This is a genomic window from Nonomuraea sp. K271 (assembly GCF_009908215.1).
Classification (GTDB): Bacteria; Actinomycetota; Actinomycetes; order Streptosporangiales; family Streptosporangiaceae; genus Nonomuraea; species Nonomuraea longispora.
The window spans coordinates 1-57671 of the sequence record NZ_JAAAHR010000002.1 but is presented as its reverse complement, the minus strand read 5'-3'; the positions used below and the strand labels follow the sequence as shown (position 1 = coordinate 57671).

Genomic DNA, 57671 nt, shown 5'->3' with positions numbered 1-57671 from the left:
CGTGGCCACCCACCGAGGCAAGCGACTGGCCAAGCTGGACCGGCACCGCGCCGCCGTCCAGGCCTTCGAGGACCTGTGCGACGAGCTCGGCGAAAGCCCCGCCGACGTCGCGATGGCCTGGCTGCTGGGCCGTCCCGGCGTGACCGCGCCGATCATCGGGCCGCGCACCCTGACCCAGCTCGACGCCTCCACCCACGCCCTCGAGGTGACCCTGGACGACAAGACGCTCGACCGCCTCGACGCCATCTTCCCCGGCCCGGGCCCCGCGCCGGAGGCCTACTCCTGGTAGGCCCCCGGCCCGGGACCCGCGCCGGCCCCGCTCAGCGGAACGTCTGCTGGAGACCCAGCAGCCGCCGGGCGCCCACCTTGTCCAGATATTCCTGGTGGTCCTCGACCCCGAACACGTACTCGTCCAGGTACTCCTTGGTCCGGTCCTGGGCGGCGAGATCCCGGTACTCCACCAGCCGCTGCCGGTCGTAGGCGTAGTGTCCCGGGGAGGACAGCGGATGCGAACCGTAGGGCGCGTGGGCGACGATGTCCACGATCGCGCCGGGGATGGACACCAGGCGCGGGTCGGGGGCCGGAGCGTACTCGTCCAGGATCTCGTCCGAGCTGATGATGACGTGGTCGCTCGCCTTCGCCATCACGTCCTCGAACCGCCGCTGGCCGAAGATCTGCGCGTTGCCCTTCCGGTCGGTGACCTGCGCGTGGAACAGTCCGTAGTCCGCCCGCAGCGCGGGAATCGTGGTCACGGTACGCCCGGTGTACGGATCGGTCGTCGTCCGGACGTTCTTGTTGACCTTGGGCAGGTCGGTGCCCTCGTACAGCGGGGGAAGCGGCAGGAACGGCAGCATGCTGGCGCCGGCGCGGAAGCCGTAGACGATGTACGCCTCATCCCCCTCGACGATCTCGATCGACTGGCTCTCCGCGGCCCGGCGGTAGTTCGGCGCCATGCCGAGGAACTCCAGCCCGACATAGGACACGTGCAGCCGTTTGACACACCCGGCGGCGATGAGCATGTCCACGGGCGCACCCGCGCTCGGCGTCGGGATCAGCTCCAGGTCCCTGACCCCGCGCCGGATCAGCGCGTTCACCAGCGCCATCGGGCCGTTGTGGGAGTGCACGCCGCCCAGCGCGATCGTGGCTCCGTCGGGGATGCCGGCGACCGCCTCCTCGGGGGTCGTCACCTTGTTCGCGCTCATCGCCTGAACTCCTTCGCCGCGGCGTCGCCGCCGGTGGTCACCTCGCCGAGCAGCCGCGTCCCCGTGACGCGCTTCAGCTCGGCCCTCCTGATCTTGCCGCCCTCGTCGACCGGCAGGTCGGTCACGAACTCCACCTCGCGTGGCCGCTTGTATCCGGCCAGCCGTTCGGCGCAGTAGTCGAGGACCTGCTGCTCCGTCAGCGCCGCATCCGGCGCCCGCCGCACCAGCGCCTTGACCGACTCGCCGAACCGCTCGTGCGGCACGCCGATCACCGCGGCGCGGGCCACGCCGGGGCAGGCCTGCAGCACCGCCTCGACCTCACCGGCATACACGTTCTGCGCCCCCGACCGGATGACGCCCTGCGCCCGGTCGGCGAGGTAGAGGTAGCCGCGCTCGTCCCGCCAGGCCATGTCACCGAGCCGGAGCCAGCCGTCCTTGAGAACCGCTCGGGTCACCTCCGGCTGGCTCCAGTAGCCGGAGAACACGCTGGCCGCCCGGATCCGCATCTCCCCGGTCTCCCGTACGGCCACCTCGCGATCCTCGGCGTCGAAGATCTTGACCTCGGCGAACGCGGCCGGCCGGCCCACCGGGACGATGGAGGTGGCATCGGTGCGCAGGAAGTTACGGTGGTCGTCCGGGGTGAGCAACGCCACGAAACCCCCCGCCTCCGTCGCTCCGAACGCGTGGTAGAACTCCAGGTCCAGCGCCTCGGCCAGGGACCGGATCAGGCTCCACGACACCGACGCGCCGCCGTACCCGACCAGTTCGAGCGCGCTCGCGCGCGTGAGGTCGAGCTCGGGCAGCGCCCGCACCAGGTCGACCAGCATGGTCGGCACCAGGAAGGCGTGCTCGACCCCGAACCTGTCGATGTCGTCGACGAACGCGGCCGGGTCGAAGCGCCTGCGCAGCAGCAGCGGGACGCCGAGGTAGGCGGTGGTCGTCACGAAGGACGCGCCGACCCCCAGCGTCAGCGGCACCGAGATCCAGGTCGGGCCGCCGCGCGGCACGTTGACCTCGCACAGGTAGTTGGCCGTGCTGGCGAGCTGCTGGTCGTGCGTGGCCATGCAGCCCTTGGACGCGCCGGTGGTGCCGCTGGTGTAGCGCAGCGAGCGCAGCTCGTCGCCCGTGCCCTTCTCCGGCACCTCGCCCGGGTCGCCGGAGGCGACCAGGTGCGTGAACGATCCTTGCTCGTCGTCGCCCAGGCCGACGGTGTAGATGCCGCGGATGCCCGGCGCCTGCCTGGCCGCCTCGACCGCGGCGGGGGTGTCACAGATGATGGCGGACGCGCCCGAGTGGGTGAGGATACGGGCGATCTCGGGTGCGGTCAGCCGGGTGTTGATCCCCACGGTGACCAGGTTGGCCTTCCACGCGCCGTGGAAGGCCGTCACGATGTGATGGCAGTTGGACATCACCAGCGCGATCCTCTCCTGCGCGCGGTATCCGAGCCCGATCAGCGCGTTGGCCAGCCGGTTGGTCTCCATGTCCAGCTCGGCCCAGGACTGCTGGGCCTGGTCGCAGATGACTGCGGGCAGCGGGCCTCGTCGTACCGCGTTCTGCCGCAGCAGGTTCTCGATTCGCATGCGTGTCCGTTCGTCGGTCGTCAGCGGCCGAGTGCCCGCTCGACCAGGTCGGCGATGAGGTCGGGGCGCTCGATGTGGACGTTGTGCCCCACGCCGGGCAGCACTGTCACCGGGTGCCCGAGCACCTCGGCCATGTCCGCCGGGTCGATGCCGGGATCGCGGGCACCGCAGGCCAGCTCGACCGGGCAGGTCACCCGGCCCATGCGGGCGGCCAGCTCAGGACCGGTGGCCGGGCCGGCCTTGGCGATGCCCGGATCGCCGGAGAGCCCGTAGCCGCCGTCGCGGGCCGCGACCCCGGTGGCGCGATCCTCGTCGGTGAACGCGGGCCCGGTCATCCCGGACACCCGCCCGAACAGCTCGCGCGCCTGCTCCTCGCCGGGGAAGACCCGGACCGGCCGCTCGGCCATCGCGGCCCGCCGGGCCAGCTCCTCCTCCGTCCAGGCGACCTTCATCGCGACCACCGCCAGGGAGCCGACCGTGATGCCGCGAGTCCGGTCCGCAAGGGTCATCCCGATCATCCCGCCGAGCGAGTGGCCCACGACGGTCACCGGGCCCTGGACGCCGGTCAGTGCGGCGGCCACCGCGTCGGCCACCGCGTCGGCGTAGCCCTCGGGCGAGTAGTCCTGACGATGGCCGGAGCGGCCGTGCCCCGGCAGGTCGGTGACCAGCCACCGGCATCGGGTGCCGCGCTCGCGGAGCCGGTCCAGCGCCGGTCTCCAGACGGCTCCGGACGCGCCGGAGCCGTGCAGGAAGAGCACCGCGGGGCCGTCCTCGCCGCCGGACTCCAGGTATACGTCGGCCATCACGCCTCCGCCTTCTCCTTCGTTCGCGCGAGGAACCCGAGCGCCACCTCGACGAACTCGGCCGAGCGCTCGATCTGCGGATAGTGACCGCTGCCGTCGATCGTCTCGGTCCGCACGTCAGGAATCTGTGCCGCCAGTTCCTGCCAGGTCAGCGGCGGCACCAGCCGGTCGTACCGGCCGCGGACGAGGAGGGTGGGCACGGCGACGCGCCCGTAGTCGCGGGCGGGCGGGCGCACGTGCGGCCGTCGTTCGCCGCTGTCACGTCCCGGCGCGCGCAGGCTGCCCGCCGCGGCGGTCTCCCACGCGCCCGGGACCATGCAGTACTCATGGCGGCGGCGCAGGTAGTCCTCGCTGTGCTTCCAGCGCGGGTCGTGGAAGAGCACGTCCATCGACGGGCGCAGGCCGTCGAGTGTGCCGTCGAAGTCCTCCAGTACGGCGCGGGCCTCCGCCACCGGCGCGGCCAGTCCGGTGCCCACCACGACCATCGAGCGGATCGGCCACTGGGGCGACGGCCGGTTGGCGACGTCGAGCAGCATCCGCCCGCTGAGTGAGGTGCCGATGAAGTCGGCCGAGTCGATGCGCAGGGTGCGCAGCACGCCGGCGACCTGCCGCAGCATGAGCCGGCGCTGGCCGCCGAAGTCGCGGAGCTTGTCGCTGTGCCCGAAGCCGACGAAGTCGAGCGCCAGCACGCGATGGTGCTCGGCCAGCGCCGGGACGCAGTTCTCCCAGGCGAGCCGGGCGGAGGCGCCGTACTCGCCGCCGTGCAGGAGGATCAGCGGAGGACCGTCCCCGGCTTCCAGATAGTGGGTGGTGCAGCCGTCGGCGACGACGTACCGATCGTGAAAGCTCATGAGCGCTCAAACCACGGCGGGGTAGCGGCGCAGCACACCATCTCGATCGACCTGGGTCCGGAGCAGGGTGAGCTCCTCGTCGCCGGGGGCGTCGACGGTCTGAACGTCGTCGGCGAGCAGCAGCTCGAATCCGGTCGCCGCCTGGATCTTCTCGATGCTGCTCCACGGGTGGACCTTGATCAGGCGCATCCGCTTGCTCTCCGGCTCGAAGTCGAACACGCCCAAGGGGGTGAACACCCGCCGGGGGCCGTCGGACTCGGGGCGGAAGACCTTGGAGCGGGCGTCGCCGCCGTCGAGCCAGCCGGCGCCACTGACGAAGTCGACCTTGTCGACGAAGATCTTCGGTGTGTGGTGCTGGGTGTAGATGTAGCTGGTCTTGAAGCCGCCGAGGAAGATCAGGCCGATGGTGCCAGGGCCGCGCACCTTCGGCTTGTGCCAGTCGCCGATCATGGCCATGTTCAGGTTGCCGTGCTTGTCGATCTGCATGCCGCCGAGGAACGCGAAGTCGAAGCGCATCGCGGTCTCAAAGTCCACGACGTCGTCGAGGCTGAAGTGATATTCGCTGGTCACGAGGTTGCGGTAGTCGGCCGAGGACTCGGTCAACCGCTGGATCTTCGGGTTCATCGCGCCGCTGCCCCCACAGAAGAAGGACAGGTTGGGCGCGTGCGTGAGCTGCGCCAGGCGCAGCCCGGCGGCGGGAATGTGCGACGCGGCGCCCACGGAGCCGAAGGCACCGTCGGCCATCTCGTGCGAGATGGAGATCGCCATCATCTCCGCCCAGGTGTAGGTCGCCTCCGGCACGTGGCCCCCAATCGGGTTCGAGCGACAGCGCAGCTCGTCGCGCTGGACATCTCGCCGCGACAAGTACTTGTCAGAGCAGCGAGTCGCATTTATCGTACAGTAAGTCCGTAATTTGTAACAATGCTATCGTGGCGGTGTTTCTGTCAAGGGTCATCGCGCCCTGGCCGGTGGCTACCGCGCAGGAGGAACAACGATGACCCGACCCGCTGTCGAGCGAGTCCTGCACGGCCTCGTCGACCTGCACTGCCACTCCGGGCCCAACCCGCTGCCACGCGCGTTCGACCACGTCCAGGCCGCCAAGGACGGCGAGCGGCTGGGCATGCGCGCCTTCCTGGCGAAGTCGCATCACCACAACACGGTGATGGACCTCCTCGCGATGGGCGACCGCCTGGCCGGCGTGAGCACCGCCGTCTACGGCGGCATCGCGCTGAACAACCAGGTCGGCGGCATCAACCCGCACGCGGTGGAGATGTGCCTGCGGATGGGCGGACGATGCGTCTGGTTCCCCACCATCTCTTCCAGCGCGCACGTCGCACACCACAAGTCCGGCGGTGGCTTCCCCAAGCCGACGATCCCGCTGACCACGACACAGGTCGACGTCCGCGGCCCGGACGGCGCGCTCATCCCCGAGGTCGGCCAGGTCATCGAGGTCATCGCCGAGTCGGGGGCACTGCTCTCCGCCGGGCACATGGCCCCCGACGACATCCGGGAGGTCTTCACCGCCGCGCGCGACACGGGGGTCCGGAGACTGGTGGTCAGCCATCCGAACTTCGTGATCGGCTCCGACCCCGCACAGTGCAAGGACTTCATCGAACTCGGCGCCTACATCGAGCACGAGACCAGCATGTACGACTCCGAGGTCGCCCAGGCGCGCGGCGGCCCGGAAATGCTGATGGACTGGATCGAACGGATCGGGCCTGAGCACACCGTGCTCGCCTCCGACCTGGGCCAGGTCGGCCGCCCGATGCCCGTCGACTCCTTCATCCGGGTCGGGTCCGCCCTGCTGGATCTCGGGCTACCCGAGAAGGACCTGCGGCAGATGGTCCGCGTCAACCCGTCGTACCTGCTCGGCCTGGACGACTGACCGTAAGGACGAATCACATGTACAGCCCCAACGATCCTCGTGCGGCCCTCAACACGAACGCGACCACGACCATGACCACGACGGATCCGAACGCCCCCATCGCGGCGCTCGCCGCCTACGAGTTCCTGACGCTGCCGCCGGACGAGGTCACGGACCTCGGCAGCAGGACCTGGTACGTGCGCGCCCAGAACTTCGTGCTCGCCTTCACCCGCCTGGTCGCCGGTGACACGCTGCGCCGCGACGCGCGCGCGCAGCGGGAGGAGTACGTCATCGTCCTGCCCCACGACGACACCACGATCGACGTGACGGCCGGCAACGAGAGCCAGGAGGTGACCGGGCGCGGCGTGGTCATCGTGCCGCCCGGCGACAGCCACCTCAGCGCCCACGGCGACGCCGACCTGGTCCGCCTGTTCGACGTCAGGACCACCGACCTCCTCGCGCGCTGCGGCAACGCCTCGGCGTACGCCGAGCCCCATCCGCGCGTCGCCCTGCTGGAGCCGTGGCCCGACCCGCCCGCCGGACACCGCCTGCGCGTCTACCGGAACGCCGACTTCCCGCTGGAGCGCGGCCGGTTCGGCCGTATCTTCCGGTCCAGCGCGTTCATGGTCAACTTCGGCGACCCCAGGAACGGCCCGCGCAATCCCGACCGGCTCTCCCCCCATCACCACGACGACTTCGAGCAGTGCTCGCTGACCGTCGCCGGCGACTACATCCATCACGTCCGGACGCCCTGGACGTCGAAGCGCTCGCAGTGGCGCGCCGACGAGCACGCGGCCGTCGGCAGCCCCGCCGTCGCGATCATCCCACCGCCCACCGTGCACACCAGTCAGGCGGTCGGCGAGGGCGACCACCTGCTCATCGACATCTTCAGCCCACCGCGCGCGGACTTCTCCGCCAAGGCCGGATGGGTGCTCAACGCCGATGAGTACCCCGCCCCCGAGCACATCACGACGGCATGACCTTCTTCGCGAACGCCTCCGCGCGGGCGCCACGGCTGGGCACCTGGATCAAGCTGGCGACCACCGAGAGCGTCGACATCATGGCCGGCGCCGGATTCGACTTCGTGGTCATCGATCTCGAACACTCCCCGCTCGATCTCACCCTCGCGGCCCGGATGATCAGTCTCGCCACGGCCTACGGCGTCGACCCCCTGGTCCGCGTGCCCGATCACCAGGGCTCGGCCATCCAGCGGGTCCTCGACGCCGGGGCGCGGGGCATCCTGGTCCCCCACGTCGACTCGGTGGCCGACGCCGAACGGGTGGTCGCGGCCACCCGCTTCCCGCCCCTCGGCCGGCGGGGCGCGGGCGGAACCAGCCGCGCGGGCCGATGGGGGCTGACGCCCCGGGACGAGTACATCCGGGTCGGCAACGAGGACGTCGTCTGCATCCCCCAGTTGGAGAGCCCGGACGCCATAGACGCCGCCGGCGGCATCCTCGCGGTGCCGGGGATCGACGCGGTGTTCCTGGGCGCCGGCGACCTGTCCGTCTCCCTCGGGGTCCGCGTGAACGATCCCGTGGTCAAGGAGTCGCTCGACCGGGCGCGGGCCGCCGCCGCGGCTGCGGGCAAGCCCTGCGGCGCGGCCTGCGTGGACGCGCCTTCGGCCGTCCGGACCGCGGCCCTCGGCCACCAGTTCCTCATCATGGGCAACGACGCCACCATGCTCGCCCGCACGGCCCATTCGATGGCGCAGGCGTTCCGGGACCAGATCGGCGGCAATTCATGATCGTCGGTAGCTGGCGGCTGGTCGACTACGTGATGGAGGGGGAGCCCGACGACGGCGCGCGCCCCCTCGGGGACAAGCCGCTCGGCCTGCTCATCTACGGGCCCGACGGCCACATGTCGGTGCAGTACATGGCCGGCGACCGTCCGCCCCTGAGGTCGGGCAACTGGCGCTGGGCCACCGACGCGGAGAAGCTCGCCGCCGTACGGACCTACGGCGCGTACGCCGGACGCTACGAATGGGCCGGCGACCGCGTCACCCACCAGGTGGAGGCCGCCATCTACCCCAACTGGATCGGCGCCGAGCTGGTCCGCCTCGCCGTCGTGGACGGGGACCGGCTGATCCTGCGCGCCGAGCGAACCCCCGGCCGGCCGCCCACCCCCATCCTCACCTGGGAACGCATCCGATGACCCTGATCGACGCCCACGCGCACCTGGTGACCGACGACCCGGCCTACCCGTTCGACCCGCCCGGCGGCACGGTCAGCGAGGCCGTACGGAACGACCCGATGACCGCGGAGCGGCTGCTCGCCGCGCTGCGGGAGCACGGGCTGTCGGGCGCGATCGCCGTCCAGCGCGCGCACGTGTACGGCTACGACAACAGCTACGTGGTGGACTCGGCGGCTCGGTACCCTGACCGGCTCGCCGCCATGTGCGTGCTCGACGCGCGGGCGCCGGACGCGGCGGAGAGAGTGCGCCACTGGGCGAGGCGCGGTGCCGTGGCCGTCCGCCTCACCTCGCCGGGCGGGAACCAGCACGGCGGCACGCCCGGCACCGAGTGGTTCGCCGGCGCGGAGGCCCGCCGGGTGTGGCGGCAGGCGAGCGAGCTCGGGCTGTCGATGTGCCTGCACATCTACCGCTGGAACCGCGACGAGAGCCTGCGGGCGCTCGCCGCGGTGACCCGCGAGTTCCCCGGCACGCCGGTCGTCGTCGATCACATCGCGAGCGTCGAGACGGACCGCGCCGCCCCCTACCCGGGGGCCGACGGGCTGCTCGCGCTGGCCGACCGGCCGCAGGTCCTGGTCAAGGTGACGACGCTCAACCTCGCCCGGATCGTCGCGGCGGGGATCAAGCCGTCGGTCGTGGTCGAATGGCTGGTCTCCCGGTTCGGCGCCGAGCGGGTGCTGTGGGGGTCGGACGTCACCCAGACTCCCGGCGCGTACGCGGACATGGTCCGGATCGCCCGCGAGTCGGTCTCCGGCCTGTCCGACCGGGACGCCGCCCTGGTCCTGGGCGGCACGTCGGCCTCGCTCTACCGCGTCGGAACACCATGACAGGCGGCCTCGTACCTCTCGTGGACACTCATGTCCACCTGTTCACCCGCGCGCTGCCTCTCGCGGCGCGGGCGTGGACCCGGCCCGAGGGCGAGCTGACGGCGGAGACGTTCCTGTCGATGATGGATGAACACGGCGTCGGCTACGGCGTGGTCTCCGCGATGAGCCTGCTCGGGGACCTGAACGACTACACGATCGACGCGTTGCGCGAGCACGAGCGGCTGCGCGGGACCGTCATCGTCGACCCCACCACCGATCGGTACGTCCTGGAACGGATGAAGGCGGACGGCGTGGTGGGCGTCCGGTTCCAGTGGCGGCGGCTCGCGGACCTGCCGGATCTCACCGACCCGGCGTACCGGCGGCTGCTGTTCCGGATCGCGGACCTCGACTGGCACGTCGAGGTGAACATCGAGGGTGACCGGTTGCCGCCGGTGCTCGACCGGCTGACCGCCTCCGGGGTGAAGGTCGTCGTCGACCACTTCGGCGATCCGGACCGGGAATCCGGCTACGCCGGAGCCGGCGGCGCGGCGCTGCTGCGGGCCCTCGGCACCGGCAGGGTGTGGGTGAAGCTGTCCGCGGGCTACCGCTTCGGCGTCGGCCCGGACACCCTGGCCGGCCACGCGGCGACCCTGATCGAGGCCGCCGGGCCGGAGCACGTCTTCTGGGGCAGCGACGCCCCGTTCGTCGGCGCCCGCCGCCAGGTCACCTACCGCGACGCCGTGAACTCCTTCGCCCACCTCGTGCCCGACGCCGAACTGCGCCGCCGGATCTCACTGGCCGCGCACGCGTTCTACTTCGGCTGAGCGCGTACGGCGTCCGCGCTGACCGAGCCGAGCCACCCCAGCACCGGCCGGGGCGGCTCTCGCCGGTCACTTCGGCGGCGGGGTGTGGCTCTGCAGATGCTCCGAGAACCCGGCGAAGTCGGCGGCGAGTTGCTCCGCGCTCCACCCACCGTCGCGATGCGTGACGAACGCCTCCTTGGGATGCGCCCAGATCGCGAACCGGTCGCCACCGAACCCGATGTACTGCCCGGTGACGCCGGCCGACTCGTCCGAGGCCAGGTAGACGACGAGCGGCGCCACGTCCTCGACCTTGCCGATGCCGCGCCGGCGCAGGTCGGCCGGGACCGGCCCGCCGGCCTCGACCGAGGCGACGACCTCGGTCAGCGCCGGGATGGTCGCGGCCATCCTGGTCAGCGCGGTGGGCACGATCGCGTTCACGGTCACGCCCAGCTTCGCCGTCTCGATCGACCACACCCGGACCATGCTGATGACGGCCGCCTTGGACGCGGCGTACGCCGTCTGCCCGAAGCTGCCGTACTGACCGGCCGGTGAGCCGACCAGGATCAGCCGGCCACCGCCGCCCTGCTCCCGGAACTGGCGCACCGCGGCGCGACCGCAGGTGAAGGTGCCACGTACGTGGCTGTCCACCACGAGGTCGAACTCCTCGTCCGTGACCTTGGCCAGGGTCCGGTCACGCAACGCGCCAGCGTTCGTGCACATCACGTCCAGGCGGCCGAACTCGGAGACCGCCCGCCGCACCAGCGCGTCGGCCGACTCCGTGGGGCCGACCGCGCACACCTCGGCGACGGCACGACCTCCGGCCGCGGTGATCGCCTCGACGGTCTCCTTGGCGACGTCGGCGTCGATGTCGTTGACCACCACGGCGGCACCGGCCGCGCCCAGCGCCTCGGCGTACGCGCGGCCGAGGCCACGCCCTGATCCGGTGACGATGGCCACCTTGTCGTTGAGCCGCATGGGCTTCCTTTCTGCGTTATTTGCTGATCTTCACCGAGGCGAAGTCATAGTCGCCGATCACCGGCGCGTCGAGTCCGGTAACTCCCTTGCGGTAGGCCGCCACGTAGGTCACGCCGCACACCGGAATCACCGGCGGCCCGGCCTCCACGACCTTCTTGATGATCTCCTGCATCGGCGCCTTACGTTCCTCGACGTCCTCGCTGGCCCGCGCCTTCGCCAGCAGCTCGCCGACGCCGTCAAGCGAGAAGGCACCCGGGTTGTACGAGCCGCCCTTCATGTAGAAGTCCTGGACGAACTGGGTCGGGTCGGGCCGCCCGGCCTGCACCAGCGCCACTGTGGCGGTGAACTTGCCGGTCCGGCGGACGCTGATCATCTGCTGGAACTCCAGCACCTTGATCGTGGCCTTGATGCCCACCTCCTTCAGCTGTGCCTGCAGCGCCTGGGCCAGCACCTGGTACGACGTGTTGGGGCCGACCTCCAGCGTCAGCTCCATGCCGTCCGGGAAGCCGGCCTCGGCCAGGAGCTGCTTGGCCTTCTCCGGGTCGTAATAGGAGGACACGTCGTTCAGCTCGGGCACGTTCGCCCAGAAGCCCTCCTGGAACGGCTGGACCACGCCGACACAGGTGTTCTCGAACAGGTTCTTGTTGAGCGACTCACGATCGATGGCGTACAGCAGCGCCTGCCTGACCTTCGGGTTCTTGAGCTCCGGCTTACTGGTGTTCAGCAGGATCCCGTTGAAGGTGGTGTTGGGGGCCTTGATCACCGTCATGCCCGCCGCCTCGGACTCCTCGATCTGGTCCGGCTTGATCGAGGTGCCGTCGGCCTGCCCCGACTTCACCGCACGCAGCCGGGTCGTCTCATCGGAGTAGGCGGTCATCTCCACGCCACCGATGGTCGTCTCGGCGGCGTTCCAGTAGTCCTCGAACCTCTTGAAGGAGACCTTTCCCTCCTCCAGCGAGCTGAGCTCGAAGGCTCCGGTGCCGACCGGCTTGGACGGGAGACTCGGATCGTCGAGCGCACCGGGCGCGACCACGATGCCGGCCTCACCGGCGAGCACGCTGATCATGTAACCGGCAGGCTCGGAGAACGTCAGTTCCAGCTCGGTCGGGCTGACCGCTTCGACCTTGTCGAGGATCGACAGCGCCGACGCGAGGTTGCCGCCCTTCTTGAACGCCTCCAGCGACGCCTTGGCGGCCTCGGCGTTGAAGTCCTCACCGTTGTGGAACTTCACCCCCTCGCGCAACTGGAGCGTGATCACCTTGTTGTCGTCCGAGAACGCCCACTCCGTCGCCAGACCTGGCTCGATCTCACCGGCCATGCTCCGGCCGATCAGGCTCTCGTAGACCACGTCGAGGAACACAGGGTCAAGCGGGGCGGCCTTACGGGGGTCGAAGGAGGTGGGATTGCCCGGCACGGCCCAGCGCAGGACGGCCGCACCGTCGGGAGCGCCGGCAGACGACGGCTGGTCGGTCGTCCCGGCGCCACAGCCGGACAGGGCGAGACCGGTGGCGAGGACCACGCTGGCCGATTTGACTGCTGCTCGTTTCACGGCTTTTGCCTCCATATTTCAGAAGCGAGCTTGGCTGGTTTGACTGGTGACCGCGGTGCTCCCCGGCTACGTCATCGACGTGCGGGCCCGTATCCGCGCGTCCCGTTGTTCTCGGCGACCTGTCTTCAGCCGTGACGCTGAACTCCGCCCCCGCCAGGTCCTCGTCGTGAGCCGCGGACTAGGCGGCCCACAAGCGCCTGCCGGCGATCGCGGCGCCTTCGGACAGCGCGGCGAGCTTCGCCCACACGATCTCCTCATGGCCCACACGCGATCCGATTCCGCAGTCGGTCCCCGCCTGCAGGTTCTCCTTGCCCACCACACTGGCGAAGTTCGTCAGCCGTTCGGCGATCAGTTCCGGATGCTCGACCAGGTCGGTGGCGTGGCTGACCACGCCGGGCACGAGGATCTTGCCTTCGGGCAGTTTGACGTCCTCCCACACCCGCCACTCATGTGCGTGCCGGACATTTCCGGACTCGATGGCGTAAGCCTGTGTGTTGACCTTGATCAGCAGATCCGCGATGTGTTCGAGGCCGATGTCGTGCGTGTGCGGCCGGTGACCGCTGCCCCAGCAGGTGTGCATCCGGATCTGCTCGGCGGGCAGCCCGTCGATGCTGTGGTTGATCACCTCGACCGCGAACTCGAGGTAGCGGCGCAGTTCCTCGACCGTCCACGAAGGGTGGAACTGCCAGGTGGTCGCGAACTCGGGCTCGTCGATCTGCAGCACCAGTCCGGCATCGGTGACCGCCCGATACTCCTCGCGGAGCGCCTCGGCGACGGCGAACATGTACTCTTCCTCGCTCGCGTAGTGCTCGTTCCGCGCGCCCGCGCCCAGGCTGAGCGGCCCCAGCGCGGCGATGAAGCCATCCACCTCCTTGCCCTCGACGGCCGTCTTCATCGCCGCGATGTCGGCGGCGATGGCGTCCTGGCCGATGTACGTGATCGGCGAGGTGCACACCCGGCCCGACGTCGGCATCTTCGGTACGGCCCCGGGAGTCGCGAAGCCGGGCCTGACCGGCCCGCCGGATCCCGACAGCCACAGGCCGGAGGCGTAGGTGCCCGGGAAGTCCGCCTTGTCACGCGCAGCGACGTACTCGCGCTTCGGCGGGACACTCGGGTCGATGGGCAGCGTCTCCCAGCCGGTCACCCGGGCGTGGATGTAGCCGCTGTAGCCGGCCATGTTCGCGGCCTTGACGTACTCACCGTCGTTGACCGTGTCGATACCGCACTCGATCTGACGGGCGACGACCTCGGCCACCGCGCCCGGCAGGCGCGCGTCGATGGCCTCCCGGTCGCCCTGGGCGATCAGCTCGTCCAGGTCCCTGGGACGCGGCAGGTTGCCGCCGTGCGAGGTGAGGATCCGGTTTTCGCGCCTCATGCGAGTCTCCTAGCCACGATGTCTTCTCCCGCGCCGACGCGCAGGAACTTCTGCAGTTGGTGCCGGGCGCTCGACTGCGCGACCCAGCCGGGCCTGATGGCGAAGCTGTACGTCACCTCCGCGACGTACAGGTCACCGTGGGAGTCCAGGGCGATCCCGTGCGGTGCGATGAAATTTCCGGCCGCCGTACGATCCGTCGTGGAGTCCCCCCACCGCTCGGAAACGCGGCCGTGCGGGTCCAGCACGGTCAGCCGGGCGGGCTGGTCCTGCTCCGCCTCGCCGTGCACGAAGGACCGCCTGCCCTCCGGCCGCCACAGTTCGACGACGTACACCGAGCCGTCCGGGGCGATGGTGAGGTCGCACGGGCGCCGGACGTCCGTCCACTCCTCGATGAAGCGGCCGTCGGGGGTGAAGATCTGGATCCGGTCGTTCTCCCGGTCGCCGACGAACACCCGCCCGTCCGCCGCGATGTCCAGGCAGTGCGGCAGATGGAACTGTCCGGGGCCGGTGCCGGGCTCGCCCCAGGAACCGACCAGGTCACCGGACGCGGTGAACCTGTGCACCCGGCTGTTCCCGTACCCGTCGCTCACGTAAAGGTCGCCGTCCGGGGCGACGGCCAGGTTGGTGGGCCGGTTGAACGGCCCGCCCGCGTACCGGACGCCCTCGACGCTGTGCACGCGCACCGGACGGCCGGATGCGAACCCGGTGTCCGACGCCACGCCGGCCGTGCCCAGCGTCATGAGCAGGTCGCCCTCGGGGGTGAACTTGCGGACCGTGTGGTCGCCCGCGTCGACGCAGTAGACGCCGCCGTCCGGCCCGACGGTCAGCCCGTGCGGCGTGGTGAACAGGCCTTTTCCCCAGCAGCGGACGAAGGTGCCGTCGCGCTCGTACACGATGACCTGGCCGTCGAAGCGGGTGAACAGGTAGACGCGGTCGGCGGCGTCGACGTCCACCGCGGCCACGTCCGCATGGTGGAGGCCGTCCGGCAGCCGCTCCCAGTCACCGTCGACCTCGAACCGGCGCCCGTGCCCGCGCACCACCGCCGTCATGACGCCGCCCCGGAACGCGGCGCCGGCAGCCATCCCCACGGATGCGTCCCCCAGCCGGGCGAGATCAGCGCACCGGCCCGTACGGTCTGCACCGGCCGCAGGCCGAAGCCGCCGTGGAAGACCTCCTGCTCGGTGTCGACGAACTCGAAGTCGCCCTCGACCAGGTCGAGCACCGTCAGGTCGGCTTCCCGGCCGACCGCGATCGCGCCGAGCTCATGCTCGGCGCCGATCGCCCGCGCCGCGTTCGCCGTGGTCATCCGGACCACCTCGGACAGGGTGTAGCCCACGGCCATGAACTTCGCCATGCACTCCAGCAGGGAGTGGAAGGTCTCGCCCGCCGCCGTCAGGTCACTGCTGATGGTGTCGGGGAGGAGACCGAGCGCGCGTTGCTCGCTCGCGACCCGGTAGCCGAAGTTCCCCCTGCCCAGCGCCGAGTCCAGGGTGATGCCGCGCTCCCGGGCGGCGAGCAGGGCGGGCATCATCCGGTCCGCCGCGTCCATCACGCCACCGTGGTTCGGCGTGCACAGATGGGTGAGGATGTCGCCCGCGTCGAGCTGTTCGATGGCGAAGCGGGTGGCCGGTTCGAGCAGGTGGGGATCAGGCCGCCGCCGCGCGGACAGGTCGCCGATGTGCACCATCAGCGGGACCCCGTGCTCCCTGGCCACCGCCTTGGTCGCGGACACGATGTCCTTGCCGTGCGTGGCGACCAGCGGTCCGACCAGCCGCAGCTTGATCCCCTGGACCAGCCCAGGATTGGCGGCGACGCACCTGGCGATCGCGACCGGGTCGATCTCGGCCAGGTCGTTGACGTCGATCATGGTGGGCATGGTGTGCGCGTAGCTGCCGATGTTCAGGTACGGGATGACCCGCGTCCTGGCGTTCGGCTGGATGTAGGCGGAGAAGACGCCGATGTTGGCGACACCGACGGATCCGGCGTCGACCAGCGTGGTGACTCCCGACCGCACGCCGATGTCGTCGGGGTCGCAGCCCTCCATGCCCACGCCGGGGGTGATCGCCCCGCGGGCGACGTGGGTGTGGATGTCGATCAGGCCGGGGACGACGTAGCGCCCGGAGCCGCTCGCGTCGATCACCCGGCGCGCCGAGTCCGCTGGGATGTCCTCCAGCACCGCCGTGACCCGGCCGCCGGTCACGGCGATGTCCATGACGCCGTCAAGCCCCTGCCCGGGGTCCAGGACCCGGCCGCCCTTGATCAACAGGTCGCACCGGGTGGCCTGGTCGTCGCTCATCAGTCCTCCTGTCAGTGCCGCTCATCGCGGCGTGTCCCGCTCAGCGGGCCGGGGATGTGCTGTTGCTCGCTCGTCACGGTGGAGATGTCCTGCGTCAGAAGTGGTCCCAGCCCGCGGGCAACGCGGACATCTGCACGGCCCAGGCCTGTTCCAGCGTCTCGGCCGAGCCGGCGAGCCCGATCCGGTCCAGCACCTCGTAGGCGTCGGCGCCGGGCCGGCGTACCGAATGGCCCAGGCGTGGCGGGTTGCCGTGCACCCGGATGGCGATGCCCGGCATCACCACCTCGCCGACCTCCTCGGAGATCTGGGTGACGGTGAGCCCCTTGGACCGGGCCCACGGGTCGGTCATCAACTCCGCGAGCGTCGTGACCGGATGCGCGCCCAGCCCCGCCTCGGTGAGGCGGCCGGTCCACTCGCGGGCGGTGGCGGCACGGAAGGCGGTCTCCAGGGCCGCTGCCACCGCGTCGTCATCGGACCCGTCGAGGCCGGACAGCGCCTCCTCCAGGCCGGGAACCTCGCGGAGCACCGGCAGGGACCGCCGGGCCGCCCCGAGGAAGAACCATCGATCGGCCGCCTGGTAGAACCGGTGCCACGCGCCGAGCCCGAGAGCCGCCGGCCCGCTCGGCTCGGCCGCGCGATCATCCCTGGGAACGTTCCCGCCTGGTGTGACGGCCGGAAGCGGGCGCACCGCGAAGCTCGCCTGCTGGTAGCCGCCCGTCTGGGTGAGTGAGGTGCGCACCTGCTGGCCGGCGCCGGTCAGCTCGCGGTGATAGATGCCCACCGCCGCGGCGAAGGCGGCCATGGCGCCGGTGCCGTAGTCCAGAAGGTTGTACGGGCCCAGCACGGCCGGTCGGCCGTCGCCGCCCGCCCGCGTCATGATCCCGGTCGCCGCCTGGCCCTGGGTCTCGTACCCCCGGCGGCCCGCCCATGGACCGCCGTAGCCGTAACAGCTGACGGAGACGTAGACGATGTCCGGGCGGCGGGCCCGTACGTGCTCGTAGCCCAGGCCGTAGCGTTCGGCGGTCCGCTCGGGGAAGTTGTGGGTCAGGACGTCGGCTTCGTCGATGAGCCGCCAGAGGACCTGCTGGCCCTGGCTCGACTTCACGTCCACGAGGACCGTCCGCTTGCCGCGGTTGACGAACCCGTGCGCGCCGACGCGCCGCTGCGGCGAGTTGATCTTGACGACGTCGGCCCCGAACTCGACCAGGATCCGTCCCGCGCTCGGGCCGGCCAGGATCTGGGTGAGGTCGACGACCCGCCGCTCCGCGTAGGGCAGCGCGACCGGATCAGCCTCGACGCGCGGCGGGCGAGCGGGGGACACCTCGGCGGGCGACGCGAGCTCGGCGAGGATCTCGGCACGGTCCGCGTCGGGCAGGTGCCGGGGCCTGCCGGGCAGCGCGGGGGTGGCGGACAGCCACACCGCCGAGCCGGGCATCGCCGTCGCGCCCAGCTCAGGATCGTCGACCACGACGACCTGTCCGGAGGCGAGCGCGTGGTCGTTCTCCAGCCATTCGGCGAGCGTCCGGACGGCGGCGAGCGGGACGCCCGCCACGCCGGCGAGCTCCTCCCACTCCCCCGCCGGGCGGGTCAGGAACAGCGCGGTGAGCCGGTCGTGCAGCAGCCGGCGCAGCTCCGGGTCGCGATCCAGCCTGGCGCGGTCGGTCAGGCCCTCGCCCACCCAGGCCGTCACCCCCGCCGCGTCGAGGAACCAGGCGAGGAAGCGGGGCGTCGCGCCGATCGGGTTGAACTGCACGTACCTGCCGTCGGCGCAGCGGTACGTGCCGCTGCCGTTGGAGCTGATCGCCCGCTCCGGCGGCAGCCCCTGCGCGACCGGGTAGGCGCCGCTCCCCCCGATGGCCTCGAACATCGCGTCGAACAGCGGGACCTCGACCCGGTCGCCACGCCCGGTGCGCTGCCGGGAGGTCAGGCTCGCCACGATCGCGAAGGCGCCGCAGAACGCCGCGAAGTTGGACGCCACGGGAATCGCGGTGTAGGTCGGCCGGGTGTCGTCCCAGCCGTCCGGCGCGTGACCGGCCCGGATCCGGCAGTTGCCGGTGGCGGCCGCGATGACGCCCTCCCAGCCGGGGACTCCGGCGCGCGGATCGTCGGCCGCGAAACCCGGCAGCGAGCAGTAGACGAGCCGGGGGTTGGCGGCGCGCAGCTCCCCCCAGCCGAGCCCGAGCCGGTCCATCACCCCTGGCCGGAAGTTCTCGATGAGGACGTCGGCCCGCCGGACGAGCTCGCGGGCGACGCCGAGGTCCGCCGCGTCCTTCAGGTCAAGGCTGATGCGCCGCTTGCCCCGGTTGAAGAACGCGTCGTTGGCCGGGGGTGTGACGCCAGGACGGTCGACGTGCACGACGTCGGCTCCCTGGTCGGCGAGCATGACCGCGGCCAGCGGCCCGGCGACGTGGTGACCGAAGTCGACGACGCGGATCCCTCGGAGAGCTGCCGGCCGTTGCTTGGAGGTGCTCATCGCGATGTCTCCTGGGGCTCGGTGACCGGCGCGACGGCCGGCTGGTGCAGGACACAGGCCGCGCTGTGCTGGGCGCCGATCCGCAGCAGCGGCGGGTCCTGGTGCGCGCAGTCGTCCTGGGCGACCGGGCAGCGGGTGCGGAAGCGGCAGCCCGTCGGGGGGTTCGCCGGATCGGGCAGCTCGCCGCTGAGCACGGTGCGGCGCCGCGACCGCTGCGCCTCCGGGTCGGGCACGGGCACCGCCGACAGCAGCGCCTTGGTGTACGGGTGTCGCGGGTCGGTCGCGACCTGCTCCGCGGTGCCTTCCTCGACGATCCGGCCCAGGTACATCACCGCGATCCGGTGCGACAGGTGCCTGACCGTGGCGAAGTCGTGGGACACGAGGACCATCGCCTGCCCGGTGTCCTGCTGGATCGACAGCAGCAGGTTGAGGATCTCCGAGCGGGTCGACAGGTCCAGCGCGGAGGTCGGCTCGTCGGCGACGAGGACGCTCGGGGAGAGCGCCAGCGCGCGGGCGATGCAGACCCGCTGCCGCTGCCCGCCCGACAACTCGTCCGGATACCTGTCGACGAACGCCGGATCGAGGGTGGCCCGGCCGAGCAGCTGGGCGGCGCGCTCGCGCATCTCGCCCCGGCCGATCTTGCCGTGGACCAGGAGTGGCTCGGCGACGGCGTGGCCGATCGTCTTGGTCGGGTCGAGCGCGCCGTACGGATCCTGGAAGATGACCTGGAGCCGGCCGCGCATCTCCTTGAGCTCGCTGCCGCGCGCCCTGCTGACGTCCTTGCCCTCCACCTCGACCGTGCCCTGGTCGGGCTTGAGCAGCCGGGCCATCAGCCGGCCCACCGTCGTCTTGCCCGATCCGGACTCGCCCACGATGCCGACCGTGGTGCCGGCCCGTACCTCCAGGTCGACTCCGTCGACGGCGCGGACGCTCTCCAGCGTACGGCCCAGCATGCTGCGGCGCAGCGGGAACGACTTGGTCAGGCCGCGCACGCGCAAGACCACATGATCCTCAGCCACGGACGGTCCCCTTCAGAGTCAGGTCACCGGAGGCGACGCGCCCGCAGCGGGTGCGGCGACCGTCGCCGATGGTCGTGTCGGCCTGTGGTCGCCGGCAGACGTCGTCGACGCTGTGCTCGCAGCGGGGCTCGAACCGGCAGCCGCCGGGGAACTGCCCCGCGGACGGGACCCTGCCCGGGATGACCGTCAGGCTGGTCCTGGCCCGGCCCGCCTGCGGCACGGCGGCGAGCAGCGCGCTGGAATACGGGTGCCGCGGCTCGTAGAAGAGCCGGTCGACGGGGGTCCGCTCGGCCATGTGACCGGCGTACATGACGACCACGTCGTCGCAGAAGTCCGCGACCACGCCGAGATCGTGGGTGACCAGCAGGACGGCCAGATCGAGGTCGCGCCGCAGATCGCGCAGCAGCTCCAGGATCTCGGCCTGGATCGTGACGTCCAGGGCGGTGGTCGGCTCGTCGGCGATCAGCAGCTTCGGGTCACAGGCGATGGCGGCTGCGATCATGACGCGTTGCTGCATGCCGCCGCTCATCTCGTGCGGGTAGGACCCGAGCCTGCGTTCGGCGTTCGGGATGCCCACCCGGCTCAGCAGCTGTCCTGCCTGCTTGAGCGCCACCGACCGCCGCTCGCCCAGATGCAGCCGGCGCACCTCGGCGATCTGGTCGCCGACGGTCATCGTCGGGTTGAGGCTGCTCATCGGCTCCTGGAACACCATGCCGACCGGCCCGCCCCGGATCCGGCGGAGCTCCCGCCGGCTGCAGGTGAGCAGGTCGACCCCGTCGAAGCGGATCGAGCCCGCCGCGACCCGGACGGCCGCGGGCAGCAGGCCCAGGATCGCCATGGAGGTCAGCGACTTGCCGCAGCCGGACTCGCCGATCAGCGCGACCGCCTGCCCTCTGCGTACCTCGAAGGTGACGTCCTCGACCAGCCCCGGCTGCCCGACACCGCCGGGCAGATCGATGGTGAGGCCCTCGACGGACAGCAACGGCTCGGCGGCGTCGCTTCGCTGTCCCGGTCCTGCTGTCATGTCCGCCTCCTGACTCCGACGGCGTCACGGATCGAGTCACCGATCGTGTTGAACGCGAGCACGGTCAGCACCATCGCGATTCCGGGCGGCACCACCGAGAAGGGCGAGTGGAACTGGTTGGTGTACGCGGATTTGAGCATCGAGCCCCAGCTGGCGTCGGGCGGCTGGACGCCCAGGCCGATGAAGCTCAGGCTGGCCTCGGCCAGGAGCGCGACGCCCATCAGGATCGTGACCTGAACCAGCAGCGGAGCGGCGATGTTGGGCAGGATGTGCACCCACAGGGTGCGCCGGGTGGACGAGCCGATGGCCACCGCCGAGTCGACGAAGGTCTCCTCCGCGACGGCCAGCGTCGCGCCGCGTACGACTCTGAACAGGCCGGGCGCGAAGATGATGCCGACCGCGAGCATGGCGTTGACCAGCCCCGGGCCGAGCACCGCGACGATGGCCAGCGCCCCGACCAGCGCCGGGAGGCTGAGGATCGTGTCGGCCAGCCGGCCCGCGACGGCGTCGACGACACCGCGGCGCAGGCCGGCCCACAGCCCGAGCGGCAGGCCGATGAGCAGCGCCACGCCCACCGAGATGAGCGGGGCGATGACGGCGATGCGCGAGGCCTGGACGATCCGGCTCGCGACATCGCGCCCGAACTCGTCGGTGCCGAGCAGATGCGTCCAGCTGAGCTCGGCGAACCTGTTGCCGAGGTTCTGCGCCTCCGGGTCATGCGGGGAGACGAAGGGACCGGCGATCGCCAGGAAGACGAGGAGGACGATGAAGGCGACGGCGATCGCGCTGGCCGGCCGGCGCAGAATCGTCAGGACGACGTGCCGCGCGGGGCGCGAGCTCTTGGGGGCGGCGGCGGTGGGAGTCGTGGTGGTCATGCCGTGCGCACCTTCGGGTTGATCCAGCCGTAGGCCAGGTCCACGATGAGGTTGATGGCCACCACGACCACGGCGCTGAACAGGACGTAGCCCTGGATCATCGGGTAGTTCCGTTGCAGCACCGAGTTGATGGCCAAGGAGCCGAGGCCGGAGATGCCGAACACGGCCTCCACCACGATGACGCCCCCGAGCAGTCGTCCGGTCTGCAGGCCGAGTACTGTCACGACAGGGATGGCCGCGTTGCGCAGGATGTGCCTGCGGACCAGCCAGGGTCCCGACGCGCCCCGGGCCCGTGCCGTGCGTACGTACGGGCGGGTGAGCACGTCGGCGACGCAGCCGCGGGTGTGTCTGGCGAGTTCCGCCGAGGTGGCCAGGCCGAGTGACGTGGCCGGGAGGATCACGTGGGAGAGCCACACCCCGAAGCCCTCCCTGATGTCGACGTATCCGGTCGCCGGTAGCCAGGGGTTGGCCAGGGCGAACAGCGATACGAGCACCATCGCCAGCCAGAAGCTGGGCATCGCGATGCCGAGCGTGGCCAGGGCCGACACGGCCCGGTCGATCCAGCTGCCCTGGGTCAGGCCCGCGATGATCCCGGCCGTCACGCCGATCACGACCGCGACAGCCATCGCCATCAGGGTGATGATCACGGTCGGCGGCGCCGCCTCGAGGATCGTCGAGGAGACCGGCCGGTTGCTGAACAGCGAGTTACCGAGATCTCCTTGCAGCACGCCGGAGAACCAGCTGACGTACTGCTCCAGGACGGGCTTGTCCAGGCCGAGCTCGGCGCGGATCCTGGCCACTTCGGCCACCGTGGCGTTCTCACCCGCGATCACCTCGGCGACGTCGCCGGGAATCAGCTGCACCAGCAGGAAGGTGAGTATCGAAACAAGCCACAAGACCAGCAGACCGCCGCCGAGCCGGCGCATTACCATGCCTGCGCTCACCGCCACCTCCGTCCAGCACTGCGCGGAACGAAGACTGTGCTGGAGCCGGGCGAGACACTCGCAGGGTCCGTTCGTGTCACATGCATTCACCGCGCCGTTGTCCGATAATGGGACAAAATGTGCAATAGTTGTAAACGCAATGCTGCCCTGCGGCTACGTGGGCGTCAAGAGGGAGCCCTTGCGTAAATGGGCGGTTTCGGGATCGTTACCGGACACCGTCACAAGGCGGTGACCACCCGAAATGCCGTCACGCTCGGATGGCGGCGGGCACCGGCCAGTTATCACGTATAGCCGACAGGAGGAGGTAGCACTGTGGGCCACAACACAGCATGGACACGTACTCTTTGTCGTCACACACATGGCAACCCCGGCGTTCGACCTTAGGATTCGCTCATGGCCGCAGAGTCACAGTTCACCGGCCTGACCAGTGTCACCAGCGGTTCCACCGTGATCAGCCAGGAGAACCGGACACTCCGCGACCTGGTGGAGATCTACCGCCACCTGTCCGGCCTGGCTCTCCAGGACGCCGACATCGGCACGGTCGCCCATCTCGTCGCCCACCGGACCGACGTGACGGTGGCCGTCATCAGCCAGAAGATGGGCATCCTCGCCGCGGCCTCGCCCGGCGAGAGCTACGAAAGCGCCATCCAGTACGTCCACGACCATCTGATCCATCCACGGCTGGCGCACATGCTCGCCAACGCCGGCAAGTCCCGCCACCCGCTCCGGCTGCCGGACCCGGCGCGCGGCCGGGCCCGCATCGTGGCCCCGATCCTGGTCGGCGGCACCGTGCCCGCCTATCTCGTCTCGCTCGTCGGGGCGGCCCCTGACCAGGGCGAGGACATCGACCTGATGATCGCCGAGCATGCCGCGACGATCTGCGGGGTGATCCTGGCCCGCGAGCGCGTCATCTTCTCAGCGGCCAGCCAGGTCCGTGACGACCTCGTCGAAGGGCTGCTGTCCGGGTCCGGCCGGGACAACGACGAGGTCGTCCGCTGGGCGCAGCATCTCGGCTACGACACCGAGCGGGACCACCGCGTCCTGTCGATCATCCTCGAACCGCCCGCGGGCGACACCCAGCGCAGCGCCCTGGTCGCCGAACGCGCCGCGGGCGCGACCGCGCGCCTGTTCGTCGCCCAGTCCCCCGACGCGATCACCTCCGTCCGAACGGACGAGGTGGTCGTGGTGCTGACCGAGAGCACCATCCCGGGCTCGACCACCAGGGCCGAGCAGCTCGGCACCCTGTGCGTGCAACGCCTCGGAGCGCTGTTCCCCGATGTCGGCGTGTCCATCGGCGTCGGCGGCGCGTTCCGCGAACCGGCGCACATCGCCCGCTCGTACGAGGAGGCGCGCCGGACCACCGAGGTGATCCGGCGGCTCGGCCAGCGCGGCGCCGTGGTCGCCTTCGACAAGCTGGGCATCGGCCGCCTGCTGCTCCAGGTGCCCGACATCGAGACGCTGCGCGAGTTCGCCACGGACATCCTCGGCGAGGTGCTGCGCCACGAGAGGAAGCACCACTCGGAGTTCATCGCCACGCTGATGTGCTACTTCCGGGAGAACAACAGCCCGCAACGGGCGTCGAAGCTGCTGCACGTGCATCCCAACACGGTCACCTACCGGATCCACCGGATCGAGGAGATCACCGGACTGGACCTGAACAGCTATCGTGACCGCCTCGCCGCGCAGGTGGCGCTGGAGATCATCGACGCCCTCGACGTCAGTGCTTGACCTCGGGGGAAGGATCGCCCGCCGTCACGACGGCCGCGGCGGAGTAGACGATGCCGGCGCCGGTCGACGAGTCGATGTAACGCGGGATCCAGCTCTCGTCGTCGTCGACCGGGGTCGCACCCCACCCGTAACAGACGTGGAAGCCGGTCGAGGTGCTGACCCGGAACAGGAACATGTTGTCCGACAGCCGGCGTCCGGGGCTGACGAAGGCGTCCATCTCTCTCCTGGCCAGGTCCCAGGCGATCTCCACCTCCTCCAGCGTCGTCACCTCGACCATCAGGTGTTCGAGCCGGAGGTCGTCGCCCCCTTCGAGCAGGGCGATGCTGTGGTGGCGGGGATTGCACCGCAGGAACCACATCTCCCCGAGGTGCGCGCCGAGGTTGATCGCGTCGGACACCTTCATGCCCATCACCCCGGCGTAGAAGTCGAGCCCCTGCTGCAGATCAGGCAGCCGCAGCACGACGAAGCCCAGGCCGAGCGCGCCGGTGACCGTCCGCGACGTCGGCCGCCGCCCCTGGTAGGAGCCCGCCGTCTCCTCCTGGCCGACGAAGAACTCGTGCCGCAGGCCGAAGGGGTCGTCGAAGAAGACGAGCCGCTCCACGGAGCGCTCGGCCGCCAGCCGCGCCGAGCCCTCCGTCACCTCGAACCCGGCGGCGGTCAGGTGGGCCGCGACGCCCTCCAGTGACTCCTCGGCGCCGATCTCCCAGCCGAGGTAGAGCAGCCGGTCGGAGTCGCCCGGGTGGATCGCGAGGCGATGGGACCGGTCGCACCAGCGCACCCGGACCGTGCCGTCCGGCAGCCGGTAGGTCTCGAAGCCGAAGACGCGCGGACCGAAGCCCAGCCAATCCTCCCCCGACGCGGACCGCACGCCGACGTATCCGATGCTTCGCATGCCGCATCTCCTCGCACTTCGCGCACACAGGGTGCGCCACGACAAGAATACGCGGCCGGGGAAACGCGGCACCGCCGCTCAGGTCAGGGCGGCGCGCAGCACCGGCTCGATGTCCGCCGCCGCCTCATCCCCGTACGCCTCACGCAGCCGGGCCACGTCGGTGTCGGCGTCGATGGCCCACTCCTGGGCACCGTTCGTCTCCAGCACGAGCGTGGCGACGAGCGCCCCGAGCTGGGCGGCCCGCTCCAGCCCCAACCCGCCGTTCCCGCCGACCAGGAATCCGGCCCGGAAGCCGTCGCCGACGCCGGTCGGGTCGGCGATCGTCCGGGCCGGCACCACCCCGACGTGCAGCGCGGTGCCGTCGCGGCCGACGATGTCGACGCCTCGGTCGGACAGGGTGGTCACCCGCAGGCCGACCCGGCCGGTGATCTCGTCGGCGTCCCAGCCGGTCTTGCGGATCAGCAGTTCCAGTTCGTACTCGTTGGTGAACAGGTAGGTGGCGCCGTCGACCAGAGAGCGGCACCGGTCGCCGTCGAGGCGGGGCAGCTGCTGCGACGGGTCCGCGGCGAACGGCACGCCCAGCGACCTGGCCTCCTCGGTCTGCGCGACCATCGCGTCCGGATCGCTGGCGCACACCATGACCAGCTCGGTGCCGTACCGCTCCACGATGGGGGCGAGTGCGATGTTCTTGGTCTCCGTCATCGCCCCCGGGTAGAAGGACGCGAGCTGGCACTGGTCGTCATCGGTCGTGCAGGTGAAGCGCGGGGTGTGGGCCGACTCCACGGTGAGGACCCCGCCGCAGTCGACGCCGTGCCGTTCAAGGAACGCCCGATAGCCGGCGAAGTCGGCGCCGACGGCTCCCACGAGCACCGGGCGTCGTCCCAGAACTCCCATGCCGAAGGCGATGTTCGCGCCGACCCCGCCCCGGTGGACGACGAGATCGTCCACCAGGAAGCTCAGTGACACCCGGTTCAGCCGGTCGGCCACGAGATGGTCCGCGAAGCGGCCGGGAAAGTGCATCAGGTGGTCGGTGGCGATCGATCCGATCACCGCGGTCGTCCCTGCGGGCACGGTTACTCCTCTGTGATGTGGTCAGAAGACGATCGTGGTGCGGCCGTTCACCAGGACGCGGTCCTCACAGTGCCAGGCCACGGCCCGCGCCAGCACGGTCCGCTCGATGTCCGCGCCGCGCCGCGTCAGCTCCCGCACGCTCGCGCGGTGCGACACCCGTACGACGTCCTGCTCGATGATCGGTCCCTCGTCGAGCTCCTCGGTGGCGTAGTGCGCGCTCGCCCCGATGAGCTTCACGCCGCGTTCCTTCGCCCGCTCGTACGGCCCGGCGCCGGCGAACGCGGGCAGGAAGGAATGGTGGATGTTGATCACCGGTACGCCGATCCGGTCCAGGAAGTCGCCCGAGAGGACCTGCATGTAGCGGGCCAGCACGAGCAGGTCGACCCGGCCCCGCAGGAGGTCGAGCTGGCGCCGCTCGGCCTCCGGTTTGGTCGCCCCGGTCACCGGGACGTGCTCGAACGGCACCCCGAAAGAGGCCACCTCGCCGGCGAGGTCCGGATGGTTGGAGACCACCTGGCACACCTCGATGGGCAGCTCGCCCCGGCGGGCCCGCCAGAGCAGGTCCAGCAGGCAGTGGTCGTACCGCGACACGAAGAGCGCCACCCGGGTCGGCGCGGAGGCGACGCGGAAACGGAAGTCCGCGCCGAGCCGGGCCGCGACCTCCTCCCGGAACTCGCGCTCCAGCCGGGGCAGCTCCTTGTCCAGTCCGGGCAGGTGGAACACGACGCGCAGGAAGAACCGGCCGCCCGCGGGCCCGGCGGAGTCCTGGTCGGACTGCACGATGTTGGCTCCACGCCGGTACAGGAACGACGAGACGCAGGCGACGATGCCCGGCCGGTCGGTGCAGGACACGACCAGCCGGCCGACGTCGGGTGCCGTTCCGTTCACAGCGTGGCGGGGACGGCGTCGGCGGACAGCGCGGCCTCCCGGCGGAGCGCGTCGGCCAGATCGGTGCGCTCCCACGGCAGGTCGAGGTCCGTACGCCCGAAGTGTCCGTAGGCGGCGGTCGGGCCGTAGATGGGGCTGTGCAGTCCGAGATACTCGCGGAACGCGGCGGGGCGCAGGTCGAAGTGCTCGGCCACCAGGGTTCGGATCAGCGACCGGCTCACCCGCTCGGTGCCGAACGTCTCGACGAGCGCCGAGACCGGCCTGGCCACGCCGATGGCGTACGCGACCTGCACCTCCACCCGGCGGGCGAGGCCGGCGGCGACCACGTTCTTGGCGACGTGACGCGCCGCGTAGGCGGCGGACCTGTCGACCTTGGAGGGGTCCTTGCCGGAGAAGGCGCCACCGCCGTGCCGGGCGAATCCCCCATAGGTGTCCACGATGATCTTGCGTCCGGTGAGGCCGGCGTCACCCACCGGGCCGCCGATCACGAACCTGCCGGTGGGGTTGACCAGCAGGCTGCGGTGGAGCGCGTCGGCGTCGTACAGCTCGGCCGGCAGCTCCGGGATGACGACGTGCCGCCAGAGGTCCTCGCGGATCCGCTCCAGCGTGGCCTCCTCGGCGTGCTGGGTCGAGATCAGCACCTGCTCCACGGCGACCGGGACGTCACCCTGGTAGCGGACCGACACCTGGGTCTTGCCGTCCGGGCGCAGGTAGCCGAGCGTCCCGTCCCTGCGCACGGCGGCCATCCTGCGCGACAGGCGGTGCGCCAGCGCGATCGGCATCGGCATGAGCTCGGGCGTCTCGTCGGTGGCGTAGCCGAACATCATGCCCTGGTCCCCTGCCCCCGCGCGGTCGAACTCGTCGCCCGAGCGGTCGCTGCGATGCTCGTGCGCCAGGTCGACGCCCTGCGCGATGTCGGGTGACTGCTTGTCGAGCGCCACGAGTACGGCACACGAGTGACCGTCGAAACCGTAGGCGCCGTCGTCGTAGCCGATCCTGTTGACGGTGTCCCGGACGATCTGCGTGTAGTCGAGCAGCTTCGGCGTGGTGATCTCCCCTGCCAGGACGACCATGCCGGTGGTGATCAGGGTCTCGCAGGCGACCCGGGAGTAGGGGTCGAGGGTCAGGGCCGCGTCCAGCACGGCGTCGGAGATCGCGTCGGCGATCTTGTCCGGGTGGCCCTCGGTCACGGACTCGGAGGTGAACACGTAGTCGTCGTCGGTCATTGCGCAGGCTCCTCGTGCGATGGGTTGAGCGGGCTCAGGGGGTGGCGCCGGTCAGCTCGGACCGCACGGCGGCCGCTCCGGCGACCATGGCCGCGAGCTTGGCCCTGGCGACAGGCGCGGAGACGTTACGCAGCCCGCAGTCGGGGTTGATGACCAGCCGTTCGGCCGGGACCAGGCCGAGCGCGCTGCGAATTCTGGACGCCACCGCCTCCGGGGTTTCCACGTCGGAGGACTTGACGTCGATGACGCCGAGCCCGATCGTGCGGTCCCAGCCGAACTTGTCGATCACCGGGAGATCCGCGTAGCCCTTGCGCGCGAACTCCAGGACGAGCTGGTCCACCTCGGCGTCGAGCACGGCGGGAAACAGGAAGTCGTAGTGTCCCTCCCACGAGGGGCGCGCGTAGCGGTTGCCGTAACAGACGTGCAGCGCCCAGGTGACGTCGACGCCCTCGGTGACAAGGTTGACGGCTTTGATCGCCGTCTTCACCTCGCCGGGGTAGCCGGCCAGGATGGGTTCGTCGATCTGCAGCAGCCGCGCACCTCGCGCGGCCAGGGCGCGCGCCTCGGCGTTGAGCACGCGCGCGATCGCCGTCACGAGCTCGTCGGGGTCGTCGTACGCCTCGTTCCGCACCCGCCGCGACAGTGAGAACGGCCCGGTGAAGGAGAACTTGACCGGGTCCGAGGTCTGCTCGGCGGTGAAGGAGAAGTCGTCGGCCAGCATCAGCGGCGCCGTGTCCGTGACCGGCAGCCGCTCGGTGACCCTGGCGTCGTAGTAGTCGAAGTAGAAGTCCTTCGCCGTCTGCGGGATGTCGATGCCCGGCATCCTGGCGAGGAAGTAGTCGATGTCGTTGTCGCGGCGCAGCTCGCCGTCGGACACGACGTCGATGCCGGCCAGCTCCTGGTCCCGGAGCGCCGCCTTGATCGCCATGTCGTGCAGGTCCCGGAGCTGCGCGTAGCTCATCCTGCCGCGGTAGTAGTCGGTTTTCAACCGTTCCATCCACTCCGGGACGGGGTAGGAGCCGACGACACTGGTGGGGAGCAGCGGCAGCCCGCTCATCAGGTCGGACATCAGTCCCTCACCTGCGCCGTCATCGTGACGATGTTGCCGCCCACCCGGTGCGCGAAGGGCGCGTAGTGCACGTCGAAGCCGTTGCGCCGGCCCACGTGCGCCAGCAGCGGCCCGTTCACCCAGTTGACGACGGACCCCTCGTACTTGCCGGGGCCCCGGAAGTCGGTCCGGTACGCCTGCACGTCGGTGACGAACAGGTCGTGGCAGACGAGCCTGCCGAACGGATGCAGCAGTCTCAGGCTGTCGGCGAAGCTCGCCACCGCCCCATTGTTGACGTGCATGCGGATGTCGGCGCCGGATTCGAGCAGCGGCCGCAGCAACTCCCCGCTCATCTCCGGCGCGAGGGCGTAGAGGTCGAGCCCGGCCAACGGGACGTACCTCTCCTCCAGCCTGACCAGGTCCCACACCGCCCGCCAGAAGGCGACGGCGGCGTCCACGTCGGCGAACCGGGCCGGATCGGCCTCGGCCAGCAGCCCCGGCCCGAGCCGCAGCAGCTTGCGCACCAGGACCGGCAGCTCGTCCACCGTGACCCCTGCCGACTCGGCGAGCCCGGCCACGCCGGCGTCGTCGAGGTAGGCGCGGACCTGCACGCAGTGGGTCCGCCCGCCCAGCTGGACGACCTCGTCGGTCGGCAGGTTGTCATAGACGTTGGAGACGTAGACGAGGAAGACCTTGTACTTCAGGAAGCCGAGCGAGGTGCACGGCGCCGTGGCGTCCAGCACGAACGAGCTGATCCGCGCCCGGTGCTCGCCCACCGCCTCGCGGGCCAGGTCGAGCACATGCTGGGAGTAGTCGCACATCATGTAGTGCAGGCGCCGGTAGTAGTCACGCCCGTGCTCGGCGTCGAGGGCGCGGAACTCGTCCAGGAAGACCTTCGCCTGACCGCCGTTGCCCACCCCGAGCTCGACGACGTAGAGTTCCTCGGGCAGGGCGTCGCCGTCGGCCAGCGCGTCCCAGACCTCGAAGAGGTCACGGATCACGTCCCGCGCGGCGTCGTGGTTGTGCGCGTCGCTCTCCCCGCCCGGCAGCGCCTGCTCGTATCCCCGGCCGGTGGACTTCTCCCAGAGGCCCAGATCCTTCCAGTAGCGGGCGTTGAACTCCCAGACGCAACTGCCGCTGCCCGGTCCCCAGTCCTCCAGCGGAACCCGGACGCTCTCCCGCTGCCGCCGCAGGGCGGCGGTGACCTCCTCAAGGGACATGCCGGCACTGCGTCGTACGTCGACCGCGATCTCGATGGCGTCGTCCCGGACACCCAGGGGCACGATGGCGGGACCGGGTCCCGCGCTCAGTTGCGGGCGCAGCAGGATCGGCCTGACGTCGACCACCTCGCGGAAGTTCGACTTGTACTGGACCCAGTCGCACACGAGCCGGACCTTGCCGAGGTCCGTGGATACCTCTCGCAACGCCTCGACGACAGGCGCCAGCGAGGTCATTAGGTCCAGGGGACTCGTACCGCTGAGTTTGGCGTGGGGCCGGAAGTCAACGAGCATGACCGATGCCCTCCATGGGATGGCGGTGGTGATCGGGAAGCGCGGCCGGCGGCCGGGGGATGCCGGCCCGCCGCAGGATGTCGGGCACGCCGTGCTCGAAGCCGAGCGCCATGAGGTGCACGCCCGCGACGCCGGGGATCGTGGCGAGCCGCTGCACGGCCTCCACGCACATCCGGATCCCCTCCTCGGCGACCCGGCCGGCGGGGACCCCGCGCAACCTCCGGTCGACCTCGTCGGGAACGTGCACGCCGGGGACGGCGGTGCGCATGTAGTCGAGGGCACGCAGCGAGCGGATGGGGCCGACGCCGGCGATGACCTTGCAGTGGTCGGTCACGCCGAGCTCCCGCAGGTCCGCCATCCAGCGCTCGAACACCTCGAAGTCGAACACGTACTGCGTCTGGACGAACTCCGCGCCCGCGCTCACCTTCTTGGCCAGCCGGCGGGCCCGGAACCGCGGCGGCGGCGCGAACGGGTTCTCCACCGTGCCGATCAACCAGGCCGGGCGGGCGGGTACGGCCTTGCCGGAGAGGAGCACGCCGTCGTCCCGCAGGGTGCGCGCGGTCCAGACGAGCTGCACCCCGTCGAGGTCGAAGACCGGCTTGGCCTCGGGATGGTCGCCGAACCGGGGATGGTCGCCGGTCAGCAGCAGCACGTTCGGGATGCCGAGGGCGCCCGCCGCGAGCAGGTCCGACTGCAGGGCCATGCGGTTACGGTCGCGGCAGGTCAGCTGCATCACCGGCTCGACGCCGGCGCGCTGGGCGAGCACGCTGCCGGCCAGGCTCGACATCCGGACGTTCGCCCCCTGGTTGTCGGTGACGTTCGCGGCGTCGACCCAGCCCTGCAGCAGCTCCGCCTTGCGGGTGACCGCCTCCGCGTCGGCCCCTCCGGGCGGGCCGATCTCGGCGGTGACGGCGAACCTGCCGGCTTCGAACGCGGCACGCAGCCCGCTCATCGCGGACTCAACCCCAGCTCGCGTCGCAGCAGCGGGCGGGGATCGTCCTCGCCGTACGCCACCCCCAGCCCGTCGTCACGCCCCTGCCAGTAGTTCACCCACGAGCTGCGGTCCCATTCGCGGTGATCGACCGGGCGCTGCAGCAGATCGAGGTCGGCGCCGTGCCCCGCCCCCTGCGCCCGCTCGATCGCGGTCACCCAGACGCAGACCAGATCGGGATGCACCTCACAGCGGCCGTCGGCCGCCACGCCGCCGCAGGGGCCGTTGCGCAGCTGCTTCGGGCAGGTCATCGGGCAGGTGTAGCCGGTGTCGGGCAGCGCGCACTGGCCGCACATGCGGCATCCGTACAGCTGCTCCTTCGCCACCCGCTCCACCCGGGTGAACCACCGGTACGCCGGCCGCCTGCGTTCGAGCCAGGCCGCGAGCCTCCGGTACAGGAGGTTGGCGGCGAGGACACGGTGCAGGCCGTAACTGAGCCGAGCCCCGATCCGGGGAACTACAGGGCGAGGCCAACCGCCACCGCCCGCACGCTGCTCGCCGAAGCCCACGATCAACTCCCTCTGGCTGACGGCTCACCGTCGACGCCGGTGAATGTCGTTCAACCGCTGAGATCGAGGCTGCCAGAGCGCTCAACGCGTGTCTTAGGCCCGCGCACCAACGCTGAGGGGCCGTTCATTGTGACGACCCACAGGGCGGCTCAGGTGTCGTCAGTGGATCCAGCCGGCGTCGGTGGCGATCCTGATGGCGTCGACGCGGTTACGGGCGTTCAGCTTCGTGACGATCTTCGTCAGGTGGTTGCGCACCGTTCCCACCGACAGGTGGAGCGTGGCCGCTATCTCCTCGGCCTCCGCCCCCTTGGACGCCAGATGCAGAACCTCGATCTCGCGTCCGGACAGTGGGTTCTCTCCGATGTCCCAGGCGGACAACGCGAGCTGGGGATCGACGATGCGGCGCCCGGCCGCGACTCCCCGGACGGCGGCGGCGAGCTGGTCGGCCGGCGCGTCCTTGAGCAGGAACCCGGACACCGACACCGCGAGCGCCCGCCGAAGGGTGCCCGGCCGGCCCATCCCGGTGAGGATGAGCGTACGGCAGGCCGGCAGCTTCTCGTGCAGGATCTGCGCGGCGGTCAGGCCGTCCATTCTCGGCAGGTCGATGTCGATGACGGCCACGTCGGGACCTGTCTTGAGCGCCGTGGGCACGATCATGTCACCGCTGTCCACCTCCGCCACCACGGAGATGTCGGGTTCCAGGGCGAGCAGGGCGGCCAGCGCTCCTCGCACCATGTGCACGTCTTCGGCGATCAGGACCTTCAGCTCCAGCATTCCGCCCCCTGCACGTCACCTTCCAGCATGTCCGAGCTGCGGTGACTATCGCAATCGTGTCAGCCGCTCTCACAAGAGAGCGGTCACCTTGAACCACCCGTCCTCGACAAGGGCCTCCAGCCGCCCGCCGACGCCGTCCAGGCGCCGCGCCAGATCGCCCACACCATGCTGGCTGTGCACCGGACGCGGACCCGGAGGAAGCTCCACCCCGTCGTTCCTGATGGTCAACCGGCCGTCCTCTCCCTCGATGACACACCGGCGGGCGGTGCTGTGCCGCAGGATGTTGGTGACCGCCTCGCGCAGCACGGTCGCCAACACGGCGTCGGTCTTCTTGTCCAGGGTTCCGAGGCGGAGATCGACCGTGACCTCGATCCCGGCCGCGGCCAGGATCGCCCGCGCGGAATCGACCTCGCCGATGAAGGAGATGTTCCGGTAGTCGCTGGCCACATGGCGCACGTCGGACAGCATGCGCCTGAGCAGCTCCAGGATTCTCTCCAGCTCCGTGTGCGCTCGGGAGGGAGTCGTGCCCAGCAGGCGGCACGCCAGCACGCCTTTGAGCGCCACCTGCGACAGGCCGTCCACGAGCACGTCGTTCAGCTGGCGTGCCATACGCAGCCGTTCCCGCTCGACGGCGGCGTGCGCCAGTTCGCTGCGCGCGGCGTGCGTCTCCGCCACCATGGTCACCAGCCAGCTCACGCCGTACACGACGAGGCCTGTGAGCAGCGTCGAGATGGTGAGCCAGGCGCCCATGCTGACGCTCGTCCCGGTCAGCACCGCCAGCGTCAGCACGGCACCCCCCAAGGCGGCATACAGGACCCACCGCACCATGCCGGTCACCACGAGCAGCACGGCCGCCGCCACGAACCCGCCCATGCCGCCCCAGGGGGCGTGCAGCCAGGCCAGCGGCAGGAAGGCGGCGGCGGCCTCCACCAGCAGTGCGGCCCAGCGCATCCAAGGCTTGCGCAGCAGCCCGAAGGTGAGCAGCAGCTGCATGACGAGCATGATCGCCACGCAGGCCGCGGCGCCCAGCACCCCTGCCGCCCCGGAGTACATCCAGACGATGTTGAGCAGCATGGTGACGGCGTAGCCGGCCAGCACCACCACAACGATGCCGGACGCCATCTTCGGCCCCCATCGTTGTGCCACCCCGGCCTCGCGCGTCCAGCCGGCCGGCGAAAAGCCGTCCGTCGAATGACGATCGGACGGCCCGGCCTGGTGGCGTGCCGGGGCCTCGGCCGTCAGGTAGAACCAGTCGCCCTCGCTCCTGGTTGTCAAGCGTCCGCCGACCTCCGCCAGGCGTGCGGTCAGGTTGCCCAATCCGTCGCCGCGGTCGGTGAGGTCGTCCGGAACCGCGTCCGCTCCGTCGTTGGCCACCTGGAACCTGACCGTGTCGCCCTCGACGACCAGCTCGATCTGGCACTGCTGCGCCTTGCTGTGCCGCAGCACATTGGTAATCCCTTCGCGCAGTACGACCGCCATCACCTCGTCCAGGCGTCCTGCGAGCGTGACGTCGGGGATGCGGATCCCGGCTTCGATCTGGGCGGCGGACAGGGTGGCGGCGGCGTCTGTCTTCTCCTCGGCGAGCGACATCCGGCCGTATCCACCGGTAACGAATTGGGCGCCGACCGTGGCCTGCCGTACCACATCCAGGACGTGACGCATCTCCTCGGAGGCCCGCGCGGGAGCGGCGGGCAGCAGGCGGTAAGCCAGCTCGTACCGGAGAGTGATCGCGGAAAGGTCGTGTCCCACCAGGTCGTGCAGGTCACGGGCGACCCGCAATCGTTCCTGCACGACCGCCATGCGTACAAGATCGCTGTGGGAGTCGCGCAACTCGGCGGCTATCGTCGACAGCGACCCGACGGCGTACAGCATCAGGCCGGTCAGCAGCGTGAAGTGCACGGCGTAGACCAGGTTGAGCGGCTCCCACGGCTGTCCCTGCAACAGCGCCGCGACCAGCACCGCGGCGCCCACCGCGAGGTAGAGCACCCACCGCGCGCCGCCTCGGATCACCAGCAGCATCGAACCGGCGAGGAAACCCGCGGCGGCGCCGAACTGCGGCCCCACCCAGGCGGCGGGAGCGAACGTGGCGAGCCCTTGCACCAGAAGCGTGACGAAGCGGACCCGGCCCGGCCAGCTGAGCGCGCCCTGGCCGTAGTGCGCGAGCTGCAGAGATACGACAACGCCCAGACAGCACAGGAAGGCGAGCAGGCCCGCGCCGCGCAGGCCGCCGGCCACGACGGTGATCATCGAATTGGTGGCATAGCCAACTGCGACGGTGGCGGTGACGGCCCACGCCACGCGCCGCGTCCGCGGTTCCGCGGACGCGAGCCGATCACGCTCCTGACCATGTAAGTGCGGGCCCACTACCATGCCCCCCTTCGCGGCTAGACCGCCTTCCTGCCAGCTTGCTGATCGTCAGATCGGCCAAGGTGACGTCGCGGCCTCTCCGTGGCACAAGGCCGCGTTCCGGTGCCCATGCACGGAACATCGCCGATCCGGAGCTCCCGCCGGACCCCGTCGGCGGCGGCGGAAGGCACGTTGATCGGGTCAACGGCGCCGCGGGCGGGCGGCGACAGACTGCTATGAGCCTCGAGACCCGCCCTCGTCAGGCGAATGAGTTGCCGGCACGAAGGGTCGGCCGGGTGCTGAGAGCCGACGACGATGGCCGCGTGCGATCTGGCTGCTCCGACCTGGGCCATGACCGGCTCTGGCACATTCGGCGACGGGAACCCCATGGTGAGCAGCTCGGCATTCGTCGTGATCGGGTTCCACCTCCGATCCCCACGCCAACCGTGGACGGTACACCGGGAACATCTTGCCACACCTCACCGGTCGCCTTAATACACAGTGAGATGATTCCAGCGAAATCGTTCGAACGACTGCGATTTCTTGGACGCCGTCCGTGGCACATCCGTGGCACATCCGTGGCGTTGAGGGCCCTCCGGCAGGTCACCGTCGGCTTCAGCAGAGTGACAGCGCAGCACTAATCCTTACCTATTTCGAGCACAAATACCTACCGAAATTCACTGAAACTATGTCACTCATTGATGGTTGCACGACAGAGGAACATTTCCGGGCAGTCGACGACGCCACCCGGAACATGCGAAAAATTATTCGCGAAACACGCAACCGTAGGAAAGTCGCACCATTGGCCCGGACCTGCGGATTGGGCCGCTCAACCGGGTCGAAGGTCGCCCGGGTCACCGCGCACCGTGGACGCGCGGTGAGCGGTGGTGGCCGTCGAATGCCGTTCAGGTCGTCTCGTCATCCGGCATCAACCGGTGCGCCAGATCGGCCCAGTGCGCGTCATTCACTTCGTGCCAGCCGGTCACGGCCGCGTCGTCCCCCGGATGCGGCTTCCTGCCGAGGACGAGAGCGCCCACGCTGGATTCGATCCGCCAGTCCGCGCCCAGGGCGTCGGCCCACCGTTCGATGTCCACGCATTCCAGCGGGTATACGCCCAGGCTCAGTCCGGCAGCCACCAGGCACAGGGTCTGGGTGAGCATGCCGACATTTTTCAGGATCATGGCGTAACTGAGCCCGTTGTACTTCCAGGACAGACGGCGGAACCGCGCGGTGATGACGACGAGAGCGGGCGGCAGGTCAGGCATCTGGGCGACCAGCCGCGCGTTCTCCAGCGCGGCAACGACGGCGCGTGTTTCGCTCGGCAGAGCTCGCAGCCCGTGGCTCAGCGGGTCGTAGCGGTATACACCTTGCGAGATTCCGTTGCAGTCACCCACGACGACATACAGTTCCAGCTCGTAGCGCGAGCCGACGCTGAGGTACGGGCGATCGCTGGTCTCCTCGGGCGAGCCCGGTGGGCCGCTCACCGAGCGCACCCTGGCCGCGCGGTACAGCAGCTCGCCGAGTTCCCGTGCGGTGAGCGGTCCCGCGGCCGGGCGCGCCCCGTTCGCCGCCTCCACCGCCGCACTGAGCGGCGGATCGACCGCCACCAGCGCCTCCCAGGTGGGCCGGTACAGCCTGATGAGGCCGGTGTCTCCGGGCGGCACGACCACGGGTTCGATGCCACGCCTGTCCCCCACCGGATGCGTCGCCCCAAAGGCCAGGTCGTGCCTGCCCAGCGTGGAACGGCTGTGGAAGAGCAGGTTGACCGGCGACCATGAGATCAGCGCGTCGTCGGTGTCCTCGGCGAACTCCACCGGACGAAACGGCTCGTCGCGTTCCGCCCCCACGACCATCCCCGCCGCCGCCAGGTACGCGACGAGGGTGGAGAAGTACGGTGGAGCGTCACGGACCGCGTCCGGCCTGGTCGGCCGCCTCAGGTGACCGACCAGGCTCATGGCTTCGGCGGTGTGCAGGAGCACCCGATGCAGTGCCAGGGGTGATTCGAGCCGATAGTCCCTGCCGTTGGTGTTGATGACCGCGAACCTGGACAGGCGAACCGGAACGTCGGCGGCCACGGGGATCACCCGCAGGCGCGACCGCTGGACGAGCGGCACCACCGACACCATCGGCTGCTCCCGATCCACGCCCAACGAGCGCACCACCAGGGGGTCGAGGCGGTCCAGCAGGCGATGGAGCGTGGCCAGGTCCGCCTCGTCGCTAATGACGTTGTCCAGGTGAATCGGTCCCAGGCTCATCCGCCGGAGCGCGTCGAACACCGCCGGCCCCGGATGGGGCACCTCGATCTCGTCCCAGCGGCTGTGCAGCACCAGGGTCTTGCCGTGGGGGGCGGCTTCGAGGTGGACGTCCTCGCGAAAGGACCACAACGCGTGCAGGTCGCGTCTCTTGTCCCCGAATCCGGCAGCCATGATCGGTTACTCCTGCGACTAGAGGAAGAGCGGGGTGGGGTTGAGATCCCGGTAGGCGGTGGGGCGGCGCAGCCGCCCCAGCCGGACGGGGACGTCGTACAGCCGGCCCGGGGCGAAGCGGGCCCAGAAGTGCCGCAGGCCGGGCACGGTCACCTTGACGACCGGCATGCCGACGTCGGGCCTGGTCTGGTCGAGCAGGAGAACGTCCAGGTCGTGCCGCTCGGCGATGGCGTGCACGGTGTCGAGATCGGCTTCCAGGTCACTGTGCACGGCCTCGCGGTAGTCGGTGAGGCGTCGTGGCGCCCGGTCCGGGTCCGGGAGCAGGTACGGCTGGTCCGCCGTGGTGGCGTTGCGCCACCACGCCATGAGGTGCTCGTCGGCCGGTGCGTACCCGGTGCCGTCGGCCTTGGCGTCGACCACCGCGGACAGCAGCTGCCCGAGTTCCGTGAGCGCCCGCCGTACGGCGATGCGGACGTCGAAGTGGGCGCCGAAGCCGAGCATGATGTCCTGGGCCGGCTTGTCGGTGCGGCGCGAGATCGCCGCCACGACGGGCACTCCGAGGTCGGAGGTGAGATCGAGCAGCCACAGGGCGCGGTTGAGACCCGCGTAGCCGTCGAAGACCTCGGCGATGAACGGGTCCCCGAACGACGCCTGGTCGATCACCGGTTGCCGGGTCATGTTGTACCACCACAGCGCCACCGCGTCGCGTTCCACCAGTTCGAGGAAGCCCTGCACGGTCGCGTCCGCGAGGCTCGCGCCCGCGGCGTTGCCGTTGGAGGTGGCCCTGAGGGAGGGCACGCCGGCGCCGCCGTTGAAGTAGAGCAGGTCGGTGGGCAGCAGGCGCTGGGCATCCGTCGTCAGCGAACGCACCGGGGTCCAGTCGATGACCGCCCGGTCGTCGAAGGGTTCCGGGATCTGCTGGAACGGCATGGCGCCCGCGTTCCAGCGCACCCGGTCGGCATATTGACGCGGGTGGAACAGCTGGCAGGTGTCCGGGTGGACGGCGTCTCCGCGCAGTTCGTGGAAGCTGCCGCGGACGACCTGCTCGTCGCCGAGCCGGGTGCCGCAGTACCGCTCCACGGCCTCGCCGAGGGCGCTGACCCGCGCCTCCAGGTCGGTGCGGCCTTTGCCGCCGCTCCACTGCCGCACTCCCGCTCCTTCCTCGCCGTCGAGCGCGAGGTTCCTGCCCGACAGGTAGCAGTGGACGAACCGGGGGCTGCGAGGGTCGGGCCGGATGGGGTCGGTGATGCCGGTCACCGGGTCGGCCAGGTGACGGTACCGCTCCCACACGTCTTCCAGCGGCATCGCGCGATGGCTGTTGCCCGGCGTGCTGCCCGTCGCCACCGTGGGCGAGGGGGTCACGCTCACGCGCGTCGTGTCGCGGTCTCCGCACGCGGGACACTGCGGGCGGCTCGTGACCGGATGGCAGGACAGCGCCAGATTCACCGTGTCCAGCGTCCACACCTGCTCGCGGAGCCCGCTTGCCGCGCCGGCCAGCCATTTCGTCAGCTCCAGGACCGCCAGGTGCAGGCCGAGGGCGCGGGTCGGGGCCAGCGACGCCTCGGGCGGGCCCGGCGTGCCCGTGCGGCGTCGGCGCAGCCGCGCCGCCAGGCACTCCCAGCACGGACCATTCTCCGGCTCGAAGGCCGGGCCTACCCAGACGTCGGGTCCGCAGGCGGTGGCCAGCAGCCAGGGCCTTCCGTCGGCCAGCCGTTGTGCGTTGATCTCCGCCAGCCGCGGGTCGAGGTAGTCGGCGCACAGCACCAGCAACGCGTCGGCGCGTCGTTGGTCCTGCGTGACGGTCAGCCCGGCGGCCCGGCAGGCATCGGCCGCGGCCTGGGCGCCCGCGAGCCCGATGACCGCGACCGACGTGGACGTGGCGCCGGCCCCTGCCCCGTCGATGCCGGCGAGGTCCCAGTAGGCGTCGGCCGCGGTCCTGGAGGTCGTCTGGAAGCCGACGAGGTTCGCCTGCGCGAGGCGCCCCAGCATGTGGCCGAGTCTGCCTTCCGACGCCCACGGCGCCATCGCCCGGCGGATCTCGGCCACGGTGCGGGTGCCGTCGAGCAGCGGCGCCAGCCGGTGGACCAGCGTTCCTTCCAGGGCGGTCGTGCCGCGCGCGGAGGTCACGTACACCGCCCCGCCCGGACCCGGGTCCACCCGGAGGTGTCGCTTGAAACCGAGGAACAGTCGGTCTGCCTTGACCACCATGGCCGCCTCACTCAGCAGTAGGTGGGCCAGGCGGGCCGCGCCGGGTCGGCCAGGTCATCGATGACGAGGTCGGCCGCCCAGGCTGCGGGCGGCTCCAGGTCCGTCCTGGTCCACGTGGCGAGCGTGGTGGAGCGGCGTCCTGCCCGGACGTCGGGGCGCGGGAGTACCGAAGCGGTCATGACCTCTCCTTGGGAACGGGGAAGAAACCTGAACAGCCAGATCGTGGGCCGCTTCGAGCGATATTCCTAGTTAGCTGCTCATTAGTGCGCCGTGAATACTTCACGCCGCACAAGTGATCCATTCCGTCGATCCCTCGCTGCCGCGACTCTATTCTGATCGAGAAATAACCGGAAATGGAAGGAAATGCGATGACCAGAGTCCATCGGCGTAGGCGGCCACGGGCACGCGTGTGTCGAGCGCGTCCCGAGATGGACCTGCGCGCCCCGAGCGGCAGGCTGATGCCCTGGTAGGGCGGTCATCGGCGAGGGCCGCCGGCCCTCGTACGGCCCGGGTTGCCGGTGGACGAGAGTGTCAGTGCCCCGACGCTGCGGAAACCTTTGTCAATACGAAGTGAGGAAACCATGACGCAAACTCTGGACCCCACCCATCAAGTGATCGGCAGCTACCTCGAATACGCCGTGATGTTCACCGACCAGCAGCAGACCATGGTTGAGGACTTCGGCATGGACAGGGAAGCGGCCGAGTGCGCGCACCGCGAGATGGCGGCCATGGGCACAGCCAACGCCAAGGTGGTCGCCCGCTCCATAACCGTCGCCTACGGCCCCTGGGAGCCGGTGGCCGGCGAGGTCATGCACGGGAACACAGCGTGAGGGACGCCATGCACCACAACGAGCACAACGGCACGACCGCCGCGATGCCGACCCGCAGATCCCCGGCCGCCCCGAGCCGGCTCGGCCTCCCGAGCACGGTCCTCACCAAGCGTGTCGGGCTGGTGTTGCCCCAGGCGATGCCGTACGCCTCCTGGGAGCGACTGGGCAAGCAGATCGCGCTCATCACCGACTCGTCGACGTGGTGGCTCGGCGACTGGCTCAACTACGGTGAGAAGTCGTTCCCCGATCGCTACCAGCGGGCCATCGCCGGCACGTCGCTCAACTACCAGACGCTGCGGAACTACGCGTGGGTCGCGCGTCGCTTCCCGATGAACCGCCGCCGTGACAGGGTCAGCTTCCAGCACCACGCGGAGCTGGCGTCGCTGGCTCCCGACGAGCAGGACGAGTGGCTGGACCGGGTGGAGCAGAACCGGTGGTCGCGCAACCAACTGCGGCACCAGCTGCGCAACAAGTGTGTCGGCGCCCGCGTGCGCCGACAGGAGACCCCGGTTACGCTGCACATCGACCACTCCAGGGAGGAGCGCTGGCAGCAGGCGGCCGGAGAGGCCCAGCGCACCCTGCACGAATGGATGACCATGGTCCTGGACCAGGTTGCCGATCTGCTGCTGCTGCCCGAGCGGCGCACGAGGAACCTCGCCCTTTCCGCCGGCGACGAGACGATCGTCCTGACGCCCGCCGCACCCGGCAACGTCGCGTCCGCCGAGGCCGGCGAAGCGCTCCTGGTGGCCGGCGGCGGGCGTTCCATGTCATGACCGTCGACATCCGCCCCGCCATGAGCTCTTCGGAGACATGGCGGGGCCTTCCCATTGCCCAGCAGCCCGGCTGGCCGGACCCGGTGGCCTTCGACTCGGTGATCGCCGAACTGCGGTCGCTGCCTCCGCTGGTGACTCCGGGTGAGTGCGACCAGCTGAAGGACCGCCTCGCTGCCGTGCAGCGGGGTGAGGCGGTGGTGCTGCAGGGCGGAGACTGCGCGGAGACGTTCGCCGGGGCGACCGAGAGCACCACCACCACCAAGCTGACATGCCTGCTGCAGGTGGCGGTGGTCCTCACGTACGCGGCGCAGGTGCCGGTCATCAAGATCGGCAGGTTGGCCGGGCAGTTCGCCGAACCGCACCCCCAGCCCACCGAGACCAGGGGAGACGTCACCCTGCCCGCCTATCGCGGCGATGCGGTCAACGGCCTCGAATTCAGCCCGGACGCCCGCATGCCGGACTGCCGCCGGCTCCTGCGGGCCTACCACGCCGGCGCGATAACCTTGAACCTGTGCCGAGCCTTCACCAGAGGAGGCGACGCGTCCCTGCGGCAGGTCCACGCCTGGAACATGGATTTCGTGGCCACCAGCCCGGCGGGCAGGCGGTTCGAGAGGATCGCCACCGAGATCGACCGCGCGTTGGCATTCATGCACGCCTGCGGGGTGGATCCCGAGCAGGTGCACACGGTGGACTTCTGGTCCAGCCACGAGGCGCTGCTGTTGGACTACGAGGCGGCGCTGTCGCGAGTGGACCCCGCCAGCGGCGGAACCTACGACCTGTCCGCGCATCTGCTGTGGATCGGGGACCGCACCCGGCAACTCGACGGCGCGCACGTCGAGTGGGCGCGGCACATCCGCAACCCGATCGGCGTCAAGCTGGGGCCGCAGACCACGCCCGCCGACGCGGTGACGCTCAGCCGGCTGCTCAACCCGGCGCGCGAGCCCGGACGGCTGATGTTCGTCACCAGGATGGGGGCGGACGCGATCCGGCGCGTCCTTCCCCCGATCGTGGAGGCGGTGTCGGCACACGGCTCCCCGGTCGTGTGGGTGTGCGACCCCATGCACAACACGTTCGTCTCCCCCAGCGGGTTGAGGACCCGGTGCTTCGACGACCTCATCGACGAGATCGACGGCTTCTTCGCCGTTCATCGCGCGCTGGGCACGCATCCGGGGGGTCTGCACATCGAGTTCACCGGCGAGGACGTGACCGAATGCGTCGGCGGGGAGCACGACCTGGCGGAAGGCGATCTGCACCGGCGTTATGAGACCACCTGTGATCCCCGGCTGAACAGGCGGCAGTGCCTCGATCTCGCCTTCACCGTCGCCGACCTGTATCAGTCGAGATGAACCATCCGGTTGAGGGGAGCACAAGCGCCCGGCGTCCGCCGGGCGCTTGTGTTCTCACGGAGCCAGCCGTACCGGCAGGCTCCGCAGGCCCCAGGTGAAGTTGGAGGCGTTGTAGACCGGCTCGCCGGCCAGCTCCATCCGCCTCACCTGGCCGATCAGCTCCTCGAAGAAGATCTTCAGCTCCAGGCGGGCCAGCCGGGCGCCCAGGCACAGGTGCCGGCCCGCGCCGAAGGTGATGTGCCGGTTGGGTGAGCGGTCGACGCGGAACCGGTCGGCCTGCTCGAACACTGATTCGTCCCTGTTGGCCGAGACGTTCCAGAGGGTCACCCGATCCCCGACCGCGATGCGCACGTTGCCTATCTTGGTGGGCCGGACGGCGGTGCGCAGCGCGTGCACACCGGGCACCGTCCACCGCAGGACCTCCTCCACGGCGCTCGGCACGCCCGACGGTCCCGCCGTACGCAACAGCTCCCACTGGTCGGGCCGCTCGATGAGCGCCAGTACGCCGCCGGCGGCCGAGTACCGGGTGGTCTCGTTCGCCCCGGCCAGCACACCGTTGCAGTTGAACACGATCTCCTCATCGGTGAGCGGCCGCTCCTCGCCCTGGCCGGTGGTCCGGCGCTCGGCGGCGATGCGGCTGACGAAGTCGGCACCCGGGTTCCGCCTCCGCTCGGCGAGCAGTTCGGTGAAGAAGAGGAAGATCTCGCTGTGGGCTCCCGCGCGCGTCGCCTCGTCGTCTCCCTCGAACGCCTCGGTGGTCACCGCGCCCACCCACTCCCATTCGCTGCGCGGGATCCCCATCAACGCGCACACCACGTTGTTGGGGATCTGCTTGGCCATGTCGAGGAACTCGACCTCGCCCCGGGACACCGCGTCCCGCACGACGGCACGCACGACCTGCTCGACCAGCGCCTGCAGCCGCGGCACCTCGGCGTGGCCGAACTCCTTGGCCAGCACGCTCTTCAGATGGGTGTGATCGGGCGGATCGGAGACGATCAGCATGCGCTGGGCGACGGCCGACACCGCTCCGGGGTCGCTGTCCAGGCGCATCCCGTAACGGGAGCTGAAGGACTTCTGGTCGGTGTACACCCCCACGATGTCGTGGTAGCGGGTCACCGCCCAGAACCCGGGGCCGTCGTCCTCCTCGTGCCAGTGCACCGGGTCGTGCTGCCTCAGCCACGCCAGCACCGGCCAGAACCTGCCCCGGCCGAACAGCTCGGGGTCTTTGAGATTCACCTGCATGGTCAGCTCCAGTGCCGCCTCAGCGCGGCGACCACGTCGCCCGCCCGCTCAAGGCAGAAGTAGTGTCCGCCGGGAAACATCCGTTTGCGGAACCCGCCTCCCGCGTAGGCGCGCCAGCCGTCGAGATGACCGGACGTGACGGTCTCGTCGGCCTGGCCGCCCCACGCCTCGAGCGTGGCCGGGGTGGCCGCCGCGTGATGGGTGTAGGTGAGCGACAGCCGCGCGTCCTGCCGCAGGACGTCGAGCAGCAGCTCGCGGCTGTCCTCGTCGATGTCGTTCTCGTCCAGGGCGCGCACGTCGAGCAGCCGGGCCAGCTCGGCGTCGTCGTCGGCCAGGCCCCGGCCGGCGCCGACCCACATGTGGGGTGGGCGGCAGCCGGCCACGACGAGCGCGCGGGGCCGGCGCCCGTGCTCCTCCCCCAGCCTGCGGACGATCTCGTAGCCCAGCAGGCCGCCGAAGCTCTGGCCGAAGACGATCAGCGGGTCGTCCGGCTTGAGCAGCGCGGTCAGCTCGTCGAGCACCCCGGTGACGACCTCGTGCACGCTGGTCGCGGGGGGCTCCGCCCAGCGGGTCTCCCGGCCGGGAAGCTGGACCCCGACGATGGAGACCTCCGGCCCCGCCATGGCCTGCCACGGACGGTACTGCCCGCAGCCGGCCCCCGCGGGGGCCAGGCACAGCAGGGTCACCGGCCGCGGCGGCCCCGCATCGAACGGCAGGAGCCAGGATCCGCTCACGACACCTCCTCCGCGGGAACCCAGCCCAGCCGGTCCAGCTCGGCGGCGAGACCCGCCACCGTGGGGTTGGCCAGCAGTTGCCTGACCGTGAGCCGTACCCCCGTCGACCTGCGCAGAGCCGCCACGGCGCGCGCAGCCAGCAGCGAGTGGCCGCCCAGCTCGAAGAAGTCGGCGTCGACGTCGTGCACCGGCTGCGGCAGCAGATCGTTCCAGGCGTCGCAGACCACACGCTCGCTACGCGTGCTCGGTGACCGTCCGCCGGTCGCCGTGGCGGCCGTCATCATGGCGAGTGCCGCGCGATCCACCTTGCCCGTGGGGGTGGTGGGCAGCGCCGGGACCGCCGTCACCTGGGCCGGGACCACAGCCGCCGGCAGCCGCCCGGCGCATGCCGTACGCACCGCCTCCAGGCACTCCTCCGACTCCACCACCACGGCGAGCCCGAGCGCGTCCCGGCCGGCCAGCAGGTAGGCGGCGGCGCCGCGCACGCCGTCGGTCTGCACCGCGACCCGCTCCACCTCCGACAGCTCCACGCGGAAGCCGCGGATCTTCACCTGCTCGTCGCAGCGCCCGCGGTACTCCAGCAGGCCGTCAGGGCGTTCCAGCGCGAGGTCGCCCGTGCGGTACAGCCGGCTGCCGTCGGCGGCGAACGGGTCGGGGAGGAACCGCTCGGCGGTCAGCCCCGGACGGCGGCGGTAGCCCGCCGCCACGCCGGGCCCGCCGATGAACAGCTCCCCCGGGGTGCCGGGGGGAACGGGCCGCAGATCAGCGTCCAGGATGTGGACGGTGTAGCCGGGAAGGGGCCGCCCGATGGTCGTGACGTCGTCGCCCCTCGCCGTGTCGGCGCAGGTGGCCGCGATGGTCGCCTCCGTCGGCCCGTAGACGTTGAGCATCCTGCCGGTGAACCGGGCAGCCAGTGCGGCGGGGAGCGGCTCCCCCGCCGCCACCAGCACGTCGGCCCCTCCGACCTCCTCCGCGCAGGCCAGCAGCAGCGAAGGCGTCATGCACACCACGTCGGGCGCCGCGGCGGCGACGTTCTCGGCCAGGTCGGTGTCGATGATCGTCATGCCCTGGCCGTACCGGAGGTACAGCAGCGCGCACCACAGCCAGCCGTCGAAGGCCGGGGACACCGCGTTGACGCCCGTGCCGCCCGTGGGCAGGTCCAACTCGCCCAGCGCGGCGACGAAGGCCCCCAGCCCCCGGTAGGGCACCTCGACTCCCTTCGGCCAGCCGGTCGTGCCCGAGGTGTAGATGACGTACGCCACGCTGGAGGGGTGCGGGTCGGCCCGGCGCGGCGCCGGGTTCGGCTCGCACAACGCGCCGGACGGCAGCACCCGGCACCGCTGCGGGACGGCCCCCGCGGGCACGCCGTCACCGAGGATCAGGTGGGTGTCGGAGTCGCGCAGCACGAAGCTGAGCCGGTCGGCGGGGTGCCGCTCGTCCAGCGGTACGGCTGTCGCCCCCGTCCACCAGACGGCCAGCAGCGCGGCGACCGACAGGTGGCTGCGGCCGAGGCACAGTCCCACCTGGGTGCCGGGTCCGGCACCGTGCGCGGCCAGCGTTCCCGCGATCGTCCGCGTACGGTCGGCGAGCTGCGCGAAGGTGAGAGTCCCGTCAGGCGCGTGTACCGCGGTTTCGGACGGACGGGTGGCCGCCCACCGGTCGAGCGCAGCGAACATCTCGGAAACATCGGTATTGGTCGTCATGCGCTCATGTCCTCCATCCCCGCGGAGCCGGCCAGGGATGACGGCCGCCACACCGAGTAGGACCGCATGCCGTACAGGAGAGGGGTCCCCGGCTTCTCGGTCACGCGCAGCAGCCGCCCGAAGAGCACTTCGTGGTCACCGTCCGGGATCACCCTGCTCAGCCGGCACTCGGCCATCGCCAGCGCGTCATCCACCAACCACGGCAGCCCGGCGTGCGACCTGATCCAGCGCACCCGGGCGAACCGGTCGGGCACCGGCCCGGAGAACAGCTCCGCCGTGGCACGGGCCTCCGCGTCCAGCAGGTTCACCGCGAAAGCGCCGCCTTCGTGTACGGCACGCAGCGTGGCGCTCCCCACCCGCAGGCACACCAGGATCGTCGGCGGGCACAGGGTGACGCTGGCCACCGACGAGCACGTCATGCCGTGCGGACGGCCGACGGTGTCCGCCGCCGTGACCACGGCGACCCCGGTGGGGAACCGGCTCATCAGCGCCCGATGTTCGCCCGCCGACGCGATCGGTTCGTCGAGAACCCGCAGCTCGTCGGCGGTCATCAGCTGTCCCCGTGCAGGTGCCGCAGGAACTCGTAGTTGCTGGGCAGCGAGGTTGCGAGCTCCTTCTGGTGGCGCTTGACGTTGGCGAAGAGCGTCTCGGCGGCCTCGATGGCCTCGGGCTTGTACGTCAGCGAAGGCAGCGGCTTGTCGGGCCGCAGGCCCATGCCGGAGAAGACACAGTAGTAGCTGCCGTTGGTCCAGAAGTTACGGAACTCGGCCTCGAAGTTGCCGTAGTAGCCACGCTCGTCGGTGATCGGCAGGTTGATCGGAAGACCCGCCTTGTACATGGCGATCTTCTGCTTGATCCCGTCTGCCAGCTCCAGTTCCTTGTTCGCCCGCCAGAACGGCGTGTCCGTGCGCGGCGACAGGGAGAAGTGCGCCTGGATGAAGTCCCTGGTGTCGTCGAACATCTCCTCGATCTCGCGATTGAAGCTGTCGATCAGCACAGGGTCGAACGTACGGTCGGGGAAGTGCTTGGCCAGCTGGTGGATGGCCGCGTAGACGAAGTAGATCCCGGTGGACTCCAGCGGCTCCAGGAAGCACGAGGCCAGCCCGATGCTCACGCAGTTACGCACCCAGGCGCGCCGGTTGCGGCCCACCCGGAAGCGGATGTGGTTCAGCGGGGCGTTCTCCGGGTCCAGGCCCCACAGCCGGCAGAGCTCCTCGGCCGCCTCATCCTTCGTGGCGAACTGGCTGGAGTACACGTACCCGGTGCCGAAGCGGCCGAGCATCGGGATCCGCCACGTCCACCCCGACGACATCGCGATGGCGGAGGTGTAGGGCTCCACGCCGTGTTCGGCGTCGTCGTGCGGGACCGCGGTGGCCACCGCGCTGTCGCACAGCAGGTGGTCGTTCATGTCGATGAACGGCTCTTCCATCGCCTGGTTGATCAGCAGGCCGCGGAAGCCGGAGCAGTCGATGAACAGGTCGCCCTCCAGCAGCCGCCCGCCGGCGGTGCGCAGCGCGGTGATGAACCCGCGCTCATCCCGCAGCACCTCGGTCATCTGATCCTCGACGTGCTCGGCGCCCTGCTTCTCCACCGCGAACGTGCGCAGGAAGTTCGCGACCTTCTGGGCGTCGAAATGCCAGGCGTAATAGGTGGCCGGGGTGCCGTCGAGCGCTCGCGGCGCCCGGTTGGCGTCCATGATCGCCGTCTCTTTGAAGCACGCGTAGTCGAACGGCTCGTCGGTCTCGCCCTTCAGCGTCTTGGCCACCCAGTAGTGCGACAACGGGATCTGGTCGGCGGACGGAAGCAGGCCGAAGGGGTGGAAGAACTGGTCGGTACGCCCGCCCAGTGGCTGGGGTGTCGGCGAGCTGGGCCCCGGGGTGCGCCAGTTGATGAACTTGACCGCCACCTTGAAGCTGGCGTTGCACTCCCGCATCCACTCGTCTTCAGGGATCCCCAGGTAGTCGAAGAAGGCACGCTGCAGATTGGGCACGGTGGCCTCGCCCACGCCGATGCGCGGGATGGTCGGCGCCTCCAGGACAGTGATCTTCACCGTCCGCTGCAATGCCTTACTCAGGTAGGATGCGGTCATCCAGCCGGCCGTGCCGCCGCCGAGAATGACAATGTTGCGCACGCGGTTGTCGTGGGACATGTGGTAACTCCTTCTGGATCGGTCTATGCGTGTGCGCGCAGCCGTGGCCCGACCGGCTCCGCCACTTCCACCGGGAGCTGGAGCGACTTGGTCTCGCAGAACTCCTCCAGCCCCTCCACGCCGCATTCACGGCCGATGCCCGACTGCTTGACTCCGCCGAAGGGCGCCAGGACGTTGAACGGCCCGCCGTTGATGTCCACCTGGCCGACCCGCATCCGCCTGGCGAAGTCCTGCGCCCTGCCGGTGTCGGCCGACCACACGGCGCCGTGCAGGCCGTACGGGGTGTTGTTGGCGATCCGGACGGCCTCTTCCTCGTCCCGGTACGGCATAACCGACAGCACCGGGCCGAAGATCTCCTCCTTGGCGATGGTCATGGTGTCCCGCACATGGGAGAACACGGTGGGACGGACGTAGTACCCGCGCCCGTACCCCTCCGGCGGATCCTCGCCTCCGGCGAGCAGCCGGGCGCCCTCTGCCACTCCGGCCCTGATGTATTCGCGCACGCGCTCGCGCGCCTGGTCGGTGATGAGCGGACCGAGGTCGGTGCGCGGGTCGCGCGGCTCACCCACGCGGTACCGGCCGACCAGACCGGCCGCCAGTTCCGCCGCCTCGTCATGCCGGTCGGCGGGCACCAGCAGCCTGCTCCACTGCAGGCACGCCTGCCCCGAGTTGAAGCACATCTGGTCCACGGTGGCGGCCACCCCCTGCCGCAGGTCGGCGTCGTCCAGCAAGACGCTGGCGTTCTTGCCGCCCAGCTCCAGATGGACGCGCTTGACCCGGTTGGCCGCCATCGTGGCGACGTGACGGCCCGCCCGGACCGAGCCGGTCAGCGAGACCATGTCCACGTCCGGACTGCGCACGAGGTCGGCCCCGGCGCCCTCGCCGGTGCCCACCACGACGTTGAAGACGCCCGGCGGCAGACCGCACTCGGCGGTGATCTCGGCGAGCAGATAGGCGTGCAGGGGCGTCAGCTCGCTGGGCTTGTGGACGACGGTGCAGCCGGCCAGCAGCGCGGGGACCACCTTCTGCAACGTGAGCAGCAGCGGCACGTTCCACGGGGTGATGGCCGCGACCACTCCCGCGGGCTCGCGCAGCACGAGCGAGTTTCCCGCCCGCCGCTCGAAGGCGAATCCGGCCGCCAGATCCGCGAAGGAGGCCGTCATCGTGACGGCGAGACCGACCTGCGCCTGCCGCGCCACCGTCGCGGGCGCGCCGACCTCCGAGATGATGACCTCGGCCAGCTCGTCCGCCCGCTCGGAGAGCCTGCGGGCGAGCCGCTCGACGAACGCGATCCGCTCCTTCAGCTGGGTCGCCGCCCATCGGGGCTGGGCCGCCCGTGCTCCCTGGGCGGCCCGGCGCGCGTCCACCAGCGTGCCCGCGGGAACGATGGCCAGCAGGCTCTCGTCGCTCGGGTCGATCACGTCGATGCCGTCGGTCGCGTCGGATCGCCGCCAATCCCCGTCGATCCACTGTGACTGAAAGACCTGCGCGGACCGCCCCATGGCTACCGCTCCGCCCGTACGGGAAATTCGGCCAGGCCACGGAACTGCGGGGTGTCCGCCTTCCACCGATGCGGCCGGTCGGGCACGGGTGACAGGCCGGGCACGCACTGGGTCAGCACCTTGAGCGCCGCGGCCGTGATCACCTGCGCCAGCCCGGCGCCGAGGCAGCGGTGGATGCCGACCCCGAACCCGACGTGTCCCGAGTCGTGGCGCCGCACGTCGATCCGGTCGGGGGCCGGCCACCGCTCGGGGTCGCGGTTGGCCGCGCCGCGGACGAGGTAGACCAGCTCTCCGCCGGCGATCGGCTGTCCGGCCACCTCGATGTCACGGGTCACCAGGCGGTGCGTGAGCTGCACGGAGGCGTCGTAACGCAGCACCTCCTCCACCGCGGAGGGGATCAGCTCGGGCTCGTCCTTCAGCAGGTCCCACTGGTCACGCTGGCCGAGCAGGCCGAGGACCCCGTTGCCGATCAGGTCCATCGTGGTGCCGAAGGACGCCAGCGGCAACAACAGCAGGTGCGCGAACATCTCCTGCTCGCTGAGCCCCAGCGCCTCCTCCTCGCCCCGCTCGGCGATGGCGATCACCCTGGTGACCAGGTCGTCCTTGGGCCGGCTTCGCCTGTCCCCGATGAGCTCGGCCAGGTAGGGCGTCATCTGGCTGAACGCCTCGGCGGTCGGGCTGCCGGACGGCGCCACCTGGGTGGGGTCGGCTCCGAGGAAGACCCGCTGCATGTGCCGGATCTCGTACCACCAGTCGGTCAGGCGGGTGCCCTCGGCGGACGGCAGTCCGTACATCGTCGCCAGCACCCGTCCGGGAAGCTGATACGCGAAGTCCTTGACGAGGTCGAACTCACCCTTGCCGGCCGCCCGCCGGATGACCTCCGTGGCGATCTCCTCGATCGCGGGGCGCAGCGCGCGCATGTCCCGCGCGCGGAACTCGCGGTTCAACAGCCTGCGGATGCGGGTGTGGTCGGGCGGATCGCGGAAGAGCATCCACTCCGGCGCGAGGTCCATGAACCTCTTCATCTCGTCCGAGGAGGTGGGGCCGACCTTGTTGGAGACCATCGCGCCCAGGCGGTGGGAGGAGAACGTCTCGGGGTCCAGGTGGGCGGCGTACACATCGCTGTGCCGGGTGATCACCCATCCGTTCAGCCGGTTGTCCCAATGAACAGGCTCCTCCTCCCTGAGCCGGACGTAGTCGGGATAGGGGTTGTTCAGGAAATCCTTCCCGAACATGTCGACCCGCACCTTCTGGGATCGGATGTCGGCGCTGACCGTCATCAGGGACCACTTCCTCTTGAGCATGCCAATAGCGCGAGATAAACAGCGGGCATGTGATTAGGCGCAAATCCTGCGCTCACTTCCGACTAAGGTCGGCCGACTTCCGATATTTGTCAACCCACCGACCCGGCACGCACGATGGTTAGCGTCCCGGACGTGAAAGGAGATTGCCGGTGAAAGCAGAGAGCGCTGTCCTTGCCGAAGCGACCACGAGGTCACCGCATGGATTCAGAGCCACAGTTTCATCCGTCATCGGATTTGCCCTTGACCTGTACGACCTTTATGTGATCGTGTTCGTCGCACCCGCCATCGCGGCGGTGTTCTTTCCCCTCGAGAACACCGCGTTGGCGCTGGCAGGCAGCTATGTCGCGCTGGCCGCGACGCTGATCATGCGGCCCATCGGCGCCGCGCTGATGGGCGTCATCGGCGACCGGCACGGCCGCAAACGGGCCATGGTCGTGGCGTTGCTCGGGGTGGGCTGCGTGACCGCCCTCATGGGAATGCTGCCCGGCGCGCAGGCCATCGGCGTCGCCGCCCCGCTGCTGCTGCTGCTCCTGCGCCTGGTCCAGGGCCTGTTCGTCGGCGGCGTCTTCGCATCCACTCTCACCCTGGCGACCGAGTCGGTGCCGGCTCGCTGGCGCGGGCTGGTCTCCGGGGTGGTCGGCGGGGGCGGAACCGCGCTGGGCAGCCTGCTCGCCGCGCTGGCCCTGTTCGCCACGACCAGGATCTTCCCCGGCGAAGCCTTCAACGAGTGGGGCTGGCGGGTGATGTTCCTGGCCGGCGGCCTGCCTGTGCTGGTCAGCGTGCTCGTGATGAAGTACGTGGAGGAATCCCCGCTCTGGAGCGCCAAGCCGGACCGCGTGGCGAGCCCGCTGGCTCCGCTGCTCACCCGGGGACCGCACCGGAAGGTGCTCGCGGCCAACATCGCCGTGGTCTTCGGCGTCGCCACCTTCTTCCTGCTCACCCTGGGCCTGCTGCCCAGCTTCCTGCAGGTGGTCAACGGGCTGAGCGTGGCGACGGTGAGTGTGATCCTGGTCTGGGTCAACCTCGGTGCCTTCGTCTTCGCGCCGCTCAGCGGCCATCTCAGCGAGCGCTACGGCAGGCGTCGCGTGCTGCTGTGCGCCTCCGCGGTCAACATGATCGCGCTGCCCTGCCTGTACATGTGGCTGGCCGATGTGGCGTCCCCCGTCATGGTGGCGCTGCCGGCGCTGCTGCTCTCCGGGCTGACCATCGCCGCGTTCGGGCCGCTGCCCATCTTCCTGAACGAGCGGTTCCCCACCTCGATCCGCGCCTCGGGGACGGCCCTGTCGATCAACGGAGGGTTCGCCCTGGCGGGCCTGGTCCCCGCGGTGGTCAACGCCTTGAGCGGCGGTCCGGCGCAACTGCCGGTCTACGTGGCGGTCGGCCTGGTGCTGGCCGGCGTGGTGACCGTGGCCACCCTCTCCCGCACCTCGGAACCGAGGCGCGGGCTCACCTGACCGAGAGGACGATCATGACAACTCTTTCCGGGATCCGCCCTTCGGGGGTCCAGATCGCTCCGTGGGTTTCCGCCGACGAGATCCTGACCGCCAGCTCGGTGCTGAGCAGCGGGTTCAGCACCATCTGGGTGCCCGACCAGATGCTGGCGCGCAACTCCCACGTGCTGATGTCGGCGATCGCCGCCGGCCGGCACGTGGGCGTGGCCAGCGGCGTGACCATCCCACTGTCGCGCAACCCCATCGACATCGCCGCCGCTATGGCCACCATCGCCGAGCTGGTGGCGCCCGGCCATACGGTGCAGATGGGCATCGGGACCGGTGGCTCACTCGTGTCGAGCATGTTCACCAAACGTTCCGTGCTCGCCCTGCTGCGCGAGTGCATCGGGCTCATCAGGCGGCTGTGGGCGGGCGAGATCGTGCTGTTGCGCGACTACCCGTTGCTGAGCGAACGGCTGGGCTGGCGCGACGACGCCATCGCACAGCTGACGTTCACCCTGACCAGGGAGATCCCGATCCTGATGGCCATCGGCGGGCCCAAAAGCAGGGCGCTGGCCGAAGACCTCGCGGACGGGCTGATCTGCACCAGCACCTATCCGGCGGTGTCGTACGCGGCCCTGGAAGCCGGCGATCACGAGACCGTGCGCGACGTGGTGGCGCTGGCGCGGCGAACCCGGGAAGTCCGGCCGTTCCGCCTGCTGTACGGCTTGAACTGCTGCGTGTCGAACGACGGCGCCGCGGCCAGGGAGTTCGCCCGCAGGCAGGCGGCGATCGTCGCCGGCAACCCGGTCCTCTGGCCCGACCTGGAGCGGGCCGGGTTCGACATGGAGTCGGCGGCCATGGTGCGCACGGCGCTGCGCGGCGGCAAACCCCTGCCGGAAGCCGCGCAGTACGTGTCCAACGACCTGCTGGACGGGCTCATCGCGTCGGGAACGCCCGAGGCGTGCGCCGAGCGGCTGGGAGCATTGGCGCAGCTCATCCAGTCCCTCGGCTTCGACGACTTCTACCTCGGCTCGCCGTTGGGCCCCGACATCGGCGAGGCGGCCCGGCTGCTGGTCGACAAGGTGCTGCCTGCGGTGTGGCCGCAGGAACTGGGGAGGTAACGGCATGTGTGGAATCACCGGATGGGTCTCCTTCAAGCGTGACCTGAGCCATGAGAGGCCGACGCTTGAGGCGATGACGCGGACCATGGCCTGCCGCGGACCCGACGCGGAAGGCATGTGGACGGCCCCGCACGCCGCCCTGGGGCACCGCCGCCTCGCCGTCATCGACCTGGAGGGAGGCGCCCAGCCGATGACCGCCTCCGTACCGGGAGGCGAGGTGTGCCTGGTCTTCAGCGGCGAGGTCTACAACTTCACCGAGCTGCGCGGCGAGCTGGAGAAGCTCGGCGAGCGGTTTCGGACCTCCAGCGACACCGAGGTCGTCCTGCGCGGCTACCTGCGCTGGGGCGATCGGGTGGCCGAGCGGCTGAACGGCATGTTCGCCCTGGCCATCTGGGACACCCGCGAGGAGAGGCTGGTGCTGATCCGCGACCGGCTCGGCGTCAAACCGCTGTACATCCTCCCCACGCAGGACGGCCTGCTGTTCGGGTCGGAGCCGAAGGCGATCCTGGCGCACCCGGCGGCGGAGCGCGTGGTCGACGCCGAGGGGCTGCGCGAGTGGCTCGCCTTCGTCATGACGCCCCGGCAGGCGGTCTGGCACGGCATGCGGCAGGTCGAGCCGGCGACCGTCGTCACCGTGGACGCCCGGGGCCGGCGTGAGCGGGTCTACTGGCGGCTCGAGACCCGGGCGCACACCGACGACCTGGAGACCACGATCACCCGCGTGGGCGACCTGCTCGGCGACACCGTGCGCCGGCAGATGGTCGCCGACGTCCCCCGCTGCGTGCTGCTGTCCGGCGGCCTGGACTCCAGCGCGCTGACCGTCCTGGCCGCCGGGCACCTCGGCGCCGAGGCCGTGCCCACCTTCTCCGTGGACTTCGTCGGGCAGTCAGACGGCTTCCTGCCCGACGACCTGCGCGGCACACCCGACGCGCCGTTCGTCCGCGCCGTGGCCGACCACGTCGGAGCCGACCACCGCGACATCATGCTGGATCACGCCGCGCTGGCCGACCCCGAGGTGCGCCGCAGGGCGCTCGAGGCCCGCGACCTGCCTGTGGGGTTCGGTGAGATGGACTTCTCCCTGTACCTGCTGTTCAAGGCGATCAGCGAGCGCTCCACGGTCGCCCTGTCGGGGGAGTCGGCCGACGAGGTCTTCGGCGGCTACCGGCAGTTCCACGACGACCGGATCCGGTGGGCGGACGAGTTCCCCTGGATCGCCGTCAACGCGGGCCCGCTCGACCGGGACGCCGTGTGGCTGAAACCGGAGGTCCGCGCCGCCCTCGACCTGGACGAGTACCGGCGTGTCTGCTACGCCGACGCCGTACGCGGGGTGGACCGGCTGGACGGCGAGAGCGACCTGGAATATCGCATGCGCGTCATGAGCCACCTGCACCTGACCCGCTTCGTGCGCTTCCTGCTGGAGCGCAAGGACCGGCTGAGCATGGCGGTGGGACTGGAGGTGCGGGTGCCGTTCTGCGACCACAGGCTGGTGGAGTACGTCTACAACGCCCCGTGGTCCATGAAGAACCACGACGGCAGGGAGAAGAGCCTGCTGCGCAGCGCGGTCCGCGACAGGCTCCCGGCGGTCGTGGCGGACCGGGTGAAGAGCGCCTACCCCTCCGCCCAGGCCACCTCCTACGTCAAAGCGCTGCAGGAGCAGACCCGGGAACTGCTCGGGCGGCCCGACCATCCGGTGTTCGCCCTCGCCGACCGGCGCCGGCTGCAGGCGACCACCCGGCAGGAGGCGTCGGCGGTGGACAAGCTGGCCAGGCTCGGCATGGAACGCGTACTCGACGTCATGCTGTGGCTGGATATCTACCGCCCTGACGTGCGGCTTCCCTGACGGCTGTACCGCTGGCAGTACGGCGTCAATGGCATACAGCACCGCAGAATGGCATCATGCATTTACCGCGCCCACTCACTAAGGAGTCCCGCATGCCGGAGAGGTCATTTGTGGTCGTGCGAAACCACGAGGAGCAGTACTCTATCTGGCCCGCCGACCAAGATATTCCGGGCGGCTGGCATCCCGTTGGCGCCGAGGGCACGAAAGAGGTTTGTCTCTCCCGCGTCCAGGAGCTGTGGACGGATATGCGTCCACTGAGCCTGCGCACCGCCCCGGCGGAAATCTGAACCAGCGAGAAAGGGGGATCCAGGTGACCGCGTTCGCCGGCTGGAGCACGGAACTCGCCACTTTCTTCACCGGCCTGGAACAAGACAATTCTCCCGGTTATCTGGACGCCTGTCGCGACCTGTACCGGCGAGCGGTCCTGGAACCCACCAGGACCCTCGCCGCCGAACTCGAGCACAAGTACGGGAAGGCGCATATCTTCCGGCTCCGCAAGGACGCGCGGTTCGCGGACGGCCGGCACCCGTACCACACCCACCTCGGCGTGCAGTTCGCCGGAAACGGAACGCACCACTACCTGTCGGTGTCGGCCCGGGAGCTGATCGCCTCCGTGGGTGTCGTCCGCGCCCGCGGCGCCTGGCTGAGCCGCTTTCGCGCGGCGGCGGCCGGTCCCGCGGGCGCGCGGCTGTTGACGATCATCTCGGCCCTGGAGGCCGAGGGCTTCACCGTCTCGGGGGAGACGTTGAAGAAGGCTCCCCGCGGCTATCCGCAGAGCCATCCCCACATCGCCCTGCTTCGTCGCACCGGCCTCGCGGCCACCTGGCGCTGGCCGGCGTCGCTCTGGCTAGGCAACCCCGGTGCCGCCGGCCTGATCACGGGGGCGTGGGAGCGTGCGGCTCCGTTGAGCGGCTGGCTGCGCCGCTTCGCGCCATTGGAGGATTGACGTGCCCATCTCCCCTACGACCGCCCGTTCCTCGTCACTCAAGCACTACCAGCGTTCCGCGTGGTCGGCCGGGGACTACACCTCGGTCGCCGGAACCACCACCATCGCCAGCGAACTCCTGGCCGAGCGCCTCGACGTGCGGCCCGGCGAGCGCGTGCTCGACGCCGCCTGCGGCAGCGGCAACGCGACCATCGCCTGCGCGCGACGCTTCGCCCAGGTCACCGGGCTGGACTTCTCCGCCACGATGCTGGAGGACGCTCAACGCCGCATGGCGGCCGAGCGGGTGTCCGCGCGGCTCATGGAGGCGGACATCGAGGACATCCCGCTGCCGGACGCGGACTTCGACGTCGTCCTCTCGGCCTTCGGCGCCATGTTCGCGCCCGACCAGAAGCGCACCGCGGCCGAGCTGCTGCGGGTCTGCAAGCCGGGCGGCCGGATCGGCCTGGCGTCCTGGACGGCCGGAGGGTCCCTGGGCGGCCTGTTTGACGTCATGTCCCGCTACAT

Annotated in this window: 52 protein-coding genes (1 of these 52 running past the window's edge); 17 read left to right on the top strand and 35 right to left on the bottom strand. The window is 70.4% G+C overall.

Features of this window, described 5'->3' with window-relative positions:
• Nucleotides 1-289, top strand: partial view of an aldo/keto reductase gene (locus GUY59_RS00970; protein WP_201760369.1) — the end only. It extends 731 nt beyond the left edge of the window; the window shows 289 of its 1020 coding nt (coding positions 732-1020); its start codon lies off the left edge, out of view; its stop codon occupies nt 287-289.
• A gap of 31 nt (nt 290-320) precedes the next feature.
• Here the strand turns inward: GUY59_RS00970 and GUY59_RS00965 are convergent, their stop codons facing one another.
• From GUY59_RS00965 to GUY59_RS00945, 5 genes are read right to left on the bottom strand one after another with little or no spacing between them, the layout of a single operon-like run.
• Nucleotides 321-1202, bottom strand: coding sequence for a CoA-transferase (locus GUY59_RS00965; protein WP_138198536.1), 882 nt, complete (start codon nt 1200-1202; stop codon nt 321-323).
• On the bottom strand, nt 1199-2782 hold the full coding sequence (locus GUY59_RS00960) for a class I adenylate-forming enzyme family protein (protein ID WP_138198535.1): 1584 nt from the start codon (nt 2780-2782) through the stop codon (nt 1199-1201). Before GUY59_RS00960 ends, GUY59_RS00965 begins: the two co-directional genes overlap by 4 nt.
• A 20-nt stretch (nt 2783-2802) precedes the next feature.
• The gene (locus tag GUY59_RS00955; protein WP_236666718.1) at nt 2803-3585 is read right to left on the bottom strand and encodes an alpha/beta fold hydrolase; all 783 of its coding nucleotides are present in this window, start codon (nt 3583-3585) and stop codon (nt 2803-2805) included.
• On the bottom strand, nt 3585-4436 hold the full coding sequence (locus GUY59_RS00950; protein ID WP_138198533.1) for an alpha/beta fold hydrolase: 852 nt from the start codon (nt 4434-4436) through the stop codon (nt 3585-3587). Before GUY59_RS00950 ends, GUY59_RS00955 begins: the two co-directional genes overlap by 1 nt.
• Nucleotides 4437-4442: 6 nt before the next feature.
• On the bottom strand, nt 4443-5237 hold the full coding sequence (locus GUY59_RS00945; RefSeq protein ID WP_138198532.1) for a CoA-transferase subunit beta: 795 nt from the start codon (nt 5235-5237) through the stop codon (nt 4443-4445).
• Between the two features lie 193 nt (nt 5238-5430).
• Here GUY59_RS00945 and GUY59_RS00940 point away from each other — a divergent pair, with 193 nt between their 5' ends.
• From GUY59_RS00940 to GUY59_RS00915, 6 genes are read left to right on the top strand one after another with little or no spacing between them, the layout of a single operon-like run.
• Complete coding sequence (locus GUY59_RS00940) at nt 5431-6321, top strand: DUF6282 family protein (RefSeq protein WP_138198531.1); 891 nt, start codon at nt 5431-5433, stop codon at nt 6319-6321.
• A gap of 17 nt (nt 6322-6338) precedes the next feature.
• Nucleotides 6339-7280, top strand: a complete 942-nt coding sequence (locus GUY59_RS00935; protein ID WP_138198530.1) for a hypothetical protein — start codon at nt 6339-6341, stop codon at nt 7278-7280.
• Entirely contained in the window at nt 7277-8044 is a 768-nt protein-coding gene (locus tag GUY59_RS00930) for an HpcH/HpaI aldolase family protein (RefSeq protein ID WP_138198529.1), read from the top strand. Before GUY59_RS00935 ends, GUY59_RS00930 begins: the two co-directional genes overlap by 4 nt.
• A complete protein-coding gene (locus GUY59_RS00925) occupies nt 8041-8451 on the top strand; it encodes a lipocalin-like domain-containing protein (RefSeq protein WP_138198528.1) in 411 nt (136 codons plus the stop codon). Before GUY59_RS00930 ends, GUY59_RS00925 begins: the two co-directional genes overlap by 4 nt.
• Nucleotides 8448-9314, top strand: a complete 867-nt coding sequence (locus GUY59_RS00920) for an amidohydrolase family protein (RefSeq protein ID WP_138198527.1) — start codon at nt 8448-8450, stop codon at nt 9312-9314. Before GUY59_RS00925 ends, GUY59_RS00920 begins: the two co-directional genes overlap by 4 nt.
• Nucleotides 9315-9334: 20 nt before the next feature.
• The gene (locus GUY59_RS00915) at nt 9335-10117 is read left to right on the top strand and encodes an amidohydrolase family protein (RefSeq protein WP_201760368.1); all 783 of its coding nucleotides are present in this window, start codon (nt 9335-9337) and stop codon (nt 10115-10117) included.
• A gap of 66 nt (nt 10118-10183) precedes the next feature.
• Here the strand turns inward: GUY59_RS00915 and GUY59_RS00910 are convergent, their stop codons facing one another.
• The 10 genes from GUY59_RS00910 to GUY59_RS00865 all read right to left on the bottom strand — a co-directional run bounded on the left by GUY59_RS00910 (nt 10184) and on the right by GUY59_RS00865 (nt 22626).
• Nucleotides 10184-11071: an SDR family NAD(P)-dependent oxidoreductase gene (locus tag GUY59_RS00910; RefSeq protein ID WP_138198525.1), complete on the bottom strand. Its 888-nt coding sequence runs from the start codon at nt 11069-11071 to the stop codon at nt 10184-10186.
• A 16-nt stretch (nt 11072-11087) separates the two neighbouring features.
• A complete protein-coding gene (locus tag GUY59_RS00905; RefSeq protein ID WP_161714318.1) occupies nt 11088-12620 on the bottom strand; it encodes an ABC transporter substrate-binding protein in 1533 nt (510 codons plus the stop codon).
• A gap of 178 nt (nt 12621-12798) precedes the next feature.
• Nucleotides 12799-13995: a cobalamin-independent methionine synthase II family protein gene (locus GUY59_RS00900; RefSeq protein ID WP_138198523.1), complete on the bottom strand. Its 1197-nt coding sequence runs from the start codon at nt 13993-13995 to the stop codon at nt 12799-12801.
• On the bottom strand, nt 13992-15077 hold the full coding sequence (locus tag GUY59_RS00895; protein WP_236666715.1) for a peptidyl-alpha-hydroxyglycine alpha-amidating lyase family protein: 1086 nt from the start codon (nt 15075-15077) through the stop codon (nt 13992-13994). The genes GUY59_RS00900 and GUY59_RS00895 overlap by 4 nt, the downstream gene beginning before the upstream one ends.
• Nucleotides 15041-16291, bottom strand: coding sequence for an amidohydrolase family protein (locus GUY59_RS00890; protein WP_138198521.1), 1251 nt, complete (start codon nt 16289-16291; stop codon nt 15041-15043). The genes GUY59_RS00895 and GUY59_RS00890 overlap by 37 nt, the downstream gene beginning before the upstream one ends.
• Before the next feature lie 94 nt (nt 16292-16385).
• Complete coding sequence (locus tag GUY59_RS00885) at nt 16386-18764, bottom strand: CaiB/BaiF CoA transferase family protein (RefSeq protein ID WP_138198520.1); 2379 nt, start codon at nt 18762-18764, stop codon at nt 16386-16388.
• On the bottom strand, nt 18761-19783 hold the full coding sequence (locus GUY59_RS00880; protein WP_201760367.1) for an ABC transporter ATP-binding protein: 1023 nt from the start codon (nt 19781-19783) through the stop codon (nt 18761-18763). The genes GUY59_RS00885 and GUY59_RS00880 overlap by 4 nt, the downstream gene beginning before the upstream one ends.
• Nucleotides 19776-20807 (bottom strand): ABC transporter ATP-binding protein, encoded by a 1032-nt coding sequence (locus GUY59_RS00875; protein WP_138198519.1) that lies wholly within the window; start codon nt 20805-20807, stop codon nt 19776-19778. Before GUY59_RS00875 ends, GUY59_RS00880 begins: the two co-directional genes overlap by 8 nt.
• The gene (locus GUY59_RS00870) at nt 20804-21682 is read right to left on the bottom strand and encodes an ABC transporter permease (RefSeq protein ID WP_138198518.1); all 879 of its coding nucleotides are present in this window, start codon (nt 21680-21682) and stop codon (nt 20804-20806) included. The genes GUY59_RS00875 and GUY59_RS00870 overlap by 4 nt, the downstream gene beginning before the upstream one ends.
• Entirely contained in the window at nt 21679-22626 is a 948-nt protein-coding gene (locus GUY59_RS00865; protein ID WP_201760366.1) for an ABC transporter permease, read from the bottom strand. Before GUY59_RS00865 ends, GUY59_RS00870 begins: the two co-directional genes overlap by 4 nt.
• 393 nt (nt 22627-23019) lie before the next feature.
• On the opposite strand from GUY59_RS00865, the gene GUY59_RS00860 reads away from it, so the two are divergent.
• Nucleotides 23020-24354, top strand: a complete 1335-nt coding sequence (locus GUY59_RS00860; protein WP_138198517.1) for a PucR family transcriptional regulator — start codon at nt 23020-23022, stop codon at nt 24352-24354.
• Here the strand turns inward: GUY59_RS00860 and GUY59_RS00855 are convergent.
• The 13 genes from GUY59_RS00855 to GUY59_RS00795 all read right to left on the bottom strand — a co-directional run bounded on the left by GUY59_RS00855 (nt 24344) and on the right by GUY59_RS00795 (nt 40423).
• A complete protein-coding gene (locus GUY59_RS00855) occupies nt 24344-25246 on the bottom strand; it encodes a VOC family protein (RefSeq protein WP_138198516.1) in 903 nt (300 codons plus the stop codon). The two genes, GUY59_RS00860 and GUY59_RS00855, sit on opposite strands and share 11 nt — an antisense overlap.
• 78 nt (nt 25247-25324) lie before the next feature.
• Entirely contained in the window at nt 25325-26317 is a 993-nt protein-coding gene (locus GUY59_RS00850) for a carbohydrate kinase family protein (protein WP_442938934.1), read from the bottom strand.
• A gap of 21 nt (nt 26318-26338) precedes the next feature.
• Nucleotides 26339-27205 carry a formyltetrahydrofolate deformylase gene (gene purU, locus GUY59_RS00845; protein WP_138198515.1) on the bottom strand — a complete coding sequence of 289 codons (867 nt, stop codon included), beginning with the start codon at nt 27203-27205 and terminating at the stop codon, nt 26339-26341.
• Nucleotides 27202-28431, bottom strand: coding sequence for a methionine adenosyltransferase (metK, locus tag GUY59_RS00840; protein WP_138198514.1), 1230 nt, complete (start codon nt 28429-28431; stop codon nt 27202-27204). The genes purU and metK overlap by 4 nt, the downstream gene beginning before the upstream one ends.
• A gap of 34 nt (nt 28432-28465) precedes the next feature.
• On the bottom strand, nt 28466-29500 hold the full coding sequence (locus GUY59_RS00835) for a methionine synthase (RefSeq protein ID WP_138198513.1): 1035 nt from the start codon (nt 29498-29500) through the stop codon (nt 28466-28468).
• On the bottom strand, nt 29500-30933 hold the full coding sequence (locus GUY59_RS00830; RefSeq protein WP_138198512.1) for a hypothetical protein: 1434 nt from the start codon (nt 30931-30933) through the stop codon (nt 29500-29502). The genes GUY59_RS00835 and GUY59_RS00830 overlap by 1 nt, the downstream gene beginning before the upstream one ends.
• A 46-nt stretch (nt 30934-30979) precedes the next feature.
• Nucleotides 30980-31942 (bottom strand): methylenetetrahydrofolate reductase, encoded by a 963-nt coding sequence (locus tag GUY59_RS00825; protein ID WP_138198511.1) that lies wholly within the window; start codon nt 31940-31942, stop codon nt 30980-30982.
• Nucleotides 31939-32490 (bottom strand): methylenetetrahydrofolate reductase C-terminal domain-containing protein, encoded by a 552-nt coding sequence (locus tag GUY59_RS49740; RefSeq protein WP_252374786.1) that lies wholly within the window; start codon nt 32488-32490, stop codon nt 31939-31941. Before GUY59_RS49740 ends, GUY59_RS00825 begins: the two co-directional genes overlap by 4 nt.
• A 159-nt stretch (nt 32491-32649) precedes the next feature.
• Nucleotides 32650-33264, bottom strand: a complete 615-nt coding sequence (locus GUY59_RS00815; RefSeq protein WP_138198510.1) for a response regulator transcription factor — start codon at nt 33262-33264, stop codon at nt 32650-32652.
• 69 nt (nt 33265-33333) lie between these two features.
• The gene (locus tag GUY59_RS00810) at nt 33334-35511 is read right to left on the bottom strand and encodes a sensor histidine kinase (RefSeq protein ID WP_138198509.1); all 2178 of its coding nucleotides are present in this window, start codon (nt 35509-35511) and stop codon (nt 33334-33336) included.
• Between the two features lie 1004 nt (nt 35512-36515).
• A complete protein-coding gene (locus GUY59_RS00805; protein WP_132330404.1) occupies nt 36516-38036 on the bottom strand; it encodes a SagB family peptide dehydrogenase in 1521 nt (506 codons plus the stop codon).
• An 18-nt stretch (nt 38037-38054) separates the two neighbouring features.
• A complete protein-coding gene (locus GUY59_RS00800; protein WP_138198508.1) occupies nt 38055-40244 on the bottom strand; it encodes a TOMM precursor leader peptide-binding protein in 2190 nt (729 codons plus the stop codon).
• An 11-nt stretch (nt 40245-40255) separates the two neighbouring features.
• The gene (locus GUY59_RS00795) at nt 40256-40423 is read right to left on the bottom strand and encodes a hypothetical protein (RefSeq protein ID WP_161714317.1); all 168 of its coding nucleotides are present in this window, start codon (nt 40421-40423) and stop codon (nt 40256-40258) included.
• 402 nt (nt 40424-40825) lie between these two features.
• Here GUY59_RS00795 and GUY59_RS00790 point away from each other — a divergent pair, with 402 nt between their 5' ends.
• The 3 genes from GUY59_RS00790 to GUY59_RS00780 are packed head-to-tail and all read left to right on the top strand — an operon-like array spanning nt 40826 to nt 43193.
• Nucleotides 40826-41074 carry a hypothetical protein gene (locus tag GUY59_RS00790; RefSeq protein ID WP_132330400.1) on the top strand — a complete coding sequence of 83 codons (249 nt, stop codon included), beginning with the start codon at nt 40826-40828 and terminating at the stop codon, nt 41072-41074.
• Nucleotides 41071-41847, top strand: a complete 777-nt coding sequence (locus GUY59_RS00785) for an LmbU family transcriptional regulator (protein WP_138198507.1) — start codon at nt 41071-41073, stop codon at nt 41845-41847. Before GUY59_RS00790 ends, GUY59_RS00785 begins: the two co-directional genes overlap by 4 nt.
• A complete protein-coding gene (locus GUY59_RS00780; RefSeq protein WP_236666708.1) occupies nt 41844-43193 on the top strand; it encodes a class II 3-deoxy-7-phosphoheptulonate synthase in 1350 nt (449 codons plus the stop codon). Before GUY59_RS00785 ends, GUY59_RS00780 begins: the two co-directional genes overlap by 4 nt.
• Nucleotides 43194-43247: 54 nt before the next feature.
• On the opposite strand, the gene GUY59_RS00775 is transcribed toward GUY59_RS00780, so the two are convergent.
• From GUY59_RS00775 to GUY59_RS00745, 7 genes are read right to left on the bottom strand one after another with little or no spacing between them, the layout of a single operon-like run.
• A complete protein-coding gene (locus GUY59_RS00775; protein WP_132330396.1) occupies nt 43248-44435 on the bottom strand; it encodes a cytochrome P450 in 1188 nt (395 codons plus the stop codon).
• Between the two features lie 2 nt (nt 44436-44437).
• Nucleotides 44438-45169: a thioesterase II family protein gene (locus GUY59_RS00770; protein ID WP_161714316.1), complete on the bottom strand. Its 732-nt coding sequence runs from the start codon at nt 45167-45169 to the stop codon at nt 44438-44440.
• A complete protein-coding gene (locus tag GUY59_RS00765) occupies nt 45166-46872 on the bottom strand; it encodes a non-ribosomal peptide synthetase (RefSeq protein ID WP_201760365.1) in 1707 nt (568 codons plus the stop codon). Before GUY59_RS00765 ends, GUY59_RS00770 begins: the two co-directional genes overlap by 4 nt.
• Nucleotides 46869-47423 (bottom strand): flavin reductase family protein, encoded by a 555-nt coding sequence (locus GUY59_RS00760; protein ID WP_132330392.1) that lies wholly within the window; start codon nt 47421-47423, stop codon nt 46869-46871. The genes GUY59_RS00765 and GUY59_RS00760 overlap by 4 nt, the downstream gene beginning before the upstream one ends.
• Nucleotides 47423-49021: a tryptophan halogenase family protein gene (locus GUY59_RS00755; protein WP_132330390.1), complete on the bottom strand. Its 1599-nt coding sequence runs from the start codon at nt 49019-49021 to the stop codon at nt 47423-47425. Before GUY59_RS00755 ends, GUY59_RS00760 begins: the two co-directional genes overlap by 1 nt.
• Nucleotides 49022-49044: 23 nt before the next feature.
• A complete protein-coding gene (locus tag GUY59_RS00750; protein WP_132330388.1) occupies nt 49045-50523 on the bottom strand; it encodes an aldehyde dehydrogenase family protein in 1479 nt (492 codons plus the stop codon).
• 2 nt (nt 50524-50525) lie between these two features.
• Complete coding sequence (locus tag GUY59_RS00745; protein WP_138198505.1) at nt 50526-51827, bottom strand: cytochrome P450; 1302 nt, start codon at nt 51825-51827, stop codon at nt 50526-50528.
• Nucleotides 51828-51976: 149 nt separating this feature from the next.
• On the opposite strand from GUY59_RS00745, the gene GUY59_RS00740 reads away from it, so the two are divergent.
• From GUY59_RS00740 to GUY59_RS00715, 6 genes are all read left to right on the top strand, one after another.
• A complete protein-coding gene (locus GUY59_RS00740) occupies nt 51977-53281 on the top strand; it encodes an MFS transporter (protein WP_289512951.1) in 1305 nt (434 codons plus the stop codon).
• Between the two features lie 14 nt (nt 53282-53295).
• A complete protein-coding gene (locus tag GUY59_RS00735) occupies nt 53296-54381 on the top strand; it encodes an LLM class flavin-dependent oxidoreductase (RefSeq protein ID WP_138198503.1) in 1086 nt (361 codons plus the stop codon).
• A gap of 4 nt (nt 54382-54385) precedes the next feature.
• On the top strand, nt 54386-56221 hold the full coding sequence (gene asnB, locus GUY59_RS00730; protein ID WP_138198502.1) for an asparagine synthase (glutamine-hydrolyzing): 1836 nt from the start codon (nt 54386-54388) through the stop codon (nt 56219-56221).
• Nucleotides 56222-56313: 92 nt separating this feature from the next.
• Complete coding sequence (locus GUY59_RS00725) at nt 56314-56508, top strand: MbtH family protein (protein WP_132330379.1); 195 nt, start codon at nt 56314-56316, stop codon at nt 56506-56508.
• A gap of 23 nt (nt 56509-56531) precedes the next feature.
• Nucleotides 56532-57167 carry a DUF2461 family protein gene (locus GUY59_RS00720; RefSeq protein WP_161714314.1) on the top strand — a complete coding sequence of 212 codons (636 nt, stop codon included), beginning with the start codon at nt 56532-56534 and terminating at the stop codon, nt 57165-57167.
• 1 nt (nt 57168) lies between these two features.
• On the top strand, nt 57169-57671 hold a 503-nt coding region (locus GUY59_RS00715), incomplete at its 3' end, for a class I SAM-dependent methyltransferase (RefSeq protein WP_161714313.1).

Coding starts and splice junctions, on each gene's coding strand:
- GUY59_RS00795 (WP_161714317.1), bottom strand. CDS start 40,423: ATGACCGCTTCGGTACTCCCGCGCCCCGACGTCCGGGCAGGACGCCGC.
- GUY59_RS00940 (WP_138198531.1), top strand. CDS start 5,431: ATGACCCGACCCGCTGTCGAGCGAGTCCTGCACGGCCTCGTCGACCTG.
- GUY59_RS00835 (WP_138198513.1), bottom strand. CDS start 29,500: ATGTCCGACCTGATGAGCGGGCTGCCGCTGCTCCCCACCAGTGTCGTC.
- GUY59_RS00810 (WP_138198509.1), bottom strand. CDS start 35,511: ATGATCACCGTCGTGGCCGGCGGCCTGCGCGGCGCGGGCCTGCTCGCC.
- GUY59_RS00885 (WP_138198520.1), bottom strand. CDS start 18,764: ATGAGCACCTCCAAGCAACGGCCGGCAGCTCTCCGAGGGATCCGCGTC.
- GUY59_RS00910 (WP_138198525.1), bottom strand. CDS start 11,071: ATGCGGCTCAACGACAAGGTGGCCATCGTCACCGGATCAGGGCGTGGC.
- GUY59_RS00780 (WP_236666708.1), top strand. CDS start 41,844: ATGACCGTCGACATCCGCCCCGCCATGAGCTCTTCGGAGACATGGCGG.
- GUY59_RS00790 (WP_132330400.1), top strand. CDS start 40,826: ATGACGCAAACTCTGGACCCCACCCATCAAGTGATCGGCAGCTACCTC.
- GUY59_RS00955 (WP_236666718.1), bottom strand. CDS start 3,585: ATGGCCGACGTATACCTGGAGTCCGGCGGCGAGGACGGCCCCGCGGTG.
- GUY59_RS00775 (WP_132330396.1), bottom strand. CDS start 44,435: ATGCAGGTGAATCTCAAAGACCCCGAGCTGTTCGGCCGGGGCAGGTTC.
- asnB (WP_138198502.1), top strand. CDS start 54,386: ATGTGTGGAATCACCGGATGGGTCTCCTTCAAGCGTGACCTGAGCCAT.
- GUY59_RS00765 (WP_201760365.1), bottom strand. CDS start 46,872: ATGACGACCAATACCGATGTTTCCGAGATGTTCGCTGCGCTCGACCGG.
- GUY59_RS00890 (WP_138198521.1), bottom strand. CDS start 16,291: ATGAGCGACGACCAGGCCACCCGGTGCGACCTGTTGATCAAGGGCGGC.
- GUY59_RS00960 (WP_138198535.1), bottom strand. CDS start 2,782: ATGCGAATCGAGAACCTGCTGCGGCAGAACGCGGTACGACGAGGCCCG.
- GUY59_RS00750 (WP_132330388.1), bottom strand. CDS start 50,523: ATGGGGCGGTCCGCGCAGGTCTTTCAGTCACAGTGGATCGACGGGGAT.
- GUY59_RS00920 (WP_138198527.1), top strand. CDS start 8,448: ATGACCCTGATCGACGCCCACGCGCACCTGGTGACCGACGACCCGGCC.
- GUY59_RS00875 (WP_138198519.1), bottom strand. CDS start 20,807: ATGACAGCAGGACCGGGACAGCGAAGCGACGCCGCCGAGCCGTTGCTG.
- GUY59_RS00735 (WP_138198503.1), top strand. CDS start 53,296: ATGACAACTCTTTCCGGGATCCGCCCTTCGGGGGTCCAGATCGCTCCG.
- GUY59_RS00870 (WP_138198518.1), bottom strand. CDS start 21,682: ATGACCACCACGACTCCCACCGCCGCCGCCCCCAAGAGCTCGCGCCCC.
- GUY59_RS00745 (WP_138198505.1), bottom strand. CDS start 51,827: ATGCTCAAGAGGAAGTGGTCCCTGATGACGGTCAGCGCCGACATCCGA.
- GUY59_RS00830 (WP_138198512.1), bottom strand. CDS start 30,933: ATGACCTCGCTGGCGCCTGTCGTCGAGGCGTTGCGAGAGGTATCCACG.
- GUY59_RS00935 (WP_138198530.1), top strand. CDS start 6,339: ATGTACAGCCCCAACGATCCTCGTGCGGCCCTCAACACGAACGCGACC.
- GUY59_RS00855 (WP_138198516.1), bottom strand. CDS start 25,246: ATGCGAAGCATCGGATACGTCGGCGTGCGGTCCGCGTCGGGGGAGGAT.
- GUY59_RS00825 (WP_138198511.1), bottom strand. CDS start 31,942: ATGAGCGGGCTGCGTGCCGCGTTCGAAGCCGGCAGGTTCGCCGTCACC.
- GUY59_RS00860 (WP_138198517.1), top strand. CDS start 23,020: ATGGCCGCAGAGTCACAGTTCACCGGCCTGACCAGTGTCACCAGCGGT.
- GUY59_RS00930 (WP_138198529.1), top strand. CDS start 7,277: ATGACCTTCTTCGCGAACGCCTCCGCGCGGGCGCCACGGCTGGGCACC.
- GUY59_RS00965 (WP_138198536.1), bottom strand. CDS start 1,202: ATGAGCGCGAACAAGGTGACGACCCCCGAGGAGGCGGTCGCCGGCATC.
- GUY59_RS00895 (WP_236666715.1), bottom strand. CDS start 15,077: ATGGCTGCCGGCGCCGCGTTCCGGGGCGGCGTCATGACGGCGGTGGTG.
- GUY59_RS00815 (WP_138198510.1), bottom strand. CDS start 33,264: ATGCTGGAGCTGAAGGTCCTGATCGCCGAAGACGTGCACATGGTGCGA.
- GUY59_RS00800 (WP_138198508.1), bottom strand. CDS start 40,244: ATGGTGGTCAAGGCAGACCGACTGTTCCTCGGTTTCAAGCGACACCTC.
- GUY59_RS00900 (WP_138198523.1), bottom strand. CDS start 13,995: ATGAGGCGCGAAAACCGGATCCTCACCTCGCACGGCGGCAACCTGCCG.
- GUY59_RS00925 (WP_138198528.1), top strand. CDS start 8,041: ATGATCGTCGGTAGCTGGCGGCTGGTCGACTACGTGATGGAGGGGGAG.
- GUY59_RS00755 (WP_132330390.1), bottom strand. CDS start 49,021: ATGTCCCACGACAACCGCGTGCGCAACATTGTCATTCTCGGCGGCGGC.
- GUY59_RS00725 (WP_132330379.1), top strand. CDS start 56,314: ATGCCGGAGAGGTCATTTGTGGTCGTGCGAAACCACGAGGAGCAGTAC.
- GUY59_RS00805 (WP_132330404.1), bottom strand. CDS start 38,036: ATGGCTGCCGGATTCGGGGACAAGAGACGCGACCTGCACGCGTTGTGG.
- GUY59_RS00950 (WP_138198533.1), bottom strand. CDS start 4,436: ATGAGCTTTCACGATCGGTACGTCGTCGCCGACGGCTGCACCACCCAC.
- GUY59_RS00760 (WP_132330392.1), bottom strand. CDS start 47,423: ATGACCGCCGACGAGCTGCGGGTTCTCGACGAACCGATCGCGTCGGCG.
- metK (WP_138198514.1), bottom strand. CDS start 28,431: ATGACCGACGACGACTACGTGTTCACCTCCGAGTCCGTGACCGAGGGC.